The sequence below is a fragment of the Burkholderia seminalis DSM 23518 genome (assembly GCF_902832885.1).
Classification (GTDB): Bacteria; Pseudomonadota; Gammaproteobacteria; order Burkholderiales; family Burkholderiaceae; genus Burkholderia; species Burkholderia seminalis.
In genome coordinates this window covers 52,898-107,653 of the sequence record NZ_CADFDK010000010.1, presented here as the reverse complement: position 1 = coordinate 107,653, position 54,756 = coordinate 52,898, and the positions used below count along the sequence as shown (strand labels likewise).

The 54,756-nt window shown below is 65.1% G+C and carries 61 protein-coding genes and 1 pseudogene (2 of these 62 only partly in view); 18 read left to right on the top strand and 44 right to left on the bottom strand.

The window, feature by feature from the left end:
• The 3 genes from HWX00_RS26465 to HWX00_RS26455 form a co-directional block, all read left to right on the top strand.
• On the top strand, positions 1–102 hold the end of the coding sequence (locus tag HWX00_RS26465; RefSeq protein ID WP_034190733.1) for a benzoate/H(+) symporter BenE family transporter. Its footprint begins 1,110 nt before the window's first position; 102 of the gene's 1,212 nt are visible here — the last part of the coding sequence; its start codon lies off the left edge, out of view; its stop codon occupies positions 100–102.
• A gap of 169 nt (positions 103–271) precedes the next feature.
• On the top strand, positions 272–1,225 hold the full coding sequence (gene tal / locus HWX00_RS26460) for a transaldolase (protein ID WP_034190732.1): 954 nt from the start codon (positions 272–274) through the stop codon (positions 1,223–1,225).
• A gap of 241 nt (positions 1,226–1,466) precedes the next feature.
• The gene (locus HWX00_RS26455; protein ID WP_034190731.1) at positions 1,467–1,922 is read left to right on the top strand and encodes a VOC family protein; all 456 of its coding nucleotides are present in this window, start codon (positions 1,467–1,469) and stop codon (positions 1,920–1,922) included.
• Between the two features lie 90 nt (positions 1,923–2,012).
• Here HWX00_RS26455 and mctP read toward each other — a convergent pair whose 3' ends face one another.
• The 3 genes from mctP to HWX00_RS26440 all read right to left on the bottom strand — a co-directional run bounded on the left by mctP (position 2,013) and on the right by HWX00_RS26440 (position 4,919).
• Positions 2,013–3,563 carry a monocarboxylate uptake permease MctP gene (gene mctP / locus HWX00_RS26450; protein WP_059558151.1) on the bottom strand — a complete coding sequence of 517 codons (1,551 nt, stop codon included), beginning with the start codon at positions 3,561–3,563 and terminating at the stop codon, positions 2,013–2,015.
• Complete coding sequence (locus tag HWX00_RS26445) at positions 3,560–3,802, bottom strand: DUF3311 domain-containing protein (protein ID WP_034190729.1); 243 nt, start codon at positions 3,800–3,802, stop codon at positions 3,560–3,562. The genes mctP and HWX00_RS26445 overlap by 4 nt, the downstream gene beginning before the upstream one ends.
• 199 nt (positions 3,803–4,001) lie before the next feature.
• The gene (locus HWX00_RS26440; RefSeq protein WP_175027528.1) at positions 4,002–4,919 is read right to left on the bottom strand and encodes a class I SAM-dependent methyltransferase; all 918 of its coding nucleotides are present in this window, start codon (positions 4,917–4,919) and stop codon (positions 4,002–4,004) included.
• 136 nt (positions 4,920–5,055) lie between these two features.
• On the opposite strand from HWX00_RS26440, the gene HWX00_RS26435 reads away from it, so the two are divergent.
• Positions 5,056–5,310, top strand: a complete 255-nt coding sequence (locus tag HWX00_RS26435; RefSeq protein WP_082744701.1) for a hypothetical protein — start codon at positions 5,056–5,058, stop codon at positions 5,308–5,310.
• Positions 5,311–5,351: 41 nt separating this feature from the next.
• On the opposite strand, the pseudogene HWX00_RS26430 reads toward HWX00_RS26435, so the two are convergent.
• Positions 5,352–5,678, bottom strand: a pseudogene (locus HWX00_RS26430) (DNA-deoxyinosine glycosylase); the annotation flags it as partial.
• A gap of 155 nt (positions 5,679–5,833) precedes the next feature.
• Here HWX00_RS26430 and HWX00_RS26425 point away from each other — a divergent pair.
• On the top strand, positions 5,834–6,529 hold the full coding sequence (locus tag HWX00_RS26425; protein WP_175027529.1) for a P-loop NTPase family protein: 696 nt from the start codon (positions 5,834–5,836) through the stop codon (positions 6,527–6,529).
• A 75-nt stretch (positions 6,530–6,604) separates the two neighbouring features.
• Complete coding sequence (locus HWX00_RS26420) at positions 6,605–7,408, top strand: hypothetical protein (RefSeq protein WP_175027530.1); 804 nt, start codon at positions 6,605–6,607, stop codon at positions 7,406–7,408.
• Between the two features lie 35 nt (positions 7,409–7,443).
• On the opposite strand, the gene HWX00_RS26415 is transcribed toward HWX00_RS26420, so the two are convergent.
• The 4 genes from HWX00_RS26415 to HWX00_RS26400 form a co-directional block, all read right to left on the bottom strand.
• On the bottom strand, positions 7,444–7,920 hold the full coding sequence (locus HWX00_RS26415; protein ID WP_034190726.1) for a DNA-deoxyinosine glycosylase: 477 nt from the start codon (positions 7,918–7,920) through the stop codon (positions 7,444–7,446).
• Complete coding sequence (locus tag HWX00_RS26410; RefSeq protein WP_034190830.1) at positions 7,920–8,519, bottom strand: chorismate--pyruvate lyase family protein; 600 nt, start codon at positions 8,517–8,519, stop codon at positions 7,920–7,922. The genes HWX00_RS26415 and HWX00_RS26410 overlap by 1 nt, the downstream gene beginning before the upstream one ends.
• An 8-nt stretch (positions 8,520–8,527) precedes the next feature.
• Positions 8,528–10,426: a molecular chaperone HtpG gene (htpG, locus tag HWX00_RS26405; protein WP_175027531.1), complete on the bottom strand. Its 1,899-nt coding sequence runs from the start codon at positions 10,424–10,426 to the stop codon at positions 8,528–8,530.
• A gap of 153 nt (positions 10,427–10,579) precedes the next feature.
• Positions 10,580–12,040, bottom strand: coding sequence for an aminotransferase-like domain-containing protein (locus HWX00_RS26400; protein WP_034190724.1), 1,461 nt, complete (start codon positions 12,038–12,040; stop codon positions 10,580–10,582).
• Positions 12,041–12,269: 229 nt separating this feature from the next.
• Here HWX00_RS26400 and HWX00_RS26395 point away from each other — a divergent pair, with 229 nt between their 5' ends.
• The 7 genes from HWX00_RS26395 (at position 12,270) to HWX00_RS26365 (ending at position 20,626) form a co-directional block, all read left to right on the top strand.
• Positions 12,270–12,962 (top strand): VOC family protein, encoded by a 693-nt coding sequence (locus HWX00_RS26395; RefSeq protein ID WP_175027532.1) that lies wholly within the window; start codon positions 12,270–12,272, stop codon positions 12,960–12,962.
• Between the two features lie 53 nt (positions 12,963–13,015).
• Positions 13,016–13,924 carry a DMT family transporter gene (locus tag HWX00_RS26390; protein WP_034190722.1) on the top strand — a complete coding sequence of 303 codons (909 nt, stop codon included), beginning with the start codon at positions 13,016–13,018 and terminating at the stop codon, positions 13,922–13,924.
• Between the two features lie 152 nt (positions 13,925–14,076).
• The gene (locus HWX00_RS26385) at positions 14,077–15,258 is read left to right on the top strand and encodes an aminotransferase-like domain-containing protein (protein WP_049031287.1); all 1,182 of its coding nucleotides are present in this window, start codon (positions 14,077–14,079) and stop codon (positions 15,256–15,258) included.
• Positions 15,259–15,300: 42 nt separating this feature from the next.
• Complete coding sequence (locus HWX00_RS26380) at positions 15,301–15,759, top strand: RidA family protein (RefSeq protein ID WP_034190720.1); 459 nt, start codon at positions 15,301–15,303, stop codon at positions 15,757–15,759.
• A gap of 13 nt (positions 15,760–15,772) precedes the next feature.
• On the top strand, positions 15,773–16,657 hold the full coding sequence (locus HWX00_RS26375; RefSeq protein WP_034190719.1) for a PhzF family phenazine biosynthesis protein: 885 nt from the start codon (positions 15,773–15,775) through the stop codon (positions 16,655–16,657).
• A 216-nt stretch (positions 16,658–16,873) separates the two neighbouring features.
• Positions 16,874–19,213, top strand: coding sequence for a bifunctional diguanylate cyclase/phosphodiesterase (locus HWX00_RS26370; protein WP_034190718.1), 2,340 nt, complete (start codon positions 16,874–16,876; stop codon positions 19,211–19,213).
• Positions 19,214–19,417: 204 nt separating this feature from the next.
• Positions 19,418–20,626 (top strand): chromate transporter, encoded by a 1,209-nt coding sequence (locus tag HWX00_RS26365; protein ID WP_034190717.1) that lies wholly within the window; start codon positions 19,418–19,420, stop codon positions 20,624–20,626.
• 51 nt (positions 20,627–20,677) lie between these two features.
• On the opposite strand, the gene HWX00_RS26360 is transcribed toward HWX00_RS26365, so the two are convergent.
• Positions 20,678–21,124: a multidrug/biocide efflux PACE transporter gene (locus HWX00_RS26360; RefSeq protein ID WP_034190716.1), complete on the bottom strand. Its 447-nt coding sequence runs from the start codon at positions 21,122–21,124 to the stop codon at positions 20,678–20,680.
• A gap of 112 nt (positions 21,125–21,236) precedes the next feature.
• Between HWX00_RS26360 and HWX00_RS26355 the strand changes: the two genes are divergently transcribed.
• Entirely contained in the window at positions 21,237–22,121 is an 885-nt protein-coding gene (locus tag HWX00_RS26355) for a LysR family transcriptional regulator (RefSeq protein ID WP_034190715.1), read from the top strand.
• 38 nt (positions 22,122–22,159) lie between these two features.
• Here HWX00_RS26355 and HWX00_RS26350 read toward each other — a convergent pair whose 3' ends face one another.
• The 5 genes from HWX00_RS26350 to HWX00_RS26330 all read right to left on the bottom strand — a co-directional run bounded on the left by HWX00_RS26350 (position 22,160) and on the right by HWX00_RS26330 (position 30,073).
• The gene (locus tag HWX00_RS26350) at positions 22,160–22,618 is read right to left on the bottom strand and encodes a CopD family protein (RefSeq protein ID WP_034190714.1); all 459 of its coding nucleotides are present in this window, start codon (positions 22,616–22,618) and stop codon (positions 22,160–22,162) included.
• Positions 22,619–22,858: 240 nt separating this feature from the next.
• Positions 22,859–25,180 (bottom strand): DNA topoisomerase IV subunit A, encoded by a 2,322-nt coding sequence (parC, locus tag HWX00_RS26345; protein WP_034190713.1) that lies wholly within the window; start codon positions 25,178–25,180, stop codon positions 22,859–22,861.
• Positions 25,181–25,249: 69 nt separating this feature from the next.
• On the bottom strand, positions 25,250–27,232 hold the full coding sequence (locus HWX00_RS26340) for a DNA topoisomerase IV subunit B (protein WP_034190712.1): 1,983 nt from the start codon (positions 27,230–27,232) through the stop codon (positions 25,250–25,252).
• A gap of 220 nt (positions 27,233–27,452) precedes the next feature.
• Positions 27,453–29,402 carry an ATP-binding cassette domain-containing protein gene (locus HWX00_RS26335; protein WP_069705582.1) on the bottom strand — a complete coding sequence of 650 codons (1,950 nt, stop codon included), beginning with the start codon at positions 29,400–29,402 and terminating at the stop codon, positions 27,453–27,455.
• A gap of 266 nt (positions 29,403–29,668) precedes the next feature.
• Positions 29,669–30,073, bottom strand: a complete 405-nt coding sequence (locus HWX00_RS26330) for a DUF4399 domain-containing protein (protein WP_124670601.1) — start codon at positions 30,071–30,073, stop codon at positions 29,669–29,671.
• Between the two features lie 200 nt (positions 30,074–30,273).
• Between HWX00_RS26330 and HWX00_RS26325 the strand changes: the two genes are divergently transcribed.
• The 3 genes from HWX00_RS26325 (at position 30,274) to HWX00_RS26315 (ending at position 33,150) form a co-directional block, all read left to right on the top strand.
• A complete protein-coding gene (locus HWX00_RS26325) occupies positions 30,274–30,456 on the top strand; it encodes a rubredoxin (protein ID WP_034190709.1) in 183 nt (60 codons plus the stop codon).
• Between the two features lie 432 nt (positions 30,457–30,888).
• A complete protein-coding gene (locus HWX00_RS26320; RefSeq protein WP_175027533.1) occupies positions 30,889–31,920 on the top strand; it encodes a PIN domain-containing protein in 1,032 nt (343 codons plus the stop codon).
• Between the two features lie 288 nt (positions 31,921–32,208).
• Positions 32,209–33,150, top strand: coding sequence for a DUF3800 domain-containing protein (locus tag HWX00_RS26315; RefSeq protein ID WP_175027534.1), 942 nt, complete (start codon positions 32,209–32,211; stop codon positions 33,148–33,150).
• Positions 33,151–33,189: 39 nt separating this feature from the next.
• Here HWX00_RS26315 and HWX00_RS26310 read toward each other — a convergent pair whose 3' ends face one another.
• Positions 33,190–33,894, bottom strand: coding sequence for an SOS response-associated peptidase family protein (locus HWX00_RS26310; protein ID WP_175027535.1), 705 nt, complete (start codon positions 33,892–33,894; stop codon positions 33,190–33,192).
• Between the two features lie 39 nt (positions 33,895–33,933).
• On the bottom strand, positions 33,934–34,275 hold the full coding sequence (locus HWX00_RS26305) for a hypothetical protein (protein WP_175027536.1): 342 nt from the start codon (positions 34,273–34,275) through the stop codon (positions 33,934–33,936).
• 130 nt (positions 34,276–34,405) lie between these two features.
• On the opposite strand from HWX00_RS26305, the gene HWX00_RS26300 reads away from it, so the two are divergent.
• Positions 34,406–35,032: a hypothetical protein gene (locus HWX00_RS26300; protein ID WP_074800574.1), complete on the top strand. Its 627-nt coding sequence runs from the start codon at positions 34,406–34,408 to the stop codon at positions 35,030–35,032.
• Between the two features lie 30 nt (positions 35,033–35,062).
• Here HWX00_RS26300 and HWX00_RS37005 read toward each other — a convergent pair whose 3' ends face one another.
• The 28 genes from HWX00_RS37005 to HWX00_RS26165 form a co-directional block, all read right to left on the bottom strand.
• On the bottom strand, positions 35,063–35,779 hold the full coding sequence (locus HWX00_RS37005) for an Imm52 family immunity protein (RefSeq protein WP_226135226.1): 717 nt from the start codon (positions 35,777–35,779) through the stop codon (positions 35,063–35,065).
• A gap of 12 nt (positions 35,780–35,791) precedes the next feature.
• Complete coding sequence (locus HWX00_RS26290) at positions 35,792–36,268, bottom strand: restriction endonuclease fold toxin 5 domain-containing protein (RefSeq protein ID WP_319001535.1); 477 nt, start codon at positions 36,266–36,268, stop codon at positions 35,792–35,794.
• Positions 36,269–36,290: 22 nt separating this feature from the next.
• Positions 36,291–36,761, bottom strand: coding sequence for a hypothetical protein (locus HWX00_RS26285; protein ID WP_074800583.1), 471 nt, complete (start codon positions 36,759–36,761; stop codon positions 36,291–36,293).
• On the bottom strand, positions 36,751–37,248 hold the full coding sequence (locus HWX00_RS26280; RefSeq protein WP_175027538.1) for a DUF4123 domain-containing protein: 498 nt from the start codon (positions 37,246–37,248) through the stop codon (positions 36,751–36,753). The genes HWX00_RS26285 and HWX00_RS26280 overlap by 11 nt, the downstream gene beginning before the upstream one ends.
• Positions 37,249–37,254: 6 nt before the next feature.
• Positions 37,255–37,686, bottom strand: a complete 432-nt coding sequence (locus HWX00_RS37415; RefSeq protein ID WP_175027539.1) for a PAAR domain-containing protein — start codon at positions 37,684–37,686, stop codon at positions 37,255–37,257.
• A 173-nt stretch (positions 37,687–37,859) separates the two neighbouring features.
• Complete coding sequence (locus tag HWX00_RS26270; RefSeq protein ID WP_175027540.1) at positions 37,860–38,648, bottom strand: DNA adenine methylase; 789 nt, start codon at positions 38,646–38,648, stop codon at positions 37,860–37,862.
• Between the two features lie 167 nt (positions 38,649–38,815).
• A complete protein-coding gene (locus tag HWX00_RS26265) occupies positions 38,816–39,310 on the bottom strand; it encodes a DUF2514 family protein (protein ID WP_175027541.1) in 495 nt (164 codons plus the stop codon).
• Positions 39,307–39,801, bottom strand: coding sequence for a glycoside hydrolase family 24 protein (locus tag HWX00_RS26260; protein ID WP_174388065.1), 495 nt, complete (start codon positions 39,799–39,801; stop codon positions 39,307–39,309). The genes HWX00_RS26265 and HWX00_RS26260 overlap by 4 nt, the downstream gene beginning before the upstream one ends.
• 2 nt (positions 39,802–39,803) lie before the next feature.
• Positions 39,804–40,088: a phage holin family protein gene (locus HWX00_RS26255; protein WP_023475464.1), complete on the bottom strand. Its 285-nt coding sequence runs from the start codon at positions 40,086–40,088 to the stop codon at positions 39,804–39,806.
• 75 nt (positions 40,089–40,163) lie between these two features.
• Entirely contained in the window at positions 40,164–41,213 is a 1,050-nt protein-coding gene (locus HWX00_RS26250) for a phage late control D family protein (protein ID WP_175027542.1), read from the bottom strand.
• A gap of 9 nt (positions 41,214–41,222) precedes the next feature.
• Positions 41,223–41,429, bottom strand: coding sequence for a tail protein X (locus HWX00_RS26245; protein ID WP_175027543.1), 207 nt, complete (start codon positions 41,427–41,429; stop codon positions 41,223–41,225).
• Positions 41,404–42,282 carry a phage tail protein gene (locus tag HWX00_RS26240; RefSeq protein ID WP_175027544.1) on the bottom strand — a complete coding sequence of 293 codons (879 nt, stop codon included), beginning with the start codon at positions 42,280–42,282 and terminating at the stop codon, positions 41,404–41,406. The genes HWX00_RS26245 and HWX00_RS26240 overlap by 26 nt, the downstream gene beginning before the upstream one ends.
• A gap of 10 nt (positions 42,283–42,292) precedes the next feature.
• Positions 42,293–44,743, bottom strand: a complete 2,451-nt coding sequence (locus tag HWX00_RS26235; RefSeq protein ID WP_175027545.1) for a phage tail tape measure protein — start codon at positions 44,741–44,743, stop codon at positions 42,293–42,295.
• Between the two features lie 80 nt (positions 44,744–44,823).
• Positions 44,824–45,126, bottom strand: a complete 303-nt coding sequence (locus tag HWX00_RS26230; RefSeq protein ID WP_175027546.1) for a phage tail assembly protein — start codon at positions 45,124–45,126, stop codon at positions 44,824–44,826.
• 98 nt (positions 45,127–45,224) lie between these two features.
• Positions 45,225–45,728 (bottom strand): phage major tail tube protein, encoded by a 504-nt coding sequence (locus tag HWX00_RS26225; RefSeq protein WP_175027547.1) that lies wholly within the window; start codon positions 45,726–45,728, stop codon positions 45,225–45,227.
• A 10-nt stretch (positions 45,729–45,738) separates the two neighbouring features.
• A complete protein-coding gene (locus HWX00_RS26220) occupies positions 45,739–46,908 on the bottom strand; it encodes a phage tail sheath subtilisin-like domain-containing protein (protein ID WP_174388059.1) in 1,170 nt (389 codons plus the stop codon).
• An 83-nt stretch (positions 46,909–46,991) separates the two neighbouring features.
• Complete coding sequence (locus HWX00_RS26215; RefSeq protein WP_175027548.1) at positions 46,992–47,744, bottom strand: tail fiber assembly protein; 753 nt, start codon at positions 47,742–47,744, stop codon at positions 46,992–46,994.
• Between the two features lie 15 nt (positions 47,745–47,759).
• Positions 47,760–48,398, bottom strand: coding sequence for a phage tail protein (locus tag HWX00_RS37000; protein ID WP_244131197.1), 639 nt, complete (start codon positions 48,396–48,398; stop codon positions 47,760–47,762).
• 112 nt (positions 48,399–48,510) lie between these two features.
• Entirely contained in the window at positions 48,511–49,710 is a 1,200-nt protein-coding gene (locus HWX00_RS36995; protein WP_244131196.1) for a phage tail fiber protein, read from the bottom strand.
• Positions 49,698–50,276 (bottom strand): phage tail protein I, encoded by a 579-nt coding sequence (locus tag HWX00_RS26205; RefSeq protein WP_124632623.1) that lies wholly within the window; start codon positions 50,274–50,276, stop codon positions 49,698–49,700. The genes HWX00_RS36995 and HWX00_RS26205 overlap by 13 nt, the downstream gene beginning before the upstream one ends.
• A complete protein-coding gene (locus HWX00_RS26200) occupies positions 50,266–51,162 on the bottom strand; it encodes a baseplate assembly protein (RefSeq protein WP_175027549.1) in 897 nt (298 codons plus the stop codon). Before HWX00_RS26200 ends, HWX00_RS26205 begins: the two co-directional genes overlap by 11 nt.
• The gene (locus tag HWX00_RS26195; protein WP_174388054.1) at positions 51,159–51,494 is read right to left on the bottom strand and encodes a GPW/gp25 family protein; all 336 of its coding nucleotides are present in this window, start codon (positions 51,492–51,494) and stop codon (positions 51,159–51,161) included. Before HWX00_RS26195 ends, HWX00_RS26200 begins: the two co-directional genes overlap by 4 nt.
• Positions 51,494–51,655: a hypothetical protein gene (locus tag HWX00_RS26190; protein WP_226135219.1), complete on the bottom strand. Its 162-nt coding sequence runs from the start codon at positions 51,653–51,655 to the stop codon at positions 51,494–51,496. The genes HWX00_RS26195 and HWX00_RS26190 overlap by 1 nt, the downstream gene beginning before the upstream one ends.
• A gap of 98 nt (positions 51,656–51,753) precedes the next feature.
• On the bottom strand, positions 51,754–52,434 hold the full coding sequence (locus HWX00_RS26185; protein WP_175027550.1) for a phage baseplate assembly protein V: 681 nt from the start codon (positions 52,432–52,434) through the stop codon (positions 51,754–51,756).
• A 3-nt stretch (positions 52,435–52,437) separates the two neighbouring features.
• On the bottom strand, positions 52,438–52,962 hold the full coding sequence (locus HWX00_RS26180; protein WP_175027551.1) for a hypothetical protein: 525 nt from the start codon (positions 52,960–52,962) through the stop codon (positions 52,438–52,440).
• Entirely contained in the window at positions 52,952–53,482 is a 531-nt protein-coding gene (locus HWX00_RS26175) for a phage tail protein (RefSeq protein ID WP_175027552.1), read from the bottom strand. Before HWX00_RS26175 ends, HWX00_RS26180 begins: the two co-directional genes overlap by 11 nt.
• A 2-nt stretch (positions 53,483–53,484) precedes the next feature.
• Positions 53,485–53,772 carry a head-tail joining protein gene (locus HWX00_RS26170; protein WP_175027553.1) on the bottom strand — a complete coding sequence of 96 codons (288 nt, stop codon included), beginning with the start codon at positions 53,770–53,772 and terminating at the stop codon, positions 53,485–53,487.
• A 1-nt stretch (position 53,773) separates the two neighbouring features.
• On the bottom strand, positions 53,774–54,756 hold the 3' portion of the coding sequence (locus HWX00_RS26165; protein WP_027808007.1) for a major capsid protein. The gene runs 13 nt beyond the window's last position; 983 of the gene's 996 nt are visible here — the last part of the coding sequence; its start codon lies off the right edge, out of view — the gene reads right to left on this strand; its stop codon occupies positions 53,774–53,776.

Below are 54,756 nucleotides of genomic sequence, written 5' to 3'. Positions count from 1 at the left end.
ACCGCGTCGGGCCTCACGCTGCTGTCGATCGGCTCGGCGTTCTGGGGGCTCGTCGCGGGGATCGTCACGCAGGTGATCCTGAACGCGCGGCGCCCCGCGTGACGCGGCTCACGGCCTGTCGCGGCGTGCCTCGGGCACGCCAAAACGTGCTCGACACGAATCGGGCCTAAAATGATGGATCCGGAAGCGGCGCCACGCGCCGCTTCGCTTCGCCGCCGCGCTCGCGCGGCCCGTGAGAACCCGGCGCCCCGCGCCCTTCTTCCGAATCGCCATGACTACCGCACTCGACCAGCTGAAGCAGTACACGACCGTCGTCGCCGACACGGGCGACTTCCAGCAGCTTGCGCAATACAAGCCGCAGGACGCGACCACGAACCCGTCGCTGATCCTGAAGGCCGTCCAGAAGGATGCGTACAAGCCGATCCTCGAGAAAACCGTCCGCGATCACCGCAACGAAAGCACCGATTTCATCATCGACCGCCTGCTGATCGCCTTCGGCACCGAGATCCTGAAGCTGATCCCGGGCCGTGTGTCGACCGAAGTCGACGCGCGCCTGTCGTTCGACACGCAACGCTCGATCGACAAGGGCCGCGAGCTCATCAAGCTGTACGAAGCAGCCGGCATCGGCCGCGACCGCATCCTGATCAAGCTCGCATCGACGTGGGAAGGCATCCGCGCGGCCGAGGTGCTGCAGAAGGAAGGGATCAAGTGCAACATGACCCTGCTTTTCTCGCTCGTGCAGGCCGCCGCGTGCGCGGAAGCCGGCGCGCAACTGATCTCGCCGTTCGTCGGCCGCATCTACGACTGGTACAAGAAACAGGCCGGCGCGGAATGGAACGAAGAGAAGGACGGCGGCGCGAACGATCCGGGCGTGCAGTCGGTGCGCCGCATCTACACGTACTACAAGACGTTCGGCTACAAGACCGAAGTGATGGGCGCGAGCTTCCGCACCACGAGCCAGATCACCGAACTCGCCGGCTGCGACCTGCTGACCATCAGTCCCGATTTGCTGCAGAAGCTGCAGGACAGCAACGAGACGGTCGCGCGCAAGCTGTCGCCGGAATCGCTGCAGGACAAGCCGTCCGAGCGCGTCGCGATCGACGAGGCGTCGTTCCGCTTCCAGCTGAACGACGAAGCGATGGCGACCGAGAAGCTCGCGGAGGGCATCCGCGTATTCGCCGCCGACGCGGTGAAGCTCGAGAAGCTGATCGACGCGCTGCGCTGACCCGCCACGCGCGTCAGCGGCTGTCAGCAACACGGGCAACAGCCGTCGGCAAGCACGCCGCACACGGCCGCGAACGGGATGTTCGCGGCCGTTTTTATTTTTCATTCCATCGTCAAGCGCGCGCACTACAATCCACGTCACGGGTGCGGCGGCCGCCTCCCGATGCGCCCTTCCCCAGTCAATCTTGCACGACGCCGAACCCGCGCCGACGCGCTGGCACGGCCCATTACAGGAGACAACGATGCAAGTCCAACCGTACCTGACGTTCTACGGTCGCGCCGACGAAGCCCTTCAGTTCTACGAAAAGGCGCTCGGTGCGAAGACGATGTTCAAGATGCACTTCAAGGATGGGCCGCCGAACCCCGACCACCCGATGTCGCCGGAGATGGCCGACAAGGTGATGCACGCGAGCTTCACGATCGGCGACTCGATGATCATGTGCTCGGACGGCGACTGCAGCCAGCCGGCCGGCGCCGCGCACGCCGGTTATTCGCTGTCGCTGAACCCGGCGACGGTCGACGAAGGGCAGAAGCTGTTCAATGCGCTCGCCGACGGTGGCGAAGTGACGATGCCGTTCGGCAAGACGTTCTGGGCGCTCGGCTTCGGGATGGCGAAGGATCGTTTCGGCGTGCACTGGATGGTCAACGTCGAGGACCTGTCGCAACGCGAGGCACTCGCGAAACACGCGCAGGGCTGATGCAAGAGGAACGCCCGCCACGTTGCGGTGGCGGGCGTTTTCGTTGCCGCGCGACGCATGCGCGGCACACCGCCGCGCATGCCGCCGCCGTCAGCCCTCGACGACGTCGAGATAGTCCTCCGGCCGCGTGCGGTCTTCCGCGTGCGCCATGCCCATCACGCGCACCAGCACGCTCACCGCCACCGCCACCACCAGGTTCACGATCAGCGACCAGACGGCCGCGTAGCCGGGAATCGCGAGGCCGAACAGGTGGATCGTGAAGATCGAGCCGGCCAGCTTCAGCGAAATCGCCATCCACGTGCCGCACACGATGCCTGCCGCCCAGCCGGCCAGCAAACCGCGATGGTCGAGCATGCGCGTGTACAGGCCGAGCACGATCGCAGGCAGCGTCTGGATGATCCAGATCCCGCCGAGCAGCTGCAGCTGGATCGCGTAGGTCAGCGGCAGCCCGAGGATGAACGCGACCGCGCCGACCTTCACGATCAGCGACACGAGCTTCGCGACGTGCGTCTCCTGCTCGTGCGTCATGTTGCGGTTCACGAACTCGCGGTGGATGTTGCGCGTGTACAGGTTCGCGGCCGCGATCGACATGATCGCCGCCGGCACCAGCGCACCGATGCCGATCGCCGCGAACGCGACACCGACGAACCACGACGGGAAGTACTCGAGGAACAGCGCGGGCACCGCGAAGTTCGGACCGAACGCCTTGAAGTACGGCGCGTACTGCGGCATGTCCTTCACGCCCGACGCGAGCGCCATGTAGCCGAGCAGCGCGAGCAGGCCGAGCACGAACGAGTACGCGGGCAGCATCGCCATGTTGCGGCGAATCGAGTTGCCCGACGACGACGACAGGATCGCCGTGACCGAGTGCGGGTACAGGAACAGCGCGAGCGCCGAGCCGATCGCGAGCGTCGCGTACGCGCTGTAGCCGTTCAGGCTCGCCGCATCGGGCGCCTTCAGCAGCAGCTTCGCCGGCGGCACGCTCGCGAAGATGTGCCCGAAGCCGCCGAGCTTCGCCGGGATCACGACGACGGCCGCCGCGATCGTGATGTAGATCAGGATGTCCTTCACGATCGCGATCATGGCCGGGGCACGCAGCCCCGACGTGTACGTGTACGCGGCGAGGATCGCGAACGCGATGATCAGCGGCAGGTCGCCGACGAAGCCGGTCGTGTCGAAGCCGAGCGCGCCGATCACCACTTCGATGCCGACGAGCTGCAGCGCGATGTACGGCATCGTCGCGACGATGCCCGTCACCGCGATCGCCAGCGCGAGCATCCGGCTGCCGTAGCGCGCGTTGACGAAGTCGGCGGACGTCACGTAGCCGTGCCGCTTCGCGATGCTCCACAGCTTCGGGAACACGACGAACGCGAACGGATAGATCAGGATCGTATAAGGCAGCGCGAAGAAGCCCATCGCGCCGGCGCCGAACACGAGCGCGGGCACCGCGACGAACGTGTAGGCCGTGTAGAGGTCGCCGCCGAGCAGGAACCACGTGACGATCGTGCCGAAGCGGCGTCCGCCGAGGCCCCATTCGTCGAGATGGGCGAGATCGCCGCGCCGCCAGTTCGCGGCCAGGAAACCGATGATCGTGACGCCGATGAACAGCAGGACGAAGACGAAGGTTGCGCCGAGATTCATCGCGCACCTCCCTGCGGGCCGCCCGCCTTCCACGCGTTCTTGGTCTTGAAGTACACGAACGCGGTGATCACCGCGCTGATGAAGACCCAAAGCAGCTGATACCAGTAGAAAAACGGAAAACCGAACATCTGCGGTTCGATCTTGCTGTACGACGGTACCCAGACCATCGCAATCAGCGGCAGTACCAGCAGCCAGAGCCAGCGCTTCGCGGCCCGGTTGGCGTCGGCATCGTGAGCCATGACGTCTCCTCTTCTTTCCCGGATATCGATCTTGTTGAGCGGGTACGGCGCCGGGAGGAGCGGCGAAACGGGTAGGCTGCGGCTCCCCTGGCTTCGCGCCAGTATAGGAGCCGCGAGCACGCGGTCAAGCAGGGGCGAACCCGAGGTGATCCGCCCCTTGTCGCATGGTTGCACCGGGCTGCCGCCGGTGCGTGAAGCGTCAGATCGCGAACGAGGCGTCGCGTGCGCCGGTCGTTTCTTTCAAAGCTTTCACCCACTTGCGCGCGGGCAGCTTCAGCGTGTCCTCGATCAGCTTCGCGCGGGCGTCGAGCTGCGCGAACGGCACGTCGAGCGCCGGGCCCGAGAACGCGATCGCGATCCGGTTGCCGTCGTGCACTTCGGGCAGCGCGATCACGCGATGATCGAACGCCGCGTTCAGGTGCTTCATGTTGCGCACGAAGCTCGGATGATCGCCGAACAGGTTGATCGTCGCGATGCCCGCCTCCGCGAGACAGCCGCGCACCGCGCGGTAGAACGCGACGCTGTCGAGCACGGGGCCGCGCGCGGTCGCGTCGTACAGGTCGATCTGGATCGCGCCCGTCGTGCCGCGGTTGGCCGGGTCGTTGACGAAGTCCCACGCGTCGGCTTCATGCACGACGAGGCGCGCGTCGTCGGGCGGCAGCGCGAACATCGTGCGCGCGGCGACGATCACGGCCGGATTCAGTTCGACGGCCTCGACCTTCGCGTCCGGCAGGAAACGGTGCGAGAACTTGGTCAGCGCGCCGGTGCCGAGCCCGAGCTGGACGATCCGCTCGGGCGTTTCGAGGAACAGCAGCCATGCCATCATCTGCTGCGCGTATTCGAGCTCGATGGCGAGCGGCTTCGAGATCCGCATCGCGCCCTGCACCCATTCGGTACCGAAGTGCAGGAAGCGCACGCCGCCTTCTTCGGAGAACGTAACGGGCGCGAAGCGCGGCTTGCGCGGCGCTTCGAGCACCGGCACGTCGTCGTGTTCGTCGATGTCCGGGCGACACTTCACGCGCGGCGGCTGGAGCTTTTCGGAGCCGTTGTACGAGGACGGCTTGCCTTGCTTGAATGCACGCGCCTCGGCGGACGCGCGCTTGATCAGTCGGGTCATGATTGAATCTCGCTGGGTGATGCTGGTTTTGGCGGACGAGAGGATAGCATTGGTGCGTGATGGCGGCCGCGACGCGCGGTGCACGATCCCGGATGCCGTCGACGCGAGGCTGCCTTCACCGATCGAAGGAGGACACATGACATCGAACGACAGGAAGATCTGGTTTCCGGCGAAACGCTACGGCTGGGGATGGGGTTTGCCGGTCGCGTGGCAGGGCTGGGTCGTGCTGCTGCTGTTCGCGGCCGGCATCATCGCGACTGCGTGGCGGGTGCCGCCGCAACGCTCGCCGCTTGCATACGCCGTTTGCATCGCGGTGTGGGTCGCGCTGCTGATTGCGGTGTGCTGGCTCAAAGGCGAGAAGCCCCGGTGGCGATGGGGCGAGGACGATTGACGATCGTGCCGAACCGGCATCGGCCGTCGACACCGGAATTCCAGCTCCCGCTCGAACGACGGCATTGCCTTCGCCGGGCTCGACGAAGGCAGCACGAGCGTCTCGTACCCGGCCTGGCCGATCACGTCGGCAAAGCGCCCCGCCATCTTGCCGTTGAAGCACACGCGCTTCAGCCGCGGCGCATGCTCGCGCAACGAATCGAAATCGTTCGGTCTTGCTTTCCGGATCGCCGAATCGAGACTGCCCTGGCGATGGCAGGCATCGAGCACGTCCCGAATGCCGATGCCATGCGAAGGCACGCACACGAGCCGCGCGTCGTACGACAGCGCATGCAGCATCGGCTCGCCGAGCAGCCGCCAGAACGGGTTGCCATTTTGTTCAGTTTGACATCGGCGTCGGTCAGACAGCATGCTGCTGTCGCACCTGCATGCTCTTTCGACGTGACCTGTACGCAGTAACGTCATCGAAGCCTGCCAACATCCGTTCCGGCCATACCTGCTCCATCACACGGGATTTCGCATTCATGAGTCACATCCACTTCATCGGCGGGGAAAAAGGCGGCGTCGGCAAATCGCTCGCCGCCCGTGTGCTGGCCCAGTATTTCATCGATCGGAGCGTGCCCTTCGTGGGCTTCGATACCGACCGATCGCACGGCGCGCTACTGCGGTTCTATGCCGATTTTGCCGCGCCTGCCGTGCTCGACCAGCACGACAGCCTCGATCCGGTCATGGAATCGGCGCTCGAAGATCCGCAGCGGCGCATACTGGTCGACCTCGCGGCCCAGACGCGGCAGTCGCTCGCAAGATGGCTCGACGATTCGGACGTGCTCGATTTTGCCGCAGAACACGGCCTCACGTTGACGTGGTGGCACGTGATGGACACCGGGCGCGATTCGGTCGATCTGCTGCGGCAATGGCTCGACGAATTCGGTGGACGAATCAAGCTGGCGCTGGTACTGAATGAAGTTCGCGGCGATCGCTTCGAGATTCTGGAGGCGTCCGGCGAACGCGAGCGGGCCGAGGCCCTCGGCGCCAGCGTGATTACGCTGCGCCGCCTGCCCGATACGACGATGCAGAAGATCGATCGTCAAAGCGCGAGCTTCTGGGCGGCGGTCAATCATCCCGACCGCGCCGCCACGGGGCTCGGCTTGCTGGAGCGGCAGCGCGTCAAGGTCTGGCTGCATCGTACTTACGAGGAGCTGGGCACGCTCGCCTTGTAGTGCGGGCCGCTGCGACGGCGCGGCGGGTGCGGCGAGTGGCCGGAATGGCTCATGCGGGGAAACTTGGAGGTTGCGATGGCCGATCACGACAGACTGCATCCACTCCGTCCGTTCCTGAAAAATTGGGTTTGGGAGCACGGCCGGATCGGGACGCGCTATCTCGACTGCGTCGATGGCGAAATCAAGTTCGATGCAGGCAAGAAATCGCATTTCGCTGCCGAGCAATATATCTACGTGCCGCTGGGCAAGAACACTGACGACGACGCATCCGCGGAGGGCCCCGCGATCTACGAGGAAGGACTTGCCCGCTTTTTGCGGGCCGCGCAACTGGGAACGCCAGGGGAAGCCGGTTCCGTAGCGGAGGTTCAGCGTGCGGTGCAGGACTGCGTGGAAATCGGCCTGTTCAGCGCGTATCAATGGGAGGCTCGACAGGCATTTGCCCGCTACGCGCAGGAACCCATGTTCGAGGACGAGATCCGCGCGGCGGTCGTCGACGACATCCGGCGAACGTACGTCGCCATGCGAGAGCAGCTGGCGCTGTACGACTTCAGTGTGCTCTACGGCTTGCCCACGCCGCTGCTGATCAGCGATACACCCTTCATCGACTGGCGCGTGATCGCCAGTCCGGCACTTCCGTTCGTCTCGCTTCCGCTGGGACCTTACTGCCTGCTGGTGGGCGCGCCGTCGGGCAGGAGTAGCCGAATCGGCCCGGTGGTCTGGAAGGCCGCTGCCGCGATGGGCCCGTTGAAGGACCACAACCGCCGGATCGAAGAGCACGCGCGTCTGTGGCTGGTGGCGACCACCGACGACCCACTCGTCGCCGCACAGGGTCGCATCACCGCGGCCAGGGGCGTCAGGCACCTGCCGCCGCCCGCCTGATAGCGCTGCTTCACCGACCCGGCCTCCACCGCGCCTCAGGTGCGAAGTGCACGCCAGAGCACCAGTTTCTGTTCGAACGACAACGTCGCGTTCGCTGGACTCGACGAAGGCAACACGAGCGTTTCATAACCCGCCGCGCCGATTACATCGGCAAACCGCCCCGCCGTCTTGCCGTTGAAGCAGACTTTCTTCAGCAACGGCGCGTGCTCGCGCAACGAAGCAAAGTCGTTCGGCTTCGCATTCCGGATCGCCGAATCGAGACTGCCTTGTCGATGGCAGGCATCGAGCACGTCCCAGACGCCGATGCCGTGCGCAAGCACGCGTTCGAGCCGTGCGTCATACGCGAGTTCGTGCAGCCCGGGTTCGCCGAGCACCGCGCCGAGCAGCCGCCAGAACTGGTTGCGTGGATGCGCGTAGTACTGCGCGGCATCGAGCGACGCCTCGCCCGGAAAGCTCCCGAGGATCATCGTGTGCGTATCCGGCGCGACGACCGGCGGAAAACCCCGCAGCATCACGCGTCCCCACGCGGCCCGACGGAGCGCGGCCCGTCGCCGTGCGCGGCGAGATGGCGCCACAGCGCCGGCAGCATGCACTCGGTGACCATCAGCGGCTTGCCGTGACGCTGAAACACCGAACGCCGCGCCGCGAACGCATGCGGCGCGCGCGCGCCGATGCCGAGCGCATGGCTCGCGAGCGCATACAGCGGATGACCGGCGATCACGCGCCGGCTGACGAGCGCCGAGCGCTCGACCTGCGGATCGCTGTACAGCAGCTCCGCGAGCGGCCGCGTGCGCAGCCGCCGCATCGCCTGCCACACGCCCTTGCTGGCCGCGAGCGGCGCGATGCTGTGCGCGGCGACGTACGGCACGCCGTCGACCGACAGGATCACCTCGCGCACCCACATCGGCGCGCGCGGCGCACAGGCAAGCGCGTCCGGCTCGTCGAACCACGGACCGTCGACGGCCTCGCGCGTCACGCGCACGCTCACGCGGCCGAGCCGCGCGAGATGGGCCGTCAACGATCCGCCGCGCGTCAGCCAGTCGCGCTGGTCGAGCGAGCAGCCCGGCCGCGGCGTCTCGCGCCAGCCGGCCTGACCGCCGTCGAATCGCATGCGCGGATTCACGCGGCGCGCGACAGCAGCAGCGCGTTGGTGCGCTTCACGAAGCTCGCCGGATCGTCGAGCATGCCGCCTTCGGCCAGCAGCGCCTGATCGAACAGCAGATGGCACCAGTCGCCGAAATCGGCGCCGTCGGCGTTCAGCTGCTTCACGAGCGCGTGCTCGGGATTGATCTCGAGGATCGGCTGCATCGCCGGCGCGTTCTGCCCTGCGGCCTTCAGCATCCGCTGCAGGTAGCCGCTCATGTCGTTGTCGTCCGCGACGAGGCACGACGGCGAATCGGTCAGGCGGAACGTGACGCGCACTTCCTTCACCTTGTCGCCGAGCGCTTCCTTCATCTTCTCGACGACCGGCTTGATCGCTTCGCCCGCCTGCTCCTGCGCCTTCTTCTCCTCGTCGTTCAGCTCGCCGAGATCGAGATCGCCGCGGGCCACGCTCGCGAGCGGCTTGCCGTCGAATTCATGCAGGAACGACAGCATCCATTCGTCGACGCGATCGGTCAGCAGCAGCACCTCGACGCCCTTCTTCCGGAACACTTCGAGGTGCGGGCTGTTCTTCGCGGCCTGCCACGTATCGGCGGTCACGTAGTAGATCTTGCTCTGCTCGGGCTTCATGCGCGACACGTAGTCGGCGAGCGACACGTCCTGAGCGTCGGTGTCGCCGTGCGTCGACGCGAAGCGCAGCAGCTTCGCGATGCGCTCGCGGTTCGCGTGATCCTCGCCGAGGCCTTCCTTCAGCACCTGGCCGAACGCGCCCCAGAACGTCTTGTACTTTTCCTTGCCGGTTTCGTCTTCCGCATTGGCGAGCTCCTCGAGCATCGACAGCGCGCGCTTGGTCACGCCTTCGCGGATCGCCTTCACGTCGCGGCTTTCCTGCAGGATCTCGCGCGACACGTTCAGCGGCAGGTCGGCCGAATCGACGACGCCCTTCACGAAACGCAGGTATTGCGGCAGCAGCTGCTCGGCGTCGTCCATGATGAACACGCGCTTCACGTACAGCTTCAGGCCGCCGCGATAGTCGCGGTTCCACAGGTCGAACGGCGCGTGCGACGGCACGAACAGCAGTTGCGTGTATTCGCTGCGGCCCTCGACGCGGTTGTGCGTCCAGGTGAGCGGATCCTGGTGATCGTGCGCGATGTGCTGGTAGAACTGCGTGTACTGCTCGTCGGTGACGTCGCTCTTCGAACGCGTCCACAACGCGCTCGCCTGGTTGACGGTCTCGTCCTCGTCCTTCAGGACCATCTCGCCCTTTTCCTGATCCCATTCTTCCTTGCGCATCAGGATCGGCAGCGCGATGTGGTCGGAGTACTTCTGGATGATCGACCGCAGGCGGTGCGACGACAGCAGCTCGTCCTCGCCCTCGCGCAGGTGCAGCGTGATCGTCGTGCCGCGCTGCGCGCGCTCGATCGCGTCGATCGTGAAGTCGCCCTCGCCCGCGCTTTCCCAGCGCACGGCTTGGTTCGCCGGCAGGCCGGCGCGGCGCGTCTCGACGGTGATCTTGTCCGCGACGATGAAGCCCGAGTAGAAACCGACGCCGAACTGGCCGATCAGCGCCGCGTCCTTCTGCTGGTCGCCCGACAGCTTCGTGAAGAATTCCTTGGTGCCCGAGCGCGCGATCGTGCCGAGGTTCGCGATCGCCTCGTCGCGGCTCATGCCGATGCCGTTGTCGTCGATCGTGATGGTGCGCGCGGCCTTGTCGTAGCCGATGCGGATGCGCAGGTTCGGATCGTTCTCGTACAGCGCGTTGTCCGCGAGCGCTTCGAAACGCAGCTTGTCGACCGCGTCGGACGCGTTCGACACCAGTTCGCGCAGGAAGATTTCCTTGTTGCTGTAGAGCGAATGGATCATCAGGTGGAGGAGTTGCTTGACCTCTGCCTGAAAGCTCATCGTTTCATGTGCCATGGATGCTGTTTCCTCTTACTTGAACAGGGATGGTGTGGCGCAGGCGCCCGGGGCGCGATGCCCGCGAGTCCGTGGAGGACGACCGCCCGGCGCCAGCGGTTTGCGCGCGTATCTGGGGACGGCGCGCGCGATTTCAAGACACGACGCGCCGCGTCACGACGCGCGCCGCACCGCCGAGTCGATATAGCCGGCCAGCAGCCCCGGCAGCGCCGGATCGCCGCAGTTCGCGACATTGAAGCGCATCCAGGTCGACGGCGACTGCTGCGGCGAGAACAGGCTGCCCGGCGTCAGCAGGAAGCCGGCCTCGTGCGCGACCGCCGCGAGCGCGTCCGAATCGACGCCCGTGTCGGCCCACAGGAACATCCCGGCCGCCGGCATCGTGAACAGCCCGAGCCCGGTGCGCTCGAGCATCCGCGCGGTCTTGTCGCGCACGCCGTCGAGCCGCGCGCGCAGCCGCTCGACGTGGCGCCGGTAATGCCCTTCGGTCAGGATCTTGTACAGCACGCGCTCGTTGAGCTCGGGCGTCGTCATCCCGACCAGCATTTTCTGGTCGGTGACCGCCTTCGCGATCTCCGGCGCGCACGCCACGTAACCGACCCGCAGGTTCGCCGCGAGCGTCTTCGAATAGCTGCCGAGGTAGATCACGCGCTTCAACTGGTCGAGGCTCGCGAGGCGCGTGGCCGGATAACTCGGCGGGCACAGGTCGCCGTACACGTCGTCCTCGACGACGAGGAAATCGTACGCCTCCGCGAGCTTCAGGATCCGGAACGCCTGCGCGGCCGACAACGACGTGCCGGTCGGGTTCTGCAGCACCGAGTTGATCACGAGCATCTTCGGCCGCCACATCTGCACCAGCGTTTCGAGCGCGTCGAGATCGGGGCCGTCGGGCGTGTACGGCATCCCGACGAGCTGCGCGCCCTGCGCCGCGAAGCGCCCGAACATCTGGAACCACGCGGGATCGCCGACGATCACCGCGTCGCCGGGCCGCATGTAGATCCGCGAAATCAGGTCGATCGCCTGCGTGATCCCCGAGACGAGCACGATCTGCTCGGGTTTCGCGCCGATCTCGACTTCGGCGAGGCGCGTCTGCAGTTGCTGGCGCAGCGGCAGGAAGCCCTGCGCGGTGCCGAAACCGAGCATCTGCGCGCCCGACTGGCGCCCCAGCGCGCGCAGCGCGCCGGTGATCAGCTCGCCGTCGAGCCAGCGGCCCGGCAGGTAGCCGAGGCCCGGCCCCTTCTCCGGGCTGACGGTGTGCAGCATGTTGCGCAGCAGCCAGACGACGTCGATCGTGTTGTGCACGGGCGCGGCCTCGGCCACGCGCGCGACGCCGTCGGCCGGCTGCGGGCCGGCGCCCGTGCGCTCGCGCACGTAGAAGCCCGAGCCGCGCCGCGAGTCGAGGTAGCCCTGTGCGACGAGGCGCTCGTACGCCTCGACGACGGTGAAACGCGACACGCTCTTGTCGAGCGCGAGCTTGCGGATCGACGGCATCCGCATGCCGGGACGGAACACGCGTTCGTCGATGCGCCGCCGCGCCCACTGGACCAGCTGGTCGACGAGCGTGAGCGTGGCCGTGTCGTGCGGCGCGGGAATCTGGGCGAGTGGGACGATGGACATGGGCGGCAGCTCCAACTGTACCGAAGGCTATCGCGCCGATTGTACCGTTACTGTGCCGGTAACGCCGATTACAGTTGACCGGAATGGCGCGTGTGCGGCCGTTGCTCCGGCCCCGCCGCACTGGCGCCGCGCCGCCCGGCCCGCGTCGCGGCCGGTGCGCCGGCCAGGCCGGCTACCGCCCGGCGCCTCGCCCGCCTACCATGACACTTTCGCTTCCCGACCGACGTTCATGCCAGCCCGCTCCCTGACACTCGACCATCTCGTGATCGCCGCGCGCACGCTCGACGAAGGCGTTCGCCATGTCGCCGACGCGCTCGGCATCGATCCGGCCGGCGGCGGCCGCCACCCGCTGATGCGGACCCACAATGCGCTGTTCGGCGCGTGGGGCGGGCTCTACCTCGAAGTGATCGCGATCGACCTCGACGCGCCTGCCGCGGACGACGGCGCGAAGCCGCCGCGCGCACGGCTGTTCGGCCTCGACGATCCGGCGATGCACGCACGGCTCGCGCAGGGCCCGTTCCTCGCGCACTGGGTCGCGCGCGTCGACCGCCCGCGCCAGCTTGCCCTGTGGCAGAGCCAGTACCCGGCCCGCATCGCGCCCGTGGTCGCGATGAGCCGCGGCGACCTGCGCTGGGGCCTCACGGTGCCCGACGACGGCAGCTTCCCCGCCTGGCAGGGCTCGGGCGACGGGCTCGCGCCGTCGCTGATCCAGTGGGACAGCCCGCGCCACCCGGCCGAGTCGCTGCCGGGCAACGGCGTCGCGCTGAAGGCGCTCAAGGGCACCCACCCGCGTGCCGACGTCATCCGCGAGCAGCTCGACTGGCTCGGTGCCGCCCACCTGCTCGATCTCGACGCGGGTGAAGGTCCGCCCGCGCTCGTGGCCGAATTCGATACGCCGCAAGGCGCACGTACGCTGCGCTGAACGCGCCGCCGCGTTCCCGACGACAACGACCTGCAATACGGAGACACCGCCACATGAATTCGCGCGAAACCCGGGGCATGCTGCTCGGCCTGATCGGCGTGATGATCTTCAGCCTGACGCTGCCGATGACGCGAATCGTCGTGTCCGAACTCAACCCGCTGCTCAACGGGCTCGGCCGCGCGCTCGCCGCCGCCGTGCCGGCCGGCCTGCTGCTGTGGTGGCGCCGCGAGGCGCTGCCGACCCGCGCGCAACTGAAAAGTCTCGCGATCACGTCGGCCGGCGTGATCATCGCGTATCCGGTGTTCTCCGCGTGGGCGATGAAATCGGTGCCGGCGTCGCACGGCGCGGTCGTCAACGGGCTGCAGCCGCTGTTCGTCGCGCTGTACGCGGCGTGGCTGTCGCACGAGCGGCCGTCGAAGGCGTTCTGGGCCAGCGCGGTCGCGGGCAGCGCGCTCGTGATCGCGTTCGCGCTGCGCGACGGCGGCGGCACCCTGCAGGCCGGCGACGCGCTGATGCTCGTCGCGGTCGGCATCGGCGCGCTCGGCTACGCGGAAGGCGCGCGCCTCGCGCGCCAGATCGGCGGCTGGCAGGTGATCTGCTGGGCGCTCGTCGTGTCGGCGCCGTTCCTCGTGCTGCCGGTCGGCTGGCTCGCGTGGATGCAGCATGCCGCGCATCCGGGCCCGCTCGCGCCGCGCACGTGGCTCGCGTTCGGTTACGTGACCCTTTTTTCGCAATTCATCGGCTTTTTCGCCTGGTATGCGGGGCTCGCGATGGGGGGCACCGCACGTGTCGGCCAGGTGCAGCTGCTGCAGATTTTCTTCACGATCGCCTTTTCCGCCCTGCTGTTCGGCGAGACCGTCACGCCGTCGACGTGGCTGTTCGCGGCGGCCGTGATCGCCACCGTGGTGCTCGGGCGCCGCTCGGCAGTGGCCACGGCCCCGCGTCCCGCTCGCGCCGGTTGATGAGGTGCGCCATAATGTTTGTTTTGCCTGATCGGTTTTGCCCACCCGGCCGCGAAGGCTCGATCGCGCTCGCGCCTGCCCACCCGGCGGTGTCGAAACGATTCGCCCGAACGACCTTTCTTGACTGACCACGATATCCGAACGAGGAGACTATGAATCCGAGCGACCTGCATCCGCCGCACTGGCAGCTTTCCGAACGCGCCCGCAAGCTGACGAGCTCTGCGATCCGCGAGATCCTGAAGGTCACGGAACGCCCCGAGGTCATCTCGTTCGCCGGCGGCCTGCCCGCCCCCGCGACGTTCCCGGCCGAGCGCATGCGCGCCGCCGCCGACCGCGTGCTGCGCGACGCGCCGGCCGCCGCGCTCCAGTACAGCGCGACCGAAGGCTACCTGCCGCTGCGCGAATGGATCGCCGAGCGCTACAGCGTGCGCGTGTCGCAGGTGCTGATCACGACCGGCTCGCAGCAGGCGCTCGACCTGCTCGGCAAGGCGCTCGTCGATCCGGGCAGCCCGATCCTGGTCGAAACGCCGACCTACCTCGGCGCGCTGCAGTCGTTCTCGCTGTACGAGCCGCGCTACGTGCAGGTGCCGACCGACGAACAGGGCCTGCTGCCGGAAGGCCTGACACCCGAACTCACGCAAGGCGCGCGCCTGCTGTACGCGCAACCGAACTTCCAGAACCCGACCGGCCGCCGCCTGCCCGTCGAGCGCCGCCGCGCGCTCGCCGCGTTCGCGCAGTCGAGCCCGTTCCCGGTGCTGGAGGACGATCCGTACGGCGCGCTGAACTATCGCGGCGAACCGCTGCCGACGATGCTGTCGATGGCGCCCGACCACGTCGTGCACCTCGGCACGTTCTCGAAGGTGCTCGCACCGGGCCTGCGGATCGGCTACATCATCGCGCCCGAGGAACTCCACTTCAAGCTCGTGCAGGCCAAGCAGGCCACCGATCTGCACACGCCGACGCTCACGCAGCGCATCGCGCACGAAGTGATCAAGGACGGCTTCCTCGACGAGCACATCCCGACGATCCGCGAGCTGTACAGCGCGCAGTGCGACGCGATGCTCGGCGCGCTGGCGCGTCACATGCCGGAAGGCGTCACGTGGAACCGCCCGGAAGGCGGGATGTTCATCTGGGTGAACCTGCCCGCGCAGATCGACAGCATGAAGCTGCTCGCCGCGGCCGTCGACAACCACGTCGCCTTCGTGCCGGGCGCGCCGTTCTTCGCGGACGACGCGCAGCAGAACACGCTGCGCCTGTCGTTCGTGACGGTGCCGCCCGAGAAGATCGAGGAAGGCGTCGCGCGCCTCGGCAAGCTGCTGCGCGAGCGCCTCTGATCCCCTTTTTCCTGTCACGACTCTCTACGAGGAATCGATTACATGGCTAACGTCTACGACAAGCTGAAGTCGCTCGGCATCGAGCTCCCGACCGCCGGCGCACCGGCCGCCGCCTACGTGATGAGCGCGCAAAGCGGCAACACGGTGTACCTGTCGGGCCACATCGCGAAGAAGGACGGCAAGGTCTGGGCCGGCAAGCTCGGCGCCGACCTGCAGACGGAAGACGGCAAGGCGGCCGCGCGCGCGATCGCGATCGACCTGCTCGCGACGCTGCACGCGCATACCGGCGACCTGAACAAGGTCACGCGCATCGTGAAGCTGATGAGCCTCGTCAACTCGACGCTCGACTTCACGGAACAGCACGTCGTGACGAACGGCGCGTCGGAGCTGATCGCCGAGGTGTTCGGCGACGCCGGCAAGCACGCCCGCTCGGCCTTCGGCGTCGCGCAGATCCCGCTCGGCGCATGCGTCGAGATCGAGCTGATCGCCGAAGTCGCGTAACGGGCCCGGCACGATGTCCGGCCGCCTCGTCCGCTTCAAGCAGGTCGACGTGTTCTCGTCGGTGCCGTTCAAGGGCAATCCGCTGGCCGTGGTGTTCGACGCCGATTCGCTCGGCGACGACGCCATGCTCGAGATCGCCCGCTGGACGAACCTGTCGGAAACGACGTTCCTCTGCACGCCGACCGATCCGGAAGCCGACTACCGCGTCCGGATCTTCACGACGGGCGGCGAATTGCCGTTCGCCGGCCACCCGACGCTCGGCACCGCGCATGCGTTCCTGGAAAGCGGTGCGCGGCCGCGCACGCCGGGCCGGCTGATCCAGCAGTGCGGGGTCGGCCGGGTCGCGCTGCGCGAGCAGGCCGGCGGCTGGGCGTTCGCCGCGCCGCCGGCACGCGTCACGCCGCTCGACCGTTCGGACTACGCGGCGCTGGCCGCCGCGCTGCGCAGCGACGCGCTCGACCTCGATGCCGAGCCGTGCGCGGTCGACAACGGCGCGCCGTGGCTGGTCGTGCGGCTGAAGTCGGCCGACGCGTGCATCGGCCTGTCGCCCGATCCGGTCGCGCTGGAAGCGCTGACCCGCCGCTACGGCGTGGACGGCCTCGCCGCCTACGCGCCGCACGCCGAAGGCGGCCCCGCGACGTTCGAGATCCGCTGCCTGATGACGGGCGGCCAGTTCGGCACCCCCGGCGAGGATCCCGTCACCGGCAGCGCGAACGCCGCGCTGGCCGGGCTGCTGACGCGGCAGAATCGCCGCCCCGGCCCGTCGTACACGGCCCGCCAGGGCACGGCGATCGGCCGCGACGGCCGTATCGCCGTCCGCTACGACGAAGACGGCACGACATGGATCGGCGGCGACGTCGTGACGGTCGTCGACGGCACCTTCCGGTCGCCTGCCTGACATTCCGCGATGTGCGATGGCGCCGGCTCGTTCGGCGCCCTACGCTTCGCCCAACTATCGCAAAAACGTTCCAGCCAGTAATATCGGGCCTAATCCGTTGTTTCGGACGTCTGTCCATGGTTGCGCATCCCGCGAACGAACAGACGCCGGGATAACCCCAACCCAAGCCAGCCATCCGGACGGATGGCGCACGCGAGCAGGACGCCACCCGCTTCGATGAGCTCCGCCCGGTCCAACCACACGCCGCCGAACCGGCCGCTGCGCACGCCGCGCAAATCGCGCCGGCGGGCGCTATTTGCGATCCCGCTGCTCGGGATGCTGGCGCTCGCGTTGCTGTGGGCCGTGATCATCGCGCGGCTGTCGGTGGAAAAGGACAGCGCGTACAAGGAAGCGGCGGCCTCCGCCGCGATCCTCTCCTCCGCGCTCGAGCAGCATACGGTCAAGGCGATCCACCAGGTCGACCAGATCACCCGCTTCGTCAAGTTCGAATTCGAGAAGTCCCCCGCGCACTTCAACCTCGCGAGCGCCGTCGAAAAAGGCGTCGTGCCGAGCGATACGCTGATCCAGGTGTCGCTGGTCAACGCGAAGGGCATCCTGTTCGCGAACACGGCCGAACTTCATCCGCAGCCGATCAACCTGTCCGACCGCGAGCACTTCAAGGTCCACCTCGCGCACAACGACGACCGCCTGTTCATCAGCAAACCCGTGCTCGGCCGCGTGTCGAGCCACTGGACGCTGCAGATGACGCGGCGCCTGAACAACCCGGACGGCAGCTTCGCGGGCATCGTCGTCGTGTCGGAAGACCCGAGCTACTTCACCAACGACTTCTACAACAACGCGGCGATCGGCAAGGAAGGCGTGATCGCGGTGGTGTCCGACACGGGTACGGTGCTCGCGCGGCGCACGGGTTCGCTGAACAACGCGCCCGGCGCGTTTTCGGCATCGGGCGTCTACCCGATCGCCGAGCGCGTGACGGGCACGATCATCGACCCGATCGACGGCGTGACGCGCATCGTGTCGTACCGCCACCTCGACGGCTATCCGCTCGCCGTGATGGTCGGGCTGTCGCAGACGGAAGAGTTCGCGGACTACTACCACACGCGCAACGTCTACCTGTTGATGACGAGCTTCATCACGCTCGCGATGCTCGCGTTCTTCGGCGTCGCGACGGGCCTGATCGGCAAGCTGCTCGGCCGCGAGCGCGAGATGACGCAGCTTGCCGAATACGACCTGCTCACCGGCCTCGCGAACCGCTACGCGACGCTGCGCGGGCTGCGCAACGACGTGTCGATGCCGGCGAGCCTGTCGCGGCTCGGCCTGCTGTTCATCGATCTCGACAACTTCAAGACCGTCAACGACACGCTCGGCCACAACGCCGGCGACATCGTGCTGCAGATGACCGCGTCGCGCCTGGCCGATGCGGTCGGCGACGAAGGCTCGCTCGCGCGCATCGGCGGCGACGAGTTCGTCGTCGTGATGAAGGGCGACGACGTCGAGCGGCGCGCGGTGCGGCTCGCCGAAGCGATCATCCGGATGTTCGGCGAGCCGTTCGACGTGCGCGGCAGTTCGTTCGTGCTGCATGCGAGCATCGGCATCGCGCTGCACACCGTCGCGAACGAAAGCGAGATCGACCTGCTGAAGAAGGCCGACCTCGCGATGTACAGCGCGAAGGACGCCGGCAAGAACTGCTACCAGTTCTATGCGCCGCACCTGTCGCACCGCGCCGATCACCTGATGCGCTGGGAACAGCAATTGCGCGTCGCGCTCGCCGAGGGGCAGCTGTTCCTCGCGTACCAGCCGAAGATCGACCTCACGCACCGGTACATCACCGGCTTCGAGGCGCTCGCGCGCTGGGATCACCCCGAGCACGGGATCATCTCGGCGAACGAATTCATTTCGATCGCAGAATCGACGGGCCTGATCGTGCCGATCGGCGACTTCGTGATCCGCACCGCGTGCGAGCAGATCGCGCGCTGGCGCGACGAGGGCCACGACACGCTGACGCTCGCGGTCAACATCTCGCCCGTGCAGTTCTGGCGCGGCGACCTGATCGAGACGATCTCGCGCACGCTGCTGGAAACCGGCATCGACGCGAACCGGCTCGAACTCGAAATCACCGAGACCGCGATGATGGAATATCCGGAGCTCGTGTCCGAGAAGATCGTCGCGCTGAAGAAGCTCGGCATCCGCATCGCGCTCGACGATTTCGGCACCGGCTATTCGTCGCTGTCGTACCTGCACCGCTTCTCGGTCGACACGCTGAAGGTCGACCGCTCGTTCGTGCAGGCAATCCCGAACGATCGCAGTGTGTGCGTGATGGTGTCGTCGATCGTGCATCTCGCCCGCTCGCTCGGCCTGACCGTCGTCGTCGAAGGCACGGAAACCGAGGAGCAGATCACCTGGCTGTCCGCGCTCGGCGAGATCGAGGCACAGGGCTTCCTGTTCTCGCGCCCGGTGCCGGCCGACGCGATTCCCGCCCTGATCGCGCGCTTCGGCGTGCGCGGCGACCATCCGAACGTCATCGCCCATCGCGCGACCGGCAGCACGGGCGCCTGAGCGGCGAAACCGCCGCTATCACGGCGCGCGTTGCGCACCGCCGCAATTGTTGCGTTTCCCGATCCGATCGTTTAGTTCATTAACTAGCGTTTTCGCGCATGGCAGTGTCACGATGCGCGGCGGACAATCGGGAGGGCCTACGTGTCGGCGGGCCGCCGGCATGGCCATACGCGAGAGATCCGGCCCTGCGCCAACCACACAACCATGACTACCGTCGAAGTCGAAGCGACCGCTCGTGTCGAAGAGGCACAGGCATCCCTATGGACCTTGTTCAAGGTCGTCGCCGGTATTTCCGCGCTCTCGTGGGGCGGGCTTTCGATGATGGCGCAGCTCGAACGCCACTACGTTGAACGGCTGCAGCGCATCGAACCGCACGTATTCGGCGATCTCGTCGCGCTCGCCTGGCTCGTGCCGGGCCCGGTCGGCTGCAACGTGGCGGTGCAGGTCGGCCAGACGCTGCACGGCCGCGCCGGCGCCTGGGTTGCCGGTATCGCGAGCGTGCTGCCGTTCTCGATCCTGATGACGCTGTTCGCGATCTTTTATCAGACGCCGCTCGTGCGCTCGCTGGCCGCGCCGATGCTGATCAATCACTTCGGGATGGTGCTCGCCGCGCTGATCGGCGTCACGTGGGTCAAGCAGCTGCGCGCGCTCGCGCGCACGCGGCTCGAGCAGGCGATCGCCGCGCTGTCGACGATTCTGCTCGCTTTCGCGCATACTCCCGCCGCTTTCGTCGGGATTCTCTTCGCCGCGTTTGCAGCGGGCTGGCTGACGGGGCCGACCCAGCGCGACGCGGTCGAATTCACGCTGTCGAAGCGCGACCGCAACCTGCTCGTGCTGCTCGGTGTGCTCGTCGCGCTGTTCGCGGTGCCGCTGCCAGGCGATTACCAGGCGCAGCTACTGTGGCCGCGCCTCGCAGGCGCCGGCATGACGCTGTTCGGCGGCGGCTTTTCCGCGCTGCCGGTGCTCAAGACGCTGTTCGTGTCGCCGGCGACGGGCATCTCCGATCATGACTTCACGCTGGCGTTCGCGCTGTCGCCGGTGGCGCCGGGCCCGCTGCTGAACGTCGTGCCGTTTCTCGGCTACCTGACCGACGGCTGGGTCGGCGCGCTGCTCGCGACGGCCGCGCTGTTCATCCCGTCGGGATGCCTCGTCGTGTTTGCGCAGAACCACCTGTCCCGGCTCAAGCGCCACGCGCGCTTCGAGCACGGCATGCGCCTGCTGCGCGCGGCGACCACGGGCTTTCTTGTCGTCGCCGTCGCGAAGATCCTGCATCGCGAGCCGGCCGACCCGGTTTACTGGCTGACGGGCGCCTTCGCGACGCTGTGCTTCGCGCGCTTCAAGGTGCCCGTCTATGCCGTCTACGGCGCGGTCGCCGTGGCGTGCGGCGTGTGGCTGTGGGCCGCCTCGCACTGACAGGCCCCCGCAGCCCTGCTCCACCGGCCGCCACCGGCGCGCCGCCCCTCCTCAACCGGCCTGCACCGCGACCCGGCGAGCCATCCAGCGGGCCCGCAGCGCGTCATACGCGAGATTGAAGCAGAACGTGTAAGGCAGGAAGAACAGCACGATGCCGAGGTCGAGCAGCAGTGCCTCGACGAGGCTCACGTTCAGCCACCACGCGGCCACCGGCACCACCATCGCGACGAGGCCGAGCTCGAACATGACCGCGTGCGCGATCCGCATGCCGAGCGTGCGCTTCAATCCCGCGCGACGCTCGAAGCGGTCGAACAGCGTGTTGAACGCCATGTTCCACGCCATCGCGATCAGCGACACCATCACCGTCAGCACGCCGACGTGCGACACCGGCATGTCCAGCAGCCATGCACCGATCGGCGCGCACAGCGCGATCGCGACCAGCTCGAACGTCAGCGCGTGCAGCAGCCGTTCCGTCACCGTTTTGTTCACCTGTTTCATGATGCCCTCCTATTCGTTACGTCATGCATGTCGGCCATTTTGATCGGCGATACCGGTTGAATCCAGTTTGTTATCATCGGTTTTGCCGATAACAAGAAGTCTGGAGCACCGCATGCACCACGCCCCCGAAGCCCTGCTCGCATTCGCCGAGGCCGCGCTGCTCGGCTCGTTTACGGCCGCCGCACGCAAGCTCGGCAAACGCCAGTCGACCATTTCGGAAGCCATCGCGAACCTCGAAATCGATCTCGGCGTGCAGCTGTTCGACCGCTCGACGCGCGCGCCGACCCTGACCGACGCCGGCCGCGCGCTGTTGCCGCAGGTGCAGCGCGCGCTCGAGGCCAGCGCGGCGATCGACCGAACGGCCGCGCGGCTCGCGCACGGCGAGGAAGCGCGGCTGACGCTCGTCGTGTCCGACACGTACCAGTCGAAACGCTACGAGGAAACGCTGATGGCGCTCGAGCGGCGCTTTCCGGCGCTCGAGCTCGAATGCCAGATCGCCGAACACGAGGACGTGCTCGACCTGATACAGCAGGGCCGCGCGCAGCTCGGGCTGATGGCCGCGCGCGCGGCCTACCCGGCCGATATCGGCGCTGCGACGGTGGCGGAGGAATCGGAGATCGGGCTGTTCGTCGGGCGCACGCATGCGCTCGCCGAATACGGCGACGCCGAGGTGCCGCACGCGGCGCTGCGCGACGTGCGCGAGCTGCGCCTCAATACCTATGTGAAAACGGAAGGCCGCGGCACTGACGACCGGATCGTCGTCGGCACGCAGCACTGGCTGGCGCCCAGCTACCTGATGCTGCTGGAGATGGCCGTACTGGGGTTCGGCTGGGCGGAACTGCCGCGCTGGATGGTCGAGCACTTCGCGCGCGATCGCCTGTGCGAGCTGCGCTCACGCGGCTGGCCGCGCCGCGTGCGCGTGGATGCGGTCTGGTCGCGCAACCGGCCGCTCGGCCCGGCCGGCGCGTGGTTGCTCGATGCGATGCTGGCCGCGTAGCGGCGCGAGCGACCCGGCCGGCAGCCCGCGGCGAGCGATCAGAACCCGCGCGACAGCACGGCCGCGCCGATCGTGACGACGCCGAGCACGAGATTGACGACGACGAGCAGGCGCACGGCATTCACCGCGCGCGCGCCGTCCGGCCAGTTCTGCGCCTGCACCGCGCGGCGGATGCGCGGGAACAGCGCGAAGCGGATATGGCCGAAGATCAGCATCATCACGACGCCGAGCCCGGCCATCGCGTGCAGCGACCACGTCGCGTGCGCGCCGCCGAATTCCACGAGCAGGAAGCCGCCGGACAGCAGGATCACGATCACGGAACCGGCCACCCAATTGAAGAAACGGCCGAACACGCCTTCGATCAGCGGCAACCGGAGCTGCGGCGACAGGTCGGACAGCGCCGGGCGCAGGCAGAAGTGCGCGAAAACCATCCCGCCCACCCACACGGCAACGGCCAGCAGGTGAAGAAACAGCGCGACGGCAACAGCGTGGGACATGGCGACAATCCTGTGATGAGTGGGGACCAGCGAACGGCCGCGTCGCGCGCGGCATCAAGCGACGTTCGACCGGCCAATTGCGTCCCGGTTCAGACCCCCGGCGCGATTTCACATTATTTTGCAAGTTCCGCGTGACAGCGCCACACGTGGCTTACCCGAATCGCCGCATCAAAACAAAAGGCCGCCCACCCGCCGAAGCGGATGGGCGGCCTGTCGATCGCGGCCGAACCGGGCCCGGCGTCAGCCGAGCAGCGGGCGCAGTTCGTTGACGACCTTGAGCTTCGTCTCCGGCGCGCGGCCCTTGCGTGCGCGCTTGCCGATGTGCGGCGCGAGCCCGGCGTACGACAGCGTCTCGTCCTGCGCCTTGCCGCCGCGGCCGGTACCGATCAGCACGACGCCGGCCGGATCGATCGCCAGCGCCTGCACGAGCGTTTCCTTGTCGTCGAGCGCCATCAGGATCACGCCGCGCCCGCCGCCGGACAGCGTCTTCATCTCGTCCATCCCGAATACGAGCAAGCGGCCGCCGCTCGACAGGCATGCGACCTGCGTCGCGTTCGGCAGGACCGGCATCGGTGCAAGCGGCACCGCACCGGCGTCGATCGTCATGAACGCCTTGCCGGCCTTCACGCGGCTCACCATGTCGCCGACCTTCGCGAGGAAGCCGAAGCCGTTGCTCGACGCGAGCAGCAATTGCTGGTCGGCCGACGCCGCGTAGTAGTGCATCAGGTGCGAGCCCGATTCGAGCTCGATCAGCGACGTGACGGGCACGCCGTCACCGCGCCCGCCCGGCAGCACCGACACGTCGACCGAGTACACGCGGCCGCTGCTGCCCCACGCGATCAGCCGATCCGGCGTGCGGCACTGGAACGCCGCGTACAGGCTGTCGCCCGCCTTGAACGAGAACGCGGCCGGGTCGAGCCCGTGGCCCTTCAGCGCGCGCACCCAGCCCTTCTGCGACACGACGACCGTCACCGGCTCGTCGACCACCTTCGCCTCGAACGTCGCGCGCTTTTCCTGCTGGATCAGCGTGCGGCGATCGTCGCCGTACTGTTTCGCGTCGGCCTCGATCTCCTTGATCATCAGCCGCTTCATCGCGCTTTCGTTCGCGAGCAGTTCCTCGAGCTTCGCCTTCTCGTCGCGCAGCGCGTCGAGTTCCTTCTCGATCTTGATCTTCTCGAGCCGCGCGAGCTGACGCAGCCGGATTTCGAGGATGTCTTCCGCCTGCCGCTCGCTGAGGCCGAACGCGCTCATCAGCGCGGCCTTCGGCTCGTCCGACTCGCGGATGATGCGGATCACCTCGTCGATGTTCAGGAAGACGATCATCCGCCCTTCGAGGATGTGGATGCGGTCGTCGACCTTCGCGAGACGATGGCGGCAACGGCGCGTCATCGTCAGCTGGCGGAACTTCACCCACTCGTCGAGGATCGTCAGCAGGCCCTTCTGGCCCGGCCGGCCGTCGGCGCCGATCATCACGAGGTTCAGCGTCGCGTTCGACTCGAGGCTCGTGTACGCGAGCAGCGTGTTCACGAATTCCGTCTGGTCGATCGTGCGCGACTTCGGCTCGAACACGAGCCGCACCGCCGCTTCCTTGCCCGACTCGTCGCGCACCGCGTCGAGCAGGTCGAGCATCGCCTTCTTCGTGTTGAGCTGCTCGGGCGTCAGCGTCTTCTTGCCGAGCTTGAGCTTCGGGTTGGTCAGTTCCTCGATTTCCTCGAGCACCTTCTGGCCCGACGTGCTCGGCGGCAGCTCGGTCACGACGAGCTGCCACTGGCCGCGCGCGAGATCCTCGATCTTCCACTTCGCGCGCACCTTCAGGCTGCCGCGGCCGGTTTCATAGGCCGCCGCGATTTCGGCGTCGCTCGAGATGATCTGGCCGCCGCCCGGGAAATCCGGGCCCGGAATCAGGTTCATCAGCTCCGCGTGCGTGAGCTTCGGATTGCGGATCAATGCGACCGCAGCGGCCGCGACTTCGCGCAGGTTGTGCGACGGGATTTCGGTCGCGAGGCCGACCGCGATGCCCGACGCGCCGTTCAGCAGCACGAACGGCATGCGGCTCGGCAGCGTCTTCGGTTCCTCGAACGAGCCGTCGTAGTTCGGCATGAAGTCGACCGTGCCCTGGTCGATCTCGTCGAGCAGCAGCTTCGCGATCGGCGTGAGGCGCGCTTCCGTGTAACGCATCGCCGCCGCGCCGTCGCCGTCGCGCGAGCCGAAGTTGCCTTGCCCGTCGATCAGCGGGTAGCGCAGCGAGAAATCCTGCGCGAGACGCACGAGCGCGTCGTACGCCGACTGGTCGCCGTGCGGGTGGTATTTACCGAGCACGTCGCCGACCACGCGCGCCGACTTCACCGGCTTCGCATCGGGCCCAAGACCCATTTCGTTCATCGCGAACAGGATCCGGCGCTGCACCGGCTTCTGGCCGTCGCACACGTCGGGCAGCGCGCGGCTCTTCACGACGCTGACCGCGTAGCTGAGATACGCCTGCTCCGCGTAGTTGCCGAGCGTCAGCGCTTCGGCGTCCGGTGCATCGGACCCGGCGAAGAGATCGGAAGTATTGTCGTCCATCAGAATTCCGTATTCGTAAGTGGCGTGAGGCCGGGCCGGGCGTCATGCCCGGCCGCGCGGATGCGTGGCTTAGATGTCCGCTTCGACGTCGTTGCCCTTTTCCTCGAGCCAGCCGCGCCGCGCGGCTGCCTCGCCCTTGCCCATCAGCATCGTCATGCGCGCGACGGTTGCCTCGTAGTCGAGCTCGCCGAGCTTCACGGGCATCAGGCGGCGCGTATCGGGGTTCATCGTCGTGTCCCACAGCTGCTCGGCGCTCATTTCGCCGAGACCCTTGAAGCGGCTGATGCTCCACTGCGTCTCGCGCACGCCGTCCTTGCGCAGCTTGTCGAGCGTCGCCTCGAGTTCGCCGTCGTCGAGCGCGTAGAGCTTCTGCGCGGGCTTCTTGCCGCGCGCGGGCGCATCGACGCGGAACAGCGGCGGACGGGCGACATACACGTGGCCGCGCTCGATCAGCTGCGGGAAATGCTTGAAGAACAGCGTGAGCAGCAGCACCTGGATGTGCGAGCCGTCGACGTCCGCGTCCGACAGGATGCAGATCTTGCCGTAACGCAGGTTCGACAGGTCGACGGTGTCGTCGGGGCTGTGCGGATCGACGCCGATCGCCACCGAGATGTCGTGCACCTCGTTGTTCGCGAACAGGCGGTCGCGCTCGGTTTCCCATGTGTTCAGCACCTTGCCGCGCAACGGCAGGATCGCCTGGTATTCCTTGTCGCGGCCCATCTTCGCGGAGCCGCCCGCCGAGTCGCCCTCGACGAGGAACAGTTCGTTGCGCGCGATGTCCTCGGTTTCGCAGTCGGTCAGCTTGCCGGGCAGCACCGCGACGCCCGAGCTCTTGCGCTTCTCGACCTTCTGGCCCGCCCGCGTGCGCGCCTGCGCCTGCTTGATCACGAGCTCGGCGAGCTTCTTGCCGTGCTCGACGTGCTGGTTCAGCCACAGTTCAAGCGCCGGGCGCGAGAACGACGACACGAGCTTCACCGCGTCGCGGCTGTTCAGGCGCTCCTTGATCTGCCCCTGGAACTGCGGATCGAGCACCTTCGCGGACAGCACGAACGACACGCGCGCGAACACGTCTTCCGCGAGCAGCTTCACGCCCTTCGGCTGCAGGTTGTGCAGCTCGACGAAGCTCTTCACGGCCTGGTACAGGCCATCGCGCAGGCCGGATTCGTGCGTGCCGCCGGCCGGCGTCGGGATCAGGTTCACGTACGACTCGCGCACGAGCGACCCTTCCTCGCTCCAGGCGACGACCCACGATGCGCCCTCGCCTTCGGCGAACGAATCGTCGCCCGAACGCGAATCGGCGAACCGCTCGCCTTCGAACAGCGGGATCAGCAGCTCGCTGCCGTTCATTTCGTCGAGCAGGTAACCGCGCAGGCCGTCTTCATACTTCCACGCCTGGCGCTCGCCGGTCTTCTCGTTGACGAGCACGACCTCGACGCCCGGCAGCAGCACGGCCTTCGAGCGCAGCAGGCGCTGCAGCTCGCCGAGCGGCAGGTTCGGCGAATCGAAGTACTTCGGATTCGGCCACACCTGCACGCGCGTGCCGGACTTCTTCTCGCCGCGGCCCGCGGCCTGCGTCGCGAGCGGCTTGACGACGTCGCCTTCGGCAAAGCCGAGCTCGGCGATCTTGCCGTCGCGCCACACCGTCACGTCGAGGCGCGTCGCGAGCGCGTTCGTCACCGACACGCCGACGCCGTGCAGGCCGCCCGAGAACGTATAGGCGCCGCCGGCGGCCTTGTCGAACTTGCCGCCTGCGTGCAGACGCGTGAACACGATCTCGACGACCGGGACGCCCTCTTCGGGGTGCATGCCGAACGGGATGCCGCGGCCGTCGTCCTCGACCGAGACCGACTGGTCGGCGTGCAGCGTGACCGTGATCTGCTTGCCGTAGCCGCCGAGCGCCTCGTCGGACGCGTTGTCGATGACTTCCTGGATGATGTGCAGCGGATTCTCGGTACGGGTGTACATGCCGGGCCGCTGCTTGACCGGCTCGAGACCCTTGAGCACCTTGATCGATGCTTCGCTATAGGCCGCGCTGGGTTTCTTCGTTGACATAGGCGCTGAATTTCGTCATTCATCGGGACGTTGTCCACACCTCGTGTGGATAACATCGTGGACAAAACGTTGAGTTCCGTAAAAAAGCGAATCGAAACAACGGTGTGCTTGGACTGCTCCGAAAGCGGGCGCGCGGCGTGCGCTGCGCGGCCCTGAACGCGCGGTATTTTACTGGTTCCGCGTGGCGCGCCAATCGCGGGATCGGCGCGCGCCGCACGCGTCACGCCGGCTTGCGCTTCGCCTCGAGCGTTTCCCACCGTTCGAGCGCGGTGAGCAGTTCGTCGTCGATCGCCGCGAAGCGCTCGGTCAGGCGCGTGCCTTCCTGCGGATCCTTCGCGAAAATCGAACCGTCCTCGAGCCGCGCATTGATCGTCTTCTGCTCCGCTTCGAGCGCGGCGATCTTCTCCGGCAGCGAATCGAGCTCGCGCTGCTCGTTAAACGACAGCTTCACCGTGCGCTGCGCGTTGCGGCCCGGGGCGCTCTTCGCCGCGTCTTCCTTCACCGGCACCGCTTCCTTGACCGCGCGCTTCGCGGCTTCCTGTTGCGCGAGTTGCTCCGAACGCTCGCTCTGGATCTGCCAGTCGCTGAAGCCGCCGACGTATTCGCGCCACTTGCCGTCGCCCTCGGCCGCGATCACCGACGTCACGACGTTGTCGAGGAACGCGCGATCGTGGCTGACGAGCAGCACCGTGCCGTCGTAGTCGGCCAGCAGCTCCTCGAGCAGCTCGAGCGTCGGGATGTCGAGGTCGTTGGTCGGTTCGTCGAGCACCAGCACGTTGGCCGGGCGTGCGAACAGGCGCGCGAGCAGCAGCCGGTTGCGCTCGCCGCCCGACAGCGACTTCACCGGCGAACGCGCGCGCTCCGGCGCGAACAGGAAATCGCCGAGATAGCTCATCACGTGCTTGCGCACGCCGCCGATCTCGACCCACTCGCTGCCGGGGCTGATCGTATCGGCGAGGCTCTTGTCCTGGTCGAGCTGCGCGCGCATCTGGTCGAAATACGCGACCTGCAGGTTCGTGCCGGTGCGCACGGTGCCCTCGTCGGGCTTCAGCTCGCCGAGGATCAGCTTGAGCAGCGTGGTCTTGCCCGCGCCGTTCGGGCCGACGAAGCCGATCTTGTCGCCGCGCATGACCGTCGCCGAGAAGCGGTCGACGACCGTGCGGCCGCCGTAGCGCTTCGTCACGTCGGTCAGCTCCGCGACGATCTTGCCGGACTTCTCGCCCTGCGCGACGTCGAGCCGCACGTTGCCCTGCGCATTGCGGCGCTCCGCGCGCTCGTTGCGCATCTGCACGAGCCGCGCGATGCGGCCGACGCTGCGCGTGCGGCGCGCCTCGACGCCCTTGCGGATCCACACTTCTTCCTGCGCGAGCAGCTTGTCGAACTTCTCGTTTTCCACGCGTTCGACTTCGAGCTGCTGCGCCTTGCGCGTCTGGTACGCGGAGAAATTGCCCGGGTACGACAGCAGCCGGCCGCGATCGAGCTCGACGATGCGCGTCGCGACGCGATCGAGGAACGCGCGATCGTGGGTGATGAACAGCAGGCCCGCGCGCTGCGAGACGAGCAGTTCTTCCAGCCAGCGGATGCCGTCGAAGTCGAGGTGGTTGGTCGGCTCGTCGAGCAGCAGCACGTCGGGCTGCAGCACCAGCGCGCGCGCCAGCGCGACGCGCTTCTGCATCCCGCCCGACAGCGCGTCGACGCTCGCGTCGCCGTCCTGCAGGCCGATCTGCGCGAGCGTCATCGCCACGCGCGTGCGCCAGTTCCATGCGTCGTGCGCGTCGAGCGACGACTGCAGCGCGTTCATCCGCGCGAGCAGCGCGTCGTGCTCGGCGCCTTCCGGCGTATCGGCGAGACGATGCGCGATCGAATCGTATTCTTCGAGCAGTTCGCGCGTGTGCGCGAGCCCCGACGCGACCGCGTCGAACACCGTCGCGCCCGGTTCGAACTCGGGCTCCTGCGGCACGTAGACGGTCACGAGCTCCTGCTGGCGCGTGATCAGGCCGTCATCGGGCTTCGCGAGGCCGGCGACGATCTTCAGCAGCGACGACTTACCCGCGCCGTTGCGGCCGATCAGGCCGACGCGTTCGCCGGCTTCCAGCGAGAAATCCGCGTGATCGAGCAACGCGACGTGACCGAACGCGAGCTGCGCGCCGGTAATGGAATAGAGCGACATGGGGAGACGGCGAAGAGAGGAATCGGAAGCGCCCATTGTACCGGGCGCGGAGGCCGGCACCGGCATGGCTGGATGGACGAGCATTGCAACCGGTACGCGAAACGCGCCGGCGCGGTGCGACGCGTGGCTGGCGGCCGGTATCCGGGCCGAAAACCGCCGTGCGGGTTGCGTGCCCGCACGAACGGGCGAAGGCCGGCCCGATGCCCGTGGCCGGCCGATCGGCGATCCCGCGCGCGGCACACCGGGCGCCCGCGCGAGACGTGCGATTACTTCACGTTGACGGTGATCGTCGAGCTGATTTCGGGGCCGTACGAACGGTGGGCGCCGTCGCCGAGCTGCAGCGTCAGCGTGTGCTTGCCGGGTGCCAGCTTCACGTCGGTTTCGGTCTGGCCCTTGCCGAAATGCAGCGAATGGTCGCTCGCCGGGATCACGTCGCCCTTCGGCACCGGCTTGCCGTCGATCAGCAGGTGATGGTGGCCGGTATCCGGCGTCATGTCGCCGGCGGGCTTGAGCTCCATGCCGTCGAGACCGAACTTCACGTGCACGGGGCTCGACACCGTCGCGCCGTCCTGCGGCTCGACGAAGAACACGCGCGCTTCGGCACGCGCGAGCGTCGACACGGCCAGCGCCGCGACACACACCACACCCGCGATCCACTTTCTGTTGAGCATCGTTTTCCTCCTTCAGATTGACAGGCCCACGAAGCATACACTGCATGCCCGCGCCACGCGATGATGCCCGTTGTTCGCGATGCGTACGTTTAAAACGACGTTGCCTAGGTGTTCGGCGAAATTCCGGTACTATTGCGCCTTTCGTCCGCTGGACAGGGTGCGGACGGCATTACCGAGTTTCCATTTTTCCCGAGCACCACATGAGCGAAGTAACCGAATACCAGAGCTGGGTCTGCCTGATTTGCGGGTGGGTCTACAACGAAGCCGAAGGGCTGCCCGACGAGGGCATCGCGGCCGGCACCCGTTTCGCCGACATTCCCGCCGACTGGCGCTGCCCGTTGTGCGACGTGGGCAAGGAAGATTTCGTGGTCGTCGATTTCTGATGGTTCGTTCCGATCGCGGGTGATTCCGCGATACGCGCGTCGGCACGCATTCCGCGCCGCCGACGCGCCGCGCGTTTGCTATACTCTGCGCGCTGTCCACACCGCCGTCCGGTTCGCGTTTTTCGCGTGATCGACTGGATATGGCTCTCCCCGTAGTTCAGGGGATGGAATGATAAGCGCAAGGCTTGTCCAGCAAGGCTCCCACCCCTTGCTGTAGCAAATTTGTAGCACATAAAAAAGCCCGCTCGTAGCGGGCTTTCGTGTTTGTGAGCATCGGTCCCGCGACCTTGATGCAAACTTACTCCACTTGTTCTTTTAATCGCCCCCTGCCTCCAAGTAGCAGGCGTGCCCACGCCCAATGATCGTTCAACGACGCGTGTCCTTCATGCACCCTGCCGTAGAATTCTCGAATTCCCACAAACGAGGCGCGACATGGCTACGCGGCTTTTGGTCGACACCTGCGTCTGGCTCGACCTTGCAAAGGACCATCGAGAGCAGCCTGTCGTCAGCGCACTTGAAGAGTTGGTGGAAAGCGGCGAGGTAGAGCTGATCGTACCGCAGCAGGTGCTCGACGAATTTGACCGCAACAAGGCGCGCATCGTCGACGAAGCGCGGCGCGGACTGCAATCGCATTTCCGCTTGGTCAGGCAGGCAATCAACCAGTTCGGTGCCGACGCTCAAAAAGCTGATCTGCTGGCCGGCCTGAACGAGGTCGACCATAAAATCGGTGTGAATGGTGACGCAGTCGGCGGATCGATCGAACGTATCGACAAGCTCTTGCGTCGCATCCCCGCTCGCCCGACTAGCAACGACGTTAAGCAACGCGTCACCGAGCGAGCGCTCGCGAAGAAGGCGCCTTATCACCGCGCAAAAAATAGCGTGGGCGACGCCATTCTCGTGGAAATGTACCTCGACGTCGCGTCAACAGCGGCCGCAGACTCACCTTGCGCCTTCATCACTCATAACACGAAAGACTTCAGCAACGTGGACGGCGACTTCCGTAAGCCGCACGCCGACCTAACGTACCTGTTCGAAACATCAAAGTCTTCCTACTGGATCTCGATGGTCGAGTTCCTGAAGGATCACAGCCCGGAGCTGCTTGGCGACCATGACTTTGAATTCAACTACTCGCAAGAAGCTCGACGCCTATCGGAGATCCTCGAAGCTGAGCACCTATTGTTCCGGCAGGTTTGGTACAACAGGCACTGCTCCCTTCGCCATGAAATCGAAGCCGGACACCATCGCCTAGTCTCAGAGAAGGAGTACAACCGGAACCCGTTTCGAGCAGACCAGACACTGGATACTATTTGGGAAGGTGCACTCGCCGCTGCGAAAAGAACGGAAGACGAGGTAGGCATTGACAACCTTGGTCCCTGGAACGACTTCGATTGGGGCATGATCAACGGGAAGCTGTCCGCACTCCGATGGATTCTGGGGGACGAATGGGACATGCTGGATACGTAGCATCGTCGTTCAATGCGGATGCAGGCCGCCCCACAGCGACCGCCCAATCTGTAGAGCTGCAAGCCGGGGAGCCAGCCCTAACACGATCGGCACCGTGAGCACACAGGCGACGAGATTTGATGTGCCCCCAATATTGTTATTATCTTTTTGATAGAACAAATAAATCACACTGTGGATCCATCGTGGCAGAATTCACCTCGACAACTTTTTGTGTCGTTCGAGGCGAGAGCCTGCGGCGGCAAATCCTAGGGCCACCTTCGGGTGGCCCTAGTTGCTTATACGGGGCATATGTACATCTGTTACATCGACGAGTCGGGCTGCCTCGGCGCTATCCAGAGCGCAACGGACGCACAACCGACCCCTATCTTTGCAATCGCCGGGCTGTTTGTCCACAAGGACCAAGTTGACGACTTGACGAGGGAACTCCTCGCCCTGAAGAAGAAGTATTTCCCCAACAATCTGCCCGCTAATGCGCGTGCATTCGATTGGATGGCTGCAGAGATCAAGGGATCAACGATCCGCAACATGATGCGGGATTCGGGACGCAACAACCGGCGACATGCTATGGGCTATGCAATCAATAGCCTGAAAGCTCTCGGCAAAGTTAATGCGAAGTTTGTCGCTCGCGTGTACGTTAAACCGATCGGCCAACCGCTTGACGGCAAGGCCGTATACACCGCGAGTGTTCAATCGATCGCAAGTCACTTTCACCACTTCCTCGAAACAGAGCGGGAATCCGGCCTCATCGTCGCCGACAGCAGGGGGCATCGTCCAAACGTCAACGTCGCGCACTCCATCTTCACGCAGCGTCGTCGACTGAAGGGGGATCCATACCCGCGTCTTGTCGAATTGCCTCTGTTCGGGCACAGCGACAATCATGCAGGTCTACAAATGGCCGATCTCTTAACGTCGGCTGTACTGTTTCCAATTGCTGCGGAAGTGTGCTGTGCGAAGCACTACTCAATCAAGACACATACATCTGAGCATTGGCTTGACGCGCGTACTCAGCTTGGCGGGTTACTCAAAGACATCGAATATCGTTACCGGAAGGACGACAAGACCCACGGCGGCATCGTGCTCTCAGACCCAGTGAACAAATACGGCGCGAGCGTTCTGCTCAGCGGCGATGAGAAGCCAGCGACAGAAACTGCTCAGGTCATGGAAACAACGCAGTGCAATTCGACGACATTCGCACTTGCGTTTGCAACGGCCACGGAGAAGAAGCGCTAAGCGGCGTCGTCACTTCTGCTGAAGATCCTCGACTCAAAGTCACTTTGGCATCGAAACCATCTCTTGAGCCGGATAGAGCTGTAGCATCGCACGTGCAGCTTCGACGTTCGGCGTCGTCAGCCACTCTTCCCAGTCGTCCTGTCGCAGGATCACGACCGACCTCTTTTCGTCAGCCGGCTTGTGCATACGCGACATCAGCGGATGGCCGTCGGCGTTAACGGTAAGCATCGCCATCGCATTAACGTCCGTGCCGTCCCGGCGACGCAGCGTTTGCCAAATGCCGGCGACGCACATCGTCGGGCGATCGATTACGCCAATGCGCTGCCACACGCATGGCCCGAGCACCCATTTGCCATCGTTGCCTTGATAGGCGTCTGGATACGATGGCTCGACGACGTACTTGGCCGGTATGAGGCAGCGGCCCCCGGCTCGCCATGTTGGAGCGAATAGCCGCGACTTCCCCACGTTGTCATCACGCACGTTCATCAGCGTACGCATGATGTCCGGCTTCTTGCCGGCCGCCTTTGCCGCTTCGATCCGCTCCTTCTGGATCGCACGCGGCACGAAGCCGAAGCCCGCAATCAACGGCTTGAACTGCCCGTGGACATATCCGACGATCGGGGCGTCGTAGTCTTGGTAGATCTCAGGCTTCCATGGCGTCCACCGGTACAGGTCACGGAAGCTGTCAATCTTCAGCTCGCTCAGGCCCGGATCTTCGCCCGGCGCGACGTAATTGGTGCACACAGTTCACGTCCTCTGGTTGTCCGAGACGCCAGTGTTCGGCTAGTCATAACCCAGCGGTGGAGGCGATTGAATCTGCTCCAGCGGTATAACGGGGCCGCTGAGCCAATCGTCCAGCGCGGTGCAAATGATGTCGTAATAGACCTCATCGAACCCGGAGCCTTCGGGCTGGCCCGGCGCGTCGGGGAACAATTCTCGGCCGAGCGTCACCTGATGCTCGCAGAAGCCATATTTCCCCACGACGATATTCCCTCCGAGATCGTTGCAGCACCGCGCTTCGTACCCTATGACCGTGACTTCCATGAGGCTTAGGATATGGTATTTGGCATCTGCAATACACATGTCGACGAATGCCGATTGCACGGCTGTCATGGGTCGCAACATATCACCCTCCGTCCGGTGGCCTCCCTCTTCAGATCTTACTGCGCCGCTCCTCGATCCCTATTTTTGGGACTTGACGGCACCATCTTGGCACAAGATAAACTGTATATCCATACAGTATTATCCCCGCATCATGATATTGCCCCCATTTAGTCCGCCGCGCTTCGACGAGCTGTCGAAATGGTGGAACACGTGCACCTACGCCGAGGTTCATCGCCTTATTCTGGAGGTGCTGCACCTGCGGATTACGCTGAGGGAAATGGATTCGCTCACGGACGATGCCAAACGCATGATCGCGTACCTGGAGCAAGCGGACACGTTGAAATACGCGGCCCCGCTGCGACGCTTGTCGAACAAGATCGACAAAGAGATTACGCGGGCTGGCCGAATAGGCAACCCACGTGCGCCGGTCGCGCCGTTCTCTGACGAGTGGCGGGCACGCGAAGAGATGAAGCGCAGACTGTACGACACGCCCGGCGAGCCGGACCCCGGTTCCGATAAGGCCACCAAGTTGCCGGAGTTTCAGCGGCTGACATGGGCCGAGCTACGCGACGCGTGGAGCGCGACCCCGTTCAAGAAAAACAAGCTGCCGACGCTCGAACAGCGTTTCGTGCTGGAAGTTGTGCATGTCCGCCGAACACTGCGGCTCATGGAAAAAATGGTCTGCGCGGCCGAGCTGGAGTTGAAGAAGAACGGCTATCCGGATTCGTTCGCGCTCGACCAGCTTCGCCGAATGATCGACAGCGCTCGCTTCGACTGAAGCCGGCATTACGACCGGCATCGGCAGCGTTCAAATCTCGGCAAGAAGCGGGAGGAGATCCATCGAAATCAGTCGCGCCTCGATATTGTGTGCCACGGCCAGGTGCTCCTCATTGTCGGCCGAGAACACCTCATCCTTGATGCTGACAAGGATCGTCCCGAGCCGCCTCTTCCCATCTGCGGACAACACGGGAATGATCTCCTGCGCTTCAGGGATCTGTTGCACGGTCAGCTCCACCGGCAGATAGATCATCCATCCGACACCGGGACGATCCTGAAACGCCTGCTTCTCCGAATAACCGTCCGGCGCGGCCGAGATCACGGCCGGCAAAAACTCCTGTGCGGTCTTGACCACAATACTCGCCACAGTATCTTTGTGCTCGATGAACGCCCCGCGAGCGCCGAGCGAGACCGTGTCAGGGAAGTGCCCACCGCACGCGAAGACCTCGACCGATGCGCCAATGGAATCGTCCGTGCTACCGTCCCATATCCCGAGCGACGACGTTTCCTCGCCTCGGTATTCATTCTCCAGCGCCGTTACCGCCGCGCTACTAGGCTGGCCATCGGCCGCATACACCTCGCCAGCCTGCGCCTCTTCGAGCGTATCGCCCTGCATACGCCACTTCGGACGCGCCAGATCCGGAGCCGCGGCCGCCATTACATCAACAATTGCGCCGACCTTCGCAAGTGTTTGCGCGAATGCGAACACCTCGATCCCGCCGGCCTTGATGAAGGAATCAATTTTCATGATGGTAGGAAGTTACGGAAAATACTCCGACTCAATCGACATGGTCTTGAACCATACCGCCATTCGCTTATAGGTCAGCGGTCCTTGGAAATAGTACCGTAGCCGCGTTGGTGGGTTCGCCTTGACCCTCAACGCACGCTTGATCGCCTGATCGCGCATGTGGCGAAAGCCCTTGAAGAACTGTTCGGACTTCGGAATAGATCCATCAAGAAACTGGTCGTAGTTCCCCTTCGCTTCCTGCAGCAAACACTCTTGTGGCTTGAATCCGTCAAAATCGATCCCAAGCCACTCCCACTCGTCGCTCCACAGGCAGCTCTCCGCATCGAACGCGAAGCCGGTTACTCGCGCCTGATATCGATACGCAGGCCAGTTGGCGCCGTGTCGGCTACGCACAAGTTTGCCGGTCTGTTCGGGCGGGCATTTCTTGCAGGGCGCAGTGGAGTCGGACATTGTCCGCGATTCCGTTTTTGCCTTCGTCTGCTCGTCCATCTTGCTAACGTCACCCCGAAGGCTACCTATCCCCGCTACTGCCGCGCCCCCCAGTAATACGCTTCCAATAGCCGACAATGCCGGCCCCGCTTCCGCCGCTGCGGCTGTCACTAGGGGGATTAACGGTGCCGCCATGCGGGACTCCTTTCAAGCTATCGGGATGTTGTGATCGCCAAGTGATCTCTTGGACGTAGACTTGGAAACGCTCGTCAGCGTCGCGACCGGGCTTCGTCAGCCAAGCCCATGTCGCAGGCTTGTCGTAGAAGCTCGGCGAATACGCCTCGATTTTAAGGAACTGGACGAGGTGATCGCTTTGTTGGATGCCGAGCGTCCGCGCTGCTCGATACGCATCCCATAGACGATGGTGAAGGTCGATATCCTGTCCCAGGGTGGGATCGGCTTTGATCAGATCGCGCCGCACGCCATCGACGAAATTGCGCGCTTCACCTTCAGCGAGTGCCGACAGGTGCGCCGGGGTGAGATTAAGCGGCATAGGGGTGCGCCCTGAAGAGCTGTCCGTCGATTTCTAACAGCCAATCGAACGTCGGGGAAAAGAACATCGTCAACTCGGTTGAACTGAGTGCCGGCGCGAAATGGCGCATCACGCGCGCGTCATAGTAGCGAAGCATTACCGATCGACCGTCCGGCAGCGTACCGTCCAATCTCTCCCGAAGCTCGGCCGCAAGCTGGCTCGGTCCATAGGCGCTGATGATCCAGTTCACCCCATATTCGCTCTGCGCCAACTGCCCGAGCGCGCGCCGGCAATCACCGTCGACAGCCGCGAAGTCGAATAGCCAAGGGCCGGCATCCGCGAGCGAGGCGTCCGGTGTTGCATCAAGCAACGCCATTGCCGAATCACGCACCCTGCGCGGCTCGGAACCGACCAGCTCGGAATACAACAGACCATCCACAAGCGCAAACAGACGAACCGGAAGGCTCGCCCGCTCCTGCACCGCCGAATAGATATCTTGAATGCCCATCGCTGCTCACCCGCGAACGATCATCGCAGCCGCGTTCCTGGCAGCAGCAACCATGCACGAGAGACAGAATCCCTCTGATGGCTTTGGGGCAGCGAGTTCCAGCGCGACCGGACCTCCTGTCGCAGAGAAACCCATTTTGACGAGTGCATCCGACTCGAAGGACTGAAACATCTCAGACTGCGATGCGATCATGGTCGGGAGCGGACTGCACCCGCATGCGACCTTATCGCCTTCCAGCGCAGCTTGGTGCCCCATCAAATTGCCCGGCCAACGCGGCCCCTCTGCAACGATGACGCCGACACGCTTGCACGCCGGACAAGTTACTTTGGCTCCAACGTAGGTAAGCCCAACCCCTTGGCAACTCATAGTCGGAATGCTGTCGACGACCACCCCGCCGCTGGTCGAATGATCTCCGACACGGAGATAGTTCCGCTTCACACGCAGGCCCTCTCGGTTTCTAATGATCCGACTATTACCCGAGCAACAGGCGGTTGTCGAGCGTCGGAAGGCGACTTGACCAAATGTGACATTTAGCCAATGCGCCTACCGCCAAACAACCCCGCAGAATTGCGGGGTACGCCATCGGAACGGACCTGCGGCCGAGCCGTCCGCTAGAACAGACCGACCGGCTGCGCCGCGTCGTCCCAACTGAAAATGATCAGCTCGTTTCGCTCGACGCCCCTCCCACCGCCAACCGTGTATTGAATCGGCACGGTCTCGATGTGGAAGCCGTCGAACACGCGCCGAATGTCGGGATGGTCATTGAGGCTCACGATCGCGCGCCCCTTGATCGACCGCAGGCGGTGCGCCATTTTCTCGTACTCGCCGAACGGAAACGCCACGCCGTACCCTTCCGTCTCGTAATACGGTGGGTCCAAGTAGAACAGCGTATGCGGGCGATCGTATCGATCAATGCAAGCAGCCCAATCCAGCCGCTCGATGAACGCGTTCGCAAGCCGTAGGTGGGCTGCAGACAGTTCCTCCTCAATACGCAGCAGGTTCAGACCGGGCGGCGCAGTTGTCGCCGTGCCGAATGTCTGACCTTCGAGCTTCGCCCCAAAGCAACTTTTCTGCAGGTAGTAAAACCGCGCAGCACGCTGGATATCGGTGAGCGTTTCCGGGACCGTGTGCTTCAGCCACTCGAATACCTGCCGGCTCGTCAACGCCCATTTGAACTGACGCACGAACTCCTCCAGGTGATGCTGTACGACGCGATATAGGTTGACCAGCTCACCGTTCACGTCGTTGATGACTTCGACCTTGGCCGGCGGCCGCAGAAAATACAGTGCAGCCCCGCCCGCGAATACTTCGACATAGCAGTCGTGCGCCGGGAAACGCGGGATGAGGTGATCTGCGAGACGGCGCTTACCGCCGATCCAAGGAATGATGGGATTTGCCATTGTGAAAGCCGTTTTTAAACTTGGTGTAGAATCCGGCCCGCCTACGTAGGTAAACAGGGCCTTGGCTGATTCACTGGCTCAGACAGTGGAAAGGCGACCGGGTAAATGCGCGAACATTCCCCCGGTCGCCCTGTTTCTTTCGAGACCGCTCGGCCTCGATCGTCGCGCTACTGCGGCAGATTGGATTGCGCGTCGCCGATCAACGCGTCATAACTGCGCTCGCACTGCTGGCCGGCGATGCCCCGCTCGTCAGCGATCTTCGCCAGCTCTCCCGCGCGCTCGTCAGCCCGGCCGAACACGTCGGCAAGCAGATCGAGGGCGTCGCCGGCTGCCGGGCTTCCGGCCGAAGCGCTGGCACGCCGGACGTCGGCAACGAGCACTGCGACCTGCTTGCGCAGGCCGTCAGCAGCAGCATCGGCAGTAGCGGCATCAGCGACCGCCTGATCACGTTTCTTTGCAGCATCGGTTGCGATCCCCTCTTGTGCCGCCAGCCGGCGGCGAATCTCGTTTCGTTCGTTCCGAAGGTCATCGATCTGCCTCGCCTGATCCGCGACCTTCGCGGATTGATCAGCGTCACGGTGTCCCTTGAAGTAACCGCAGGCCGAGCCGGCAACGACGCCGGCAACGACGAGCAGCCAGATACGCGGATCGATCCATGTCATGCGACCACCTCCCCGCCGGCCGCGCGATACGCGGCCAGCAAATGCTCGATGTCGTTCTCATGCTGGCCGTAGCCGGCCCCCGGCAAACTGGCCCATACGTTCGACACCTTGGCGATGGCTTCACGAAACCGTCCCGCGTCGATCAACGGCAATGCGCCGTGCTCGCGCAGTTGCTGCAACGCGTACCGGTCCTGCGACACCGGCCCGAAGTCGGGCAGCTTCATCTGCGCTTGATAGATCCGCCACCAGCGCGTCAGGATCTGATAGCGGCCAGCCGCCGTCGACGGCACACGGATCTGCCGGTTGAGCACATTCGGATGTGACACGTAGCTGGAGAACAGCAGCGGACGCGACGCGGTCGAACCGACCAGCACGTTGTAGCCGTCGTCCGACTTCGCCAGCAACGCCGCGCCGATCTCGCTCACCGCGACCGTGTCGAGAAACGCCACACGGTTCTTTCCGCCTGCGGCGGCAACACTGATTCGCGCCATCGTTACTTCTCCCCAAACACACGCTTCGCGTGCCGCCGCAGCAGCACTTCGAGGTACTGCGACCCGACAATGCCGAGCGCACTACCGAGCCCGAGCAGCGCGATCGGCGGCAGATCCGGGATCTGCAGCAGCGCAAGCCCGGCCACCATCGACGTCGCCGACCCCAACACGGCACGGCCGGCAACGAGCCGGAGCGTCAAATGTTCGTTGCCCACCAACACCTTCGCGATGCCAATCAAACCGCCCATGATGATCAGCTCCAGAATCGTCTTTTCATGGTCTTGCATCGGTTCCCCTTGCCCGATAAAAAGAAAGGCCGCTCCGGTTGCCCGTGAGCGGCCTTCAAATAACAGTGCGCGGCGTTACTTCGGCGCCGGCACCACCAGATCGATCTTCTTGCCCTTCTTCTTCCCGTGTCCGACCTTCGCTTTCCCCTTGTTCCCTCCATTCAATGTGACGACCGTGATCCACCCGCGTGACGCGAATGTGTGTTCGACCGACTCGATCAGAAACTCGCCGTCCACGCCCTTCTTGAATCCCTGCAGCGCGATCGTCTTCTCGGCCGACAGATCGGCGCGGCCGCGCATCGTCAGCCGGCTCGTCGACGTGTGTCGGTTGAGCGTCGCCATTCGCGATGTTGCCCCCGCTTTCGCGGCTTCTGGACTGGCAAATGCGTGACGCTCGGTATGCACCGCGGACGCACCTGGCGGGGCGTCCGGATTCGGGATCGTCAGGTCGATCTTCTTCCCCGTCTTGCGGTCATGCACCTTCGTGCGCACGGCCGCGAAGCTCGCGCGATCCGGGAAATTGATGTCGTAATCGAGCAGGTCGCCCGGCGTGAGCGTGACGATCGGCAGCGGCTTGCCGCTCGCGCTCTTGCCGCCGCCGCGCGGCAGGACGATCAGCTTGCCGGCCTTGACCGTCGCCGTCGCACCGTACTGCCGAGCCACGCGCGTGATGAAGTGCAGATCGCTCTCGCCGAACTGGTCGATGCGCGGCACGACGACGTCGACGTCGCACGCGGCCGACCACTTGTTACGACGCGCGACGTCTCCGACGATGTCGGCCAGCTTCGCGTTCGACCAGCTCCCGTATCGCTGCGTCTTCGACGTCGCGCGCATGTTCGCGGGCTTCCCCCGGATCACGACACTGGCCGGCGGCCCGCGCAATCCGACCTCGTCGACGGCGTACTCGCCGAGCATCGACAGCCCCATACCGTCCCATCCGATCGACACCTTCAACGTCGCGCCCTTCGGCGGGAATTCGATGCGGCCGTCACGATCGTCGAGCGTGATCGTGCACTCGTCGGCGTCTAGACCGGGTTTGTCGATCGCCCGGATCTCCAGCACGCGGTCCTGAATCACCTTCGTCACGTCCGAGCCGTTTGCGACCACCTGAAAAATCGCTTCCATCGCCCCTCGCTAAGTCCAGAGCTGGACCGACTCGACGCGCGGCGCATCGAGATCCGGCATCACGATCTCGACACCAGACGCAAACGGCTGCCGTTGATTCGCCAGCCCCGGATTCGCGTCGTAGACGGCCTCGACGGTGCCCTGCAGCGTTCCGTAGTACCGATAGCAGAGCGTGTCGAGCACGTCGCCGTCAGACGTTCTTAAAGTCTTCGCCATAGCGGCCGAACTCCACCGAGAATGTTTGTTTGCGCGGCATGCCGTCCGCGAGCAGCGCGTCCTGTTCCTCCTCGATCGCCTGCAACAGCCAGCGGCCGAGCACTTCGCCGTCGCCCGTCGTGAGCTGCACGGGCTTCATCCGGCCGCCGATCGCACGCAGCCGGCTGATCTGCTTCGTGCCGGCACCGAGTGACGGAAACACGACGCCCGACAGCGTGATCGTCTCGCCCCCTTCACTGACCGGCTGCAGCGCCTCCTGACGATTCAGGCGCTCCTGAGACGCGACTCGATACCGCGTCGCCCGCCGCAACTTGTCGTGAGCAGCCGTCGACAGGTTGAAGTGGAAGGCGTCGCCTGCATCCGTCGTCATCGTCATCAGGTGCGGCGTGCTCGACGACGCCCCGTCGACCAGACCCGACAGCATCGACCCGATGCCCGTCGACTTGATCACATCCATCACCGCCGAGTCCTTCAGGCCAACCGCCGCGTTGAACTGATTCCATGCCCCACCCAATGCAGACTTCACGCTGTCAGCGGCAGCCCGCACAAGGGGGAAATTCGATCCGTCGACGGCCTTCAGAATCGAGCCGATCGACGCCTGCGTCGCATTGAAGCTGCGCATGACCGCGCCGACCTGCGGAAACAAATCCGACGCCACCGACAGCGCGCTCGTCGCGCCCGTCAGCAGCTCGGCCGCGCTGCTGAGATTGCCGGTCGCGAGACGCTGCAGCACGTCGACTGTCGCCATGCTGGCCGCACGGTTCCGGTCGAATATGCGAACCATCTGGCGCACGCGCTCAGTCGCGATTCCCGCCTGCGTCGCGGCCCCCGTGATCTGGCGGATCACATCCATAGCGCCTCCCTTACATATGCGGCGCGTCGAACATTGCCGTTCGACTGTTCGCCTTGCGTTGATGCTCGTCCAGCGCCCGCGTCAGCAGCGGACTGACCTGCGCGAGGAACTTGTTCGTCATGTCGGCATCGCTCGCTTCGATCTTCACGTGGAAGACCGGCGCGAACGTGTTCTTCTGATCGATACGCGGCCCGAAGCGGCTATCTGCCGCCGGACTCTCAGCAGCCTTCGCTGCCTTGGCAACCGCTTCGGCGTTCGCGGGCACCTCGTCCGGTTTCCTGCTCAGAAACTTGCTCGCGATGGCGCTCAATGCCTTGTCGCCGACGAACGTCCCGAGAGCCCCGCCAATCACGCCGACGACCGCAGACCCGATTGGCCCGCCGAGCGCACCAATCGTCGCCCCGACCTTCGCGCCGATCACGCCACCCGCGAGACTGCCGGCGATGCCGGCGAAGCGGCTCGCCTTCCGCTCGTTCGTATCAGTGCTCGACGCGACGGCATACGCTTCGCGAGCCGCAAGGCCGAACTTCAGGACGGTCCCCGCGACGGCCAGCTTCCCAGCCCACGGCGCAACCCGACCGAAGAGCGCACGCCCCGCGTTGACGACCCGCCCGATCCTCCCGAGCCGCCCCGCCCGAGCTGCCGCACGACGTGCGGCTCGACCGGCACGCCCACCGCCCATCAGATCGCCAAGGCCACCACCTCCGACGCCACCGCCGGGCATGTTCACGACAAACACGCGCTGCACGCCCCCAGCCGCGCTCGCAGCCCCGCCGATCGCGTCCAGCGCGCGCCCGACAGCACCGCCCGCAGCACCTGCACCACCTGCACGCCCCGCAGCCCCTCGACCACCACGCGCCAGCAAGGTCCCGCGCGCGATATCGAACATGCCGCGACCGATGCTCCAAAGTGCCTTTGCTCCGCGCACCGCCAGCACCGTGCCGGCAATGCCGACGACAGCGGCAGTCGCCTTCGGGGCGCTGTCTGCTGCGGACTGGATACCGCTGCCGGCCCCCTTCGCCGCCTCGCCGACGCGATCCGTGATCGGACGCAACGCGTCGCCAATGCTGCGCATCGCGTCGTCCCACCGCTGCCCAACCTCGCTCCAGATCTGTTTGGACGTCTCCCGACGCGCTTCCAGATCCTTCTGGATCTCGCCGCTCGCCTGCTGCGCGTTGCGCTTCAGGTTCGAATACAGCTCGGCGTTCTGCATGTACGCCGTCAGCGCCGCCTTGACCTGCATGTCGTTGAACAGGTCGCCGGTCTTCATCGTCTCGGCGAACGCGGCCATCTGCGTCTGTCGCTTGGCGGGGTCCATCTCCGAATTGAACTGCTTCGCCGCAGCCGCGAGCTGCTTCGCCTTGGCCGGGTCGACACGCTCGATGTACGCGCGAGCGAGCACGAACGACGCTTCCAGCGTCGACCAGCCCTTGCCGATCGCCTCGCGCATCTTTGCCTGATAGTCGACGCCGGCCTTCGCATAGTTGCGCTCGGTTTCGCCCGAGCCAATCTTCGAAAACCAGTTCTTCAGGTTGTTCGCGGCTTCGTCCGAACTGCCGGCCGTCTTCATCTGCACCTGGAGCATCGCCCCGAGCTGCGTCACCGAGTCCTGCCCGGTGATGCCGATCTTCTTCATTTCGGCGAGCAGCACCGGGAACCACCGCGCCATGTCGACGGACTCGAACGACCCTTCCTTGCCGAGATACGCGATCGATTCCAGCGCCTTCGACATCTGCTTCGGGTCGACGATCTCCGCGTTCTGCTGCAGCGCTTGGATCATCTTCGCGGTCTCGACAGTTGTCGCCCCTTGGCCGATCGAGAACTTCGCAACCAGCGGCGCGAAGTTGAGCGCGCGATCCAGATCCATGCCGCCCGCGACCATCTGGTTGACGGCGTCGGCCAGCTCGTTGCGGCCGATACCGTTCGCCCCGGCGTCACGCCTGATCCGCGCCCCCATCGCGGCTTCTTCCTGCGTGCGCGCGATGCCGGCCTTGATCGCGATGTCGCGGATGATCGCCTGATAGTTCGCCGAGATCGTCGCCGGCACCGCGACGGCCGCCGTCAGCTTCATCGCATCGCCGATCACGCCGCGACCGGCCTCTTGCCCGGCTGCCAACCGCTCGCGGCCGGCCACCTTCAGATCCAGCCCGCGAGCGGTTCGCCCGAGCTGCGCATACGCCCGATCGAGCCGGCCGACCTCGATGCCAGCGTCTCGCAGCGATTTCAGATTGCTGTCGAGCTTGCGGCGAATGCCGTCCGCCGCGCTGTCGCCCGCCGAATGCAACCGGCGGAACTCGTCCTGCAGGCGCATCGTCTCGCCGATCTGGCGCTGCCAGAGCCGCGAGTCGTTCGCCCGCTTCTTCATCGCGTCGATCTTCGACGAAGTGTCGGTGATCGCCTTCCCGAACGTTGCCGAGACGGCCCCGCCGATCACGATGCCAAGCGCTAAGTCTTTCGCCATCCCGGCCCCCTCAATCCGTCAACCACCAGAGCATGTCGTCGACCGTCATCTCGTCGATCGACGTCGGCGACATGCCGCATTCACGCACCAGCCGCTTCGCCAGCGCCTTGAGCGTCTTTCGGTCCAGCTTCGCGTACGGATCGAAAGGAGTAGTACGCGTCCTGCACGCGCTCGTAATCAGCCATGTCCATGTCTTCGATGTCGTCGGGCGAGACGTCGGCGAGATTCGCGAACAGGATCAGCTCCTGTTGCTCGGCGTCGTTCGGCGCGAGCTTCTGCGCACCACGCATGTCGCGCACCTTCGGCCGGCGCATCGTGAATTTGTCGCACTCGACACCATTGAGTTTGATCGGATAAGCGAGCGGGACCGTGACCTTTTCCATTGCGATTCCTGAAATGAAAAAATGGCGAGCCGTCGGCCCGCCATTGATTAAACAAAGTAGCATTGACGCGTGTCCGTCGAGTGACGTCGACGTGGCAATTACATGCCGAGACCCTTGCGAACTTCGGCGAGCTGATCGACGCCGTTGATCACGCGCTTGGACGCGAAGACATCGATCTCGTGCACGATCGCTCCGGCGATCTCCAGCTTGTAGTAGTCGCACGACACCGAGAATTTCGCCTCGTACTTGTCGCCCGGCTTCCAGTCGCCCGGATCGACTTCGTGGAGCATGCCGCGCAGATACACGGCGACGTTCTTCGTCTTCCCGCTGCGATCCATGAAGACCGCGCGGAAAACGGCGTTGAACGCCCCCTGATCCACCAGACCGAAGAAGCGCAGCACTTCGTATTCCATCGTCGACATAGAGAACGACGCATCGAGCGCTTCCATGCCCTGATCGACCTTGACCGTCGCGTCCATCCCGCCCGCGCGGAAGTCGTCCGTCTTGATCTTCAGCTTCGGCGGCGTCATGCTCGTCGCACGCCCCGCATATCCGCGGCCGTCGACATGCGCGTTACAGTTGTACAGAGTTTCCGGAATCATCGTTCCTCCCTTAGATCTGGTTATCCAGCACTTCGGTCAGCCACTGATTCGTGACCTCGAAGCGGAAAATCGGGTTTTCGGCCGGCGGGACGTCCGTGAATCGGATGTTCCAGTACACCTTGCCGTCTTCGAGCTGGCTGGCCGTGTTCAGCAGCGGGTCCGGATAGACCTCGAAGTTGATCACGGCGCCCTGGCGCTTCAGGTCGCGCATGAAAGCCTGCAGCCCTTCGGTCACGTCGCTGACGTACGTCGCCGTGATGCCGCGATCGACTGCCCACTTGTGGCCGGCCTGCACGGCGTCCATCACGATGTCGAGCGTGCGCACGCGCGTGACGAACTTCCATTTCGGATCGGCCGACAGCGTGCGGTTCCCCCAGAGGCGATAACCGCCGTCGCGAATGATCGTCGTGATGTTCGCGTTGTTGAGCAGGTTCGCGCGACACGTCTCGTCGCCGTCGAGGTATTCGATCGGCCGGCCCGTGCCCGTGATCTCGACGATCTCCTTGTTCGACGGCGACGCCCAGAAGCCGATCTTCGCGTCGGTCTGGCAGAAGAGCCCCGCTGCGTATGTCGACGCCGGCAGTGCGATCTCGCCGTTCGTCGCGTTGTCCCACGCCTTCGCGCCGGGGTCGACCATGTACAGGCGCTTGCTGCCGAAATTCTTCGCGTACGCGATCGCAGCCTCGTCGTCGACGTTCGGACCGTCGATCACGGCCATCGCACGCAGCTTGCCGGCGAGCGAGTCAGCCGCCGTCGCGACCGGCTGCTTGGACGTGTGCCCAGGTGCGATCAGCAGACGCGGTTGTGCGTTGAAACGCGACTTCGCGTCGAGCAGCGCCTGCATGCCCGTGCGTGCGCCACCGGCCGAGACACCGCCGATGATCGCCGACGTGAGCTGCGCCACGTCCGCCGCTGCCGGCACGCCAACCGCAATCACAACCGCGCTGCTCTGCGCGTAGATCGCGCGGGCGGCCCGCGCGATCGCGCTGTTTTCGCCAAACGCACGAACCGCCTCGCCGTAGCTGGTCAGTTGGACGGGGACGTTCGGCTGCGCCAGATCGGGACCGGGCGTGTACGTGTCGGCCATACCAACAACCGACGACGACGGCACCGCGATCGTGCGCGGGCCGCTGTCGACGATCGTCGTCGTGATGCCGTGGAAAAAGGAAGTCGCTGCCATGCGGATCTCCGGAAATAAAAAAGCCGCTCATCGGAGCGGCTTGAAACGAAACGACGCCACCCGAACGAGTGGCGTCGGCAAAGTTACTTTTTGGTGGTCTCGCCCGACTCGGGCAGCGGTTCAGCGTCGTCGACATGAGTCGGCGTCGCTGCCTCTGCTGCCGCGCGATCTGCTTCGGCCTGCTTCGCTTCCGCTTCGCGCTTCGCAGCTTCGTCGGCTTCGAGAGCCGCTTTCTCCGCCCGCTCTGCCTGCACCTTCGCGAGAATGGCATCCGGATCGGGTTCATTCGGCCACGCGATCTGCGCCGGAAAATCCGGCGACTCGACAACACGCACCAGTGCGACCTGATAGTCAGTCCACGCATCGAACGTTGCCGCTTCGAGATCCGACAGCCGACCCGTCACGCGTGCGTCCGATTTGCCGAGATTCTGCTTCCGTGCCTTCTCCAGTCTCGCGAAGAAGTCGTTCATCGCGGCTTCACGAACCTTGCCCGCCACGATCTCTTCGTCGATCGCCCATGCACCATCACGCCACACATGCGCATCGGACGGGCGCGAGACTTCGCTCAGTCCCACCTCGTCCGGCGTCACACCGGCGACCGTGATTTCAGCCACTGCGCCGGACTCGGTGCGATAGAGGCGCACGCCGCGATAGTCCGGCAGCATTTCCCATTTGTCGTTGCGCCAGAACGGCCACGTACGTGGCGCACGCTCGGGCAGCGGTTCGAGCGTGCAGAACGCGGGCACCAGATAGCGGCTGGAATTCATCGGATCGACGTCGGCCAGAAAACTCACGATGTACTGGCCCGTCAGACTGTCGTATTGATTGCAAAGCATGCTCTACCTCACTAATTAGAATGCCCGGATCATGGCGAGCACGGCGATGTTGCGCATGCGCGCCTCTGCGCCACCATCTGCCGCCACCGTGATGGCGTGACTGTGTGCCCCGGCTCCGTTCATACCGATGTTGTGCCCATGCGCCCCAGCACCGTCCGTGTCGAACGCGTGTGCGTGGTCGCCGACCGCAGACGTACGCGCATTGCGGACCTCGTTATCAATCGAGAAGACGCTAGCTACACCGCCTCGATCAGTGTCCCCGCCGTATTGAGGAAGCGGATAATTGATCTGGTGATCGTGGCTACCAGCGCCGACCGTGTTGCCGTGGTGTGCATGAAAGCCCTGCGAGTCAGTCCAAGCGCCGTGCACGTGATCTCCGACCGCAGCAGCAGAAGCACCGTGCGCGTGCGAGCGATTCTGGCTGTCCTGCCACGTCCCGACTCGCCGGCCTGGATCGGCACCTCGACCCGCGTCGGCACACCGAATGCCCTCACCCCGAAACTCCGGAATCCGGAACGTGGTAGCTCCGTCGCCAGTCGAGAACGAGCCGAAGTTTCCGTTCCCCCAATCCTTGTCTTCGACCAGCGTGCCGCTACCTTGCGCATATGCCCATAACGCCGGGTAGTCGGCGCGATTCAGCAAGGTACCGTTCAACGTGAGGCATCCTGCACGCGGCGCTGTCCGGGATTCGAAAATGATCTGACCGATCGACGCCGATGCGATCGCGTCGACGACGTACGCTGTCGACGCTGCGTTGTTCGACCTGTCACCGGCGGCAGGAGTCGGAACCTGTACCGCACGGTCGAAGATCGTGCCCTTGTTGGCCGTGAATCGTACGTTGACCAGACCGTTGCAGGTCACGCCAAACTCGCCGTCGGCGATGTGGTACAGACCGGTATCCGGCGCACCGTCCTTGTCGAACGTCAGCGACGGATTCTGCGGCGTACCTTCGGACAGGACGATGCGCGCCCCCCGGAGCAAACGAGAGCGTGCCCTTCATAGTTCCGCCGACATTGAGATCGAGCGGCGTCAGGTTTCCCGAATGCCAGGCCGGTTTGCCGTTGATACGAAACGATCCGTCCGCCGCGCAGTATTGGAACGACCCGGCATTGCCGCCCCACCAACCCACCGAAGTGGCATTGCCGTAGAAGTAGCCGTCTGCCGCCCCGACCTTGATCTGACCTTCGCCGGCCGCCGGCCCCACCGACAACTGACCTCCGATCCGTGTTCCCAAGCCGGTACCGTCAATCGTGACGTACCCGGTATCGAGTGACCACGCAAACGGCCGATACGTGTTCCACGTGCCGAGCGGATCACCCTTCTTCGTCTGCAGCCAGTACGCCGACATACCGTCGTGACGCAACAGCACCCCATAGTTAGGATCGGTCGTACGAAGGTGTCCGCCATCAGGCCCCTCCATCCCGGTGATTTGGAGGCCGTTCGCAAACGATGCTCGATAAGCGACCTGCAGCCCGTCCCGCCCGTTGTCCGCCATCGATCCGAGCAACAGTCGGCCCTCAGGCGTGAATCGACCACGCTCGACACCGTTGGTTAAGAACGCAATCAAACCCGGCGAGCCGAGCGTCAAATTGTTGCCGAGCATGACGACGTACGGCACGCCGTTCGCCCCGAGCTGCAGATGGCCATCTGCCGGCGAGAACATGCCCGTATCGGGATCGCCATCGAACGCATACCCGACGTTTTTCGGATTGTTGCCAGCGATCGCACCGGGCTTCCCGAGCAGCGCCCCCGACACCGCACCGCCCGACTTGTCCAGCTTCCCGCTCCCGAGACCCGCGACGACCTTGTCGGCCGCGTCCGCGCGATCTTTGAGGTATCGCGTCCGGTTGCCAAGTTGCTTGAGTGCGATGTTGTCGACGCCGTCCGGGCCACCCTGCACCGGGTCTTCCGTCTCGAACTGGCGAATCCCCGGCTCCCACTTACTCTCTTCCTTCAAATCGGCCATGTTCCGATCACCCCTCGCGTATATTGACCATTGCGCGTCGCGCGTCCGTTATGCCGGATCGCAACCTCCGAAAAATCGAGCCACGCCAGCGCACTGCGGGCCGGCGCGTAGCGTTCGATAGCCCGCTTCAGGTTTTCCCCCTGATCCCGCGTCACCGGTTGCCGCAGCGTCACGATGTACTCGGCCCAAGCAGTCGAGCCGCCGTACCGGTACCGGCCGTTCCGCTTGAACGATCCGTCGCGGCGCTTGATCTGACGCCCCTCCTGAATATCGATCTCGCCGAAACCGAGCCGCCGCACGATCTCGCGAATCGCCCACGGCGTACCCTTGCGCTGGTAGATCGCCAGCGATGACTTGATCAGTGCGCGTCGCGCGTCTTCGGACTCCGCCAGCTCCCACCCGTCGACCGCGAGCGACCACGCGAGCCACGGCAGAAATGCAACCGGGCACCGATCCGCATCCCAGAGCGTGCGGATCACGTCAGGGTCGACGCTCGGGCGCATTACCTCCGCGAGCGCTGCCTCAAGGCTCGTCTGGTTCGTCGGCAGCAATGCTTCAGTCGTCATCGTTCACCTTTGGATTGAGCACGATCGACGTGCAGCGTGCGAACTCGTCGATCGCACACACGACATCGGCCGCAGGGAATTGCAGATCGACCCGCACGACGCCCGATTCCTTCGGATGCAGCGCCCCGGCTATTGCCGACCTCGGCATACCGACCCGCAATCCCCCACCTGCCGCAACAGCGATATCGAGATCCTGCCGTCGCGCAGCTAGCACAACGCCCGGATCAGGCCCCCGGCCGATGTAGACGTCAGCGACGATCGAGTAATTGACCGGGCGTGCCCGTACGACAAGCAGCGTGTCGTTGAGCGGCCGACGATCCTCTGGCGTAAGCGCGCGGCGCACCGTGTCGAGCAGCGCAGCACTTGCGATCCCGTCGTTCGAATACGACTTCACGACCACGCGCACAACACCCGGCTCGGGACGGTCGACGCGCGCGTCCGCGACATCCGCTGACGCGTCCATCGCGAGCGATCGATACGAGCCGAACGGCCCAGCCGTCGACGCCCGCTCGATCCCCATCTGGGTACGCAGTCGCAAGCGCTCGTCACGCTCGTACGTGACCGGAATCGGCGGGTGCGCCTCCGGATCTCCGGGATCGACGATCTCCTTCTTCAGGTTCCAGAGCGCCGCGAGGTGTTCGAGATCCGCCCCCGTTGCATAGGCCAGCAGCACGGCACGTCCGGCATCGTTGACACGCGCCCGAAACCGGATTTCCTCGTACGCGGCCAGCTCCAGCAGCTTCACGACCGGGTCGGATTCGAGCGCTGCCGACCAATCCGGATAGATCCGCTTGAAGTGCTCCAGCTTGCGCTGATACACCTCCTCGAAGTCGAGCGTTTCGACGAGATCCGGCGGATCAAGCGCCGACAGATCGATCACTGTCATATCGTCACCTCGAACACAACGTCATCGCCGTCGTACTGCCCAGCGATCCGAAAAGTTACTTTGCCGTCCACAACAGACAGCGCCTTCACGCTATCCAGCGCGATACGCGGCTCCCACCGTCCGATTGCACGCGCGGCTTCGGCCTGTGCTGCCGATATCCATCCGCGCGTGACCGGCAGGTCGACCATCGCAGGGAGATCCGAGCCGTAATCGGGCCGCTGGCGACGGGTTCCCTTGCGCGTGCTCAGAATGTCCGCGATGCTCTGCACCAGATGCTCGACTCCGCCGATCAGTCGGCCCGTGCGGCGACACATACCGACCAGCGCGACCATTACTGCGCCTTCGTCGGAATGCGCTTGAAGCACTCGCGCGATTCGAGATATGCGATGTGCTCGGGCTCCGTCACCTCCGTTTTGCCGGCCAGCACGGCAACGTGTGAGCCGTCCGGAAACACGATCACGCGGCTGCGAAACTCGGTATCGATGAATGTCACAGGAGCCGCCGCCCCGCCTTGCTGTGCGTCTTTCGCCATAACTACCCCCACAAACGAAAAACCCCGCGCGGGCGGGGTCGAAAGTTACTTTGCTGCGCTCACACTGGCGGGCCAACCAGCTCGCCGTCGCCTTGCTCGCGGTGCCTGTGCTTCGTAAGCGACCGTCCGCCGGCAACAACGTCGTCGGTGTATTCGGCACCGCCCGCGATCTTCATCGCGACACCGCCACCCTCGCCCGGCTTGCCCTGCATGCCGCCGTTGAACGTCAGCAGTTGTTCGGTCGTCGTGTTCCCCGTGAACGTCGAGTCCGGTACATCTGCCAGCAACTTCGCGCTGCGCAGTGTTGCGCCGTCCGCCTTCAGCTCGAACTCCGTGCCACCGATGCGGAACACGATCCGACCACCGGCCGGCACCGACAGCACGTATTCATGGCTCGCATGGTTGTATTGCTCGAATGCGCCGTCCGGGAAGTCGGTCGCGGTCTCGTCGGGACTCGACCGACCGGACCCGCCGTGCTGCTCCGTGTAGTAGCCGGGCGCGACGAACGCACTCGCGAGATCACCGGACGGTGCCCACAGCGCGACCTCTTCGTCGACGGACGGCGGACGCCAATGCCGTACCTTGCCGGCGGCACCGGCCTGCCATTTGAGCCAGTCGCTCACCCAATCGCCGACACGGACTTTCACGCGCGGCGGATCGTACGTGATCGCCTCCACGACCGCGGATTGCGTCAGGCACGCCATACGGCGATCCATCTCGCCAAGCTCGAAGTCGCTCACACGTCACCCCGCTCCCTGTTCCGCCGGATTCCAGTAACGGCCTTCGTACCCCGGCCCCGTCTCAGGATCGACACCCCACAACACCGTGCGCCCCTTCGTCGGCGGCTCGTACGCATCGCCCAGGTCGAATTCGTGCACCCACTCGACGAGCCAGACGAGATACGTATCCAGCTCGGGCCGAAACGGATCTTCACCGGCCGACCCGACCTGTTTGCCGGGCGTCATGGGTAATCCCCAGGTCGCCCCGTGCACCGTTTGCAGCACGCGCGCGGACAGCTCGCGCACCTGAACCTCGGCACCCTCCACCAGCGGGTCGACGATCACGCGGGCCTGCATGCGCGCGATCAGCGGCACCCGGCCTGTGCCGTCGTCGTGCCCCGGTTCCAGCTCCGTCAGTTCGATCGCAATGAAGGGGGTGTCGATCGACTTGCCGACCTTCGGATACGCATGGATGCGTTCGAGATCCGGCAGTCGTTCGCGCAATCCCGCCTCGATGCCGTCGTGCAGTTGTTTCAGGTTAGCGAGCACGGTTCACCGCCTTTTGCAGTTCATAGTTGACCTCTTGCCGCAGCACCGTCATCAGGCGCGCTTCGCACGCACGGGCAGCCCTCCGGAATGCCGGATCGCCGGTCTGCGACCACTCGACCGTCACGACCTCGAACGGCGTTCGTGCCTTCCCGGTCCGGCGATAGATCGGCCCGTCAGGCTGTTTCGTCGTTTTGCGCCACGCGCCCTCGAACAGCGATTTGCCGGCCCGGATGCCCTTCTTCGTGCGCCGGACCCCGCCGAGCCGATGCGCCTCGAGCGGGTTCAGCCCGAGCCACACCTTGCCCGTATCGAGCGATCGCATGAAGAAGTACATCCGCTGCCGCAGCAGCTTCTGCTGGATGCCCGTAGCGCCGCTGACCTCTTTCGCTGTCTGGCTGCGTATCCATGCGCCCGTCTTGCGTAGCGTCCGACGCCATGCCGCCTGCATTGATGCAGGCGGCAGGCCCGCGAGCGCTTCGAGCGCGCCCCTTACGTCGATCTCGACCTTCAGCAGATCCATCGTCACCTCAGAATCAGGATCGTCCAGCCCGTGCCAGCCGGGCGGATCGCCAAAACGCGGAACCGCTCGCCACCCGCTTCAACGATGCTGCCTTCGCGCACGCGTGCCGCATCGTCGTCCGTGATGTCGAGGATCGGTGCAACGAGCTGCGTGCGTTGCGTTCCGAGATCCGGGCCGAGCCAAGGCGCCTTGAACATGCCCTGCAACGGTTTGCCGTCGATCTTGACGTCATCCGACAGGTCTCGCTTCACGGCCGTATCGACGTCGGCCATCAGATCCCGGAACGCCATCTCACGCCTTCAGCTTGACCAGCGCCTTCGGGCGCGTGCACAGGTGGATCGGGTTCGACTGCGCCTCGATCTCGACGCCCTTGCCGAAGGGCATCAGTTCCTGCTTCGCGTAGTACGGAATCCCGGTCGTGTTCACCGCTTCGACGTAGTCGGCCGGCGCGAAGCGCGTGATGAACAGATCGGACACGCCCTCCGGCACTGCATGCGCTTCGTCGTCCGCGACATACCCGACATCGCCGACGCGACCGCGATAACGTTCGAACGTGCAACCGCCGAAGTCGAACGCGTCGCGTGCATCGCCACGCAGCTGCGCAGCCATCACGGACGCGAGATACGTTTCCTTCACCGATTTCGCGACGATCAGCTTGTTCCAGAACTCGCGTCCGCAGAGCACGCGCACACCCGTGTACGTCATCGCGCCGAGCGCATCTTCGATCGCGTCCTGCACCTCGACGCACTTCTGGCGAATCTCGGTGGTCGCGGTCGACAGTTCGAACGGAATGACCGTCTGGTCGATACCGAAGTACTTCAGCAGATCGATCAGCACCGTCTTGCCGTCCGCGTCGAGCACTGCGCCCTTGATTGCGCCGATGCGGTGGAATTCGTGCGTCGCATCGAGCTGCTTACGCATCTTCGCGAGTCGGCGATTCACGACGGTCTGCAGCGCCTCCAGCTCCGTTTCGGAACCGAACGCACGCAGATTCGCGATCTCGTCGGCCATGATCACCGCGCGCTGCGGCAGATGCACCGTGTTGAACGGGATCATGTTGCGCTTGCTGCCCGCGACAACAGCGGCGGGGGCACCGCGCTGGCCAGACGCGACGAGCGACAGCGTGTCGCCGTCGCGCTCGATCTGGATCGTCGTCGTGGTGATGCCGTCCTCTTCGAACAGCCCGAGCGTGCCGATCCGGCCGGGAACATACGGCTGCTCGTTGATCGCAGCACTCAGGGACGACAGCGAAAACGCGTCGTCTTGAAACAGGG

Excerpts from the sequence above, each read along its gene's own strand:
- tal (WP_034190732.1), top strand. The coding sequence starts at position 272 with ATGACTACCGCACTCGACCAGCTGAAGCAGTACACGACCGTCGTCGCC.
- HWX00_RS26455 (WP_034190731.1), top strand. The coding sequence starts at position 1,467 with ATGCAAGTCCAACCGTACCTGACGTTCTACGGTCGCGCCGACGAAGCC.
- mctP (WP_059558151.1), bottom strand. The coding sequence starts at position 3,563 with ATGAATCTCGGCGCAACCTTCGTCTTCGTCCTGCTGTTCATCGGCGTC.
- HWX00_RS26445 (WP_034190729.1), bottom strand. The coding sequence starts at position 3,802 with ATGGCTCACGATGCCGACGCCAACCGGGCCGCGAAGCGCTGGCTCTGG.
- HWX00_RS26440 (WP_175027528.1), bottom strand. The coding sequence starts at position 4,919 with ATGACCCGACTGATCAAGCGCGCGTCCGCCGAGGCGCGTGCATTCAAG.
- HWX00_RS26435 (WP_082744701.1), top strand. The coding sequence starts at position 5,056 with ATGACATCGAACGACAGGAAGATCTGGTTTCCGGCGAAACGCTACGGC.
- HWX00_RS26425 (WP_175027529.1), top strand. The coding sequence starts at position 5,834 with ATGAGTCACATCCACTTCATCGGCGGGGAAAAAGGCGGCGTCGGCAAA.
- HWX00_RS26420 (WP_175027530.1), top strand. The coding sequence starts at position 6,605 with ATGGCCGATCACGACAGACTGCATCCACTCCGTCCGTTCCTGAAAAAT.
- HWX00_RS26415 (WP_034190726.1), bottom strand. The coding sequence starts at position 7,920 with ATGCTGCGGGGTTTTCCGCCGGTCGTCGCGCCGGATACGCACACGATG.
- HWX00_RS26410 (WP_034190830.1), bottom strand. The coding sequence starts at position 8,519 with ATGCGATTCGACGGCGGTCAGGCCGGCTGGCGCGAGACGCCGCGGCCG.
- htpG (WP_175027531.1), bottom strand. The coding sequence starts at position 10,426 with ATGGCACATGAAACGATGAGCTTTCAGGCAGAGGTCAAGCAACTCCTC.
- HWX00_RS26400 (WP_034190724.1), bottom strand. The coding sequence starts at position 12,040 with ATGTCCATCGTCCCACTCGCCCAGATTCCCGCGCCGCACGACACGGCC.
- HWX00_RS26395 (WP_175027532.1), top strand. The coding sequence starts at position 12,270 with ATGCCAGCCCGCTCCCTGACACTCGACCATCTCGTGATCGCCGCGCGC.
- HWX00_RS26390 (WP_034190722.1), top strand. The coding sequence starts at position 13,016 with ATGAATTCGCGCGAAACCCGGGGCATGCTGCTCGGCCTGATCGGCGTG.
- HWX00_RS26385 (WP_049031287.1), top strand. The coding sequence starts at position 14,077 with ATGAATCCGAGCGACCTGCATCCGCCGCACTGGCAGCTTTCCGAACGC.
- HWX00_RS26380 (WP_034190720.1), top strand. The coding sequence starts at position 15,301 with ATGGCTAACGTCTACGACAAGCTGAAGTCGCTCGGCATCGAGCTCCCG.
- HWX00_RS26375 (WP_034190719.1), top strand. The coding sequence starts at position 15,773 with ATGTCCGGCCGCCTCGTCCGCTTCAAGCAGGTCGACGTGTTCTCGTCG.
- HWX00_RS26370 (WP_034190718.1), top strand. The coding sequence starts at position 16,874 with ATGAGCTCCGCCCGGTCCAACCACACGCCGCCGAACCGGCCGCTGCGC.
- HWX00_RS26365 (WP_034190717.1), top strand. The coding sequence starts at position 19,418 with ATGACTACCGTCGAAGTCGAAGCGACCGCTCGTGTCGAAGAGGCACAG.
- HWX00_RS26360 (WP_034190716.1), bottom strand. The coding sequence starts at position 21,124 with ATGAAACAGGTGAACAAAACGGTGACGGAACGGCTGCTGCACGCGCTG.
- HWX00_RS26355 (WP_034190715.1), top strand. The coding sequence starts at position 21,237 with ATGCACCACGCCCCCGAAGCCCTGCTCGCATTCGCCGAGGCCGCGCTG.
- HWX00_RS26350 (WP_034190714.1), bottom strand. The coding sequence starts at position 22,618 with ATGTCCCACGCTGTTGCCGTCGCGCTGTTTCTTCACCTGCTGGCCGTT.
- parC (WP_034190713.1), bottom strand. The coding sequence starts at position 25,180 with ATGGACGACAATACTTCCGATCTCTTCGCCGGGTCCGATGCACCGGAC.
- HWX00_RS26340 (WP_034190712.1), bottom strand. The coding sequence starts at position 27,232 with ATGTCAACGAAGAAACCCAGCGCGGCCTATAGCGAAGCATCGATCAAG.
- HWX00_RS26335 (WP_069705582.1), bottom strand. The coding sequence starts at position 29,402 with ATGTCGCTCTATTCCATTACCGGCGCGCAGCTCGCGTTCGGTCACGTC.
- HWX00_RS26330 (WP_124670601.1), bottom strand. The coding sequence starts at position 30,073 with ATGCTCAACAGAAAGTGGATCGCGGGTGTGGTGTGTGTCGCGGCGCTG.
- HWX00_RS26325 (WP_034190709.1), top strand. The coding sequence starts at position 30,274 with ATGAGCGAAGTAACCGAATACCAGAGCTGGGTCTGCCTGATTTGCGGG.
- HWX00_RS26320 (WP_175027533.1), top strand. The coding sequence starts at position 30,889 with ATGGCTACGCGGCTTTTGGTCGACACCTGCGTCTGGCTCGACCTTGCA.
- HWX00_RS26315 (WP_175027534.1), top strand. The coding sequence starts at position 32,209 with ATGTACATCTGTTACATCGACGAGTCGGGCTGCCTCGGCGCTATCCAG.
- HWX00_RS26305 (WP_175027536.1), bottom strand. The coding sequence starts at position 34,275 with ATGTTGCGACCCATGACAGCCGTGCAATCGGCATTCGTCGACATGTGT.
- HWX00_RS26300 (WP_074800574.1), top strand. The coding sequence starts at position 34,406 with ATGATATTGCCCCCATTTAGTCCGCCGCGCTTCGACGAGCTGTCGAAA.
- HWX00_RS37005 (WP_226135226.1), bottom strand. The coding sequence starts at position 35,779 with ATGAAAATTGATTCCTTCATCAAGGCCGGCGGGATCGAGGTGTTCGCA.
- HWX00_RS26290 (WP_319001535.1), bottom strand. The coding sequence starts at position 36,268 with ATGGACGAGCAGACGAAGGCAAAAACGGAATCGCGGACAATGTCCGAC.
- HWX00_RS26285 (WP_074800583.1), bottom strand. The coding sequence starts at position 36,761 with ATGCCGCTTAATCTCACCCCGGCGCACCTGTCGGCACTCGCTGAAGGT.
- HWX00_RS26280 (WP_175027538.1), bottom strand. The coding sequence starts at position 37,248 with ATGGGCATTCAAGATATCTATTCGGCGGTGCAGGAGCGGGCGAGCCTT.
- HWX00_RS26270 (WP_175027540.1), bottom strand. The coding sequence starts at position 38,648 with ATGGCAAATCCCATCATTCCTTGGATCGGCGGTAAGCGCCGTCTCGCA.
- HWX00_RS26265 (WP_175027541.1), bottom strand. The coding sequence starts at position 39,310 with ATGACATGGATCGATCCGCGTATCTGGCTGCTCGTCGTTGCCGGCGTC.
- HWX00_RS26260 (WP_174388065.1), bottom strand. The coding sequence starts at position 39,801 with ATGGCGCGAATCAGTGTTGCCGCCGCAGGCGGAAAGAACCGTGTGGCG.
- HWX00_RS26255 (WP_023475464.1), bottom strand. The coding sequence starts at position 40,088 with ATGCAAGACCATGAAAAGACGATTCTGGAGCTGATCATCATGGGCGGT.
- HWX00_RS26250 (WP_175027542.1), bottom strand. The coding sequence starts at position 41,213 with ATGGAAGCGATTTTTCAGGTGGTCGCAAACGGCTCGGACGTGACGAAG.
- HWX00_RS26245 (WP_175027543.1), bottom strand. The coding sequence starts at position 41,429 with ATGGCGAAGACTTTAAGAACGTCTGACGGCGACGTGCTCGACACGCTC.
- HWX00_RS26240 (WP_175027544.1), bottom strand. The coding sequence starts at position 42,282 with ATGGATGTGATCCGCCAGATCACGGGGGCCGCGACGCAGGCGGGAATC.
- HWX00_RS26235 (WP_175027545.1), bottom strand. The coding sequence starts at position 44,743 with ATGGCGAAAGACTTAGCGCTTGGCATCGTGATCGGCGGGGCCGTCTCG.
- HWX00_RS26230 (WP_175027546.1), bottom strand. The coding sequence starts at position 45,126 with ATGGAAAAGGTCACGGTCCCGCTCGCTTATCCGATCAAACTCAATGGT.
- HWX00_RS26225 (WP_175027547.1), bottom strand. The coding sequence starts at position 45,728 with ATGATTCCGGAAACTCTGTACAACTGTAACGCGCATGTCGACGGCCGC.
- HWX00_RS26220 (WP_174388059.1), bottom strand. The coding sequence starts at position 46,908 with ATGGCAGCGACTTCCTTTTTCCACGGCATCACGACGACGATCGTCGAC.
- HWX00_RS26215 (WP_175027548.1), bottom strand. The coding sequence starts at position 47,744 with ATGCTTTGCAATCAATACGACAGTCTGACGGGCCAGTACATCGTGAGT.
- HWX00_RS36995 (WP_244131196.1), bottom strand. The coding sequence starts at position 49,710 with ATGGCCGATTTGAAGGAAGAGAGTAAGTGGGAGCCGGGGATTCGCCAG.
- HWX00_RS26205 (WP_124632623.1), bottom strand. The coding sequence starts at position 50,276 with ATGACGACTGAAGCATTGCTGCCGACGAACCAGACGAGCCTTGAGGCA.
- HWX00_RS26200 (WP_175027549.1), bottom strand. The coding sequence starts at position 51,162 with ATGACAGTGATCGATCTGTCGGCGCTTGATCCGCCGGATCTCGTCGAA.
- HWX00_RS26195 (WP_174388054.1), bottom strand. The coding sequence starts at position 51,494 with ATGGTCGCGCTGGTCGGTATGTGTCGCCGCACGGGCCGACTGATCGGC.
- HWX00_RS26175 (WP_175027552.1), bottom strand. The coding sequence starts at position 53,482 with ATGGATCTGCTGAAGGTCGAGATCGACGTAAGGGGCGCGCTCGAAGCG.
- HWX00_RS26170 (WP_175027553.1), bottom strand. The coding sequence starts at position 53,772 with ATGGCGTTCCGGGATCTGATGGCCGACGTCGATACGGCCGTGAAGCGA.